Origin of the sequence: Micromonospora sp. WMMD980 (assembly GCF_029626035.1) — a bacterium.
In the GTDB taxonomy this organism is placed as follows: Bacteria; Actinomycetota; Actinomycetes; order Mycobacteriales; family Micromonosporaceae; genus Micromonospora.
The window spans coordinates 3595262-3652932 of sequence record NZ_JARUBE010000003.1; the positions used below are offsets into that span (position 1 = coordinate 3595262).

The 57671-nt window shown below is 73.5% G+C and carries 49 protein-coding genes (1 of these 49 cut by a window edge); 17 read left to right on the forward strand and 32 right to left on the reverse strand.

Translation table 11 applies throughout. The features are described from left to right. Positions 1-296: 296 nt before the first annotated feature. Positions 297-1148, forward strand: coding sequence for a DUF5753 domain-containing protein (locus O7618_RS16815; RefSeq protein ID WP_278107041.1), 852 nt, complete (start codon positions 297-299; stop codon positions 1146-1148). Positions 1149-1166: 18 nt separating this feature from the next. After that, the gene (locus tag O7618_RS16820) at positions 1167-1349 is read left to right on the forward strand and encodes a DUF397 domain-containing protein (protein WP_278110041.1); all 183 of its coding nucleotides are present in this window, start codon (positions 1167-1169) and stop codon (positions 1347-1349) included. Positions 1350-1401: 52 nt separating this feature from the next. Here O7618_RS16820 and O7618_RS16825 read toward each other — a convergent pair whose 3' ends face one another. The 3 genes from O7618_RS16825 to nrdR form a co-directional block, all read right to left on the reverse strand. After that, the gene (locus O7618_RS16825) at positions 1402-1650 is read right to left on the reverse strand and encodes a DUF2188 domain-containing protein (RefSeq protein WP_278107043.1); all 249 of its coding nucleotides are present in this window, start codon (positions 1648-1650) and stop codon (positions 1402-1404) included. Between the two features lie 136 nt (positions 1651-1786). Beyond that, the gene (locus O7618_RS16830; RefSeq protein WP_278107044.1) at positions 1787-4684 is read right to left on the reverse strand and encodes a vitamin B12-dependent ribonucleotide reductase; all 2898 of its coding nucleotides are present in this window, start codon (positions 4682-4684) and stop codon (positions 1787-1789) included. 33 nt (positions 4685-4717) lie between these two features. Further along, complete coding sequence (gene nrdR / locus O7618_RS16835; protein ID WP_091070463.1) at positions 4718-5218, reverse strand: transcriptional regulator NrdR; 501 nt, start codon at positions 5216-5218, stop codon at positions 4718-4720. A gap of 487 nt (positions 5219-5705) precedes the next feature. Here nrdR and lexA point away from each other — a divergent pair, with 487 nt between their 5' ends. After that, positions 5706-6488 (forward strand): transcriptional repressor LexA, encoded by a 783-nt coding sequence (gene lexA / locus O7618_RS16840; protein ID WP_278107046.1) that lies wholly within the window; start codon positions 5706-5708, stop codon positions 6486-6488. 55 nt (positions 6489-6543) lie between these two features. On the opposite strand, the gene O7618_RS16845 is transcribed toward lexA, so the two are convergent. Both O7618_RS16845 and hflX read right to left on the reverse strand, forming a co-directional pair. Continuing rightward, positions 6544-8229, reverse strand: a complete 1686-nt coding sequence (locus tag O7618_RS16845; RefSeq protein ID WP_278107047.1) for a hypothetical protein — start codon at positions 8227-8229, stop codon at positions 6544-6546. Positions 8230-8281: 52 nt separating this feature from the next. After that, positions 8282-9772, reverse strand: coding sequence for a GTPase HflX (gene hflX / locus O7618_RS16850; protein WP_278107048.1), 1491 nt, complete (start codon positions 9770-9772; stop codon positions 8282-8284). 172 nt (positions 9773-9944) lie between these two features. Here hflX and O7618_RS16855 point away from each other — a divergent pair, with 172 nt between their 5' ends. Continuing rightward, complete coding sequence (locus O7618_RS16855; RefSeq protein ID WP_278107049.1) at positions 9945-11417, forward strand: NAD-dependent malic enzyme; 1473 nt, start codon at positions 9945-9947, stop codon at positions 11415-11417. A gap of 545 nt (positions 11418-11962) precedes the next feature. On the opposite strand, the gene dapF is transcribed toward O7618_RS16855, so the two are convergent. From dapF to O7618_RS16870, 3 genes are read right to left on the reverse strand one after another with little or no spacing between them, the layout of a single operon-like run. Continuing rightward, positions 11963-12808 carry a diaminopimelate epimerase gene (gene dapF / locus O7618_RS16860; RefSeq protein ID WP_278107050.1) on the reverse strand — a complete coding sequence of 282 codons (846 nt, stop codon included), beginning with the start codon at positions 12806-12808 and terminating at the stop codon, positions 11963-11965. Between the two features lie 8 nt (positions 12809-12816). Further along, on the reverse strand, positions 12817-13737 hold the full coding sequence (gene miaA / locus O7618_RS16865) for a tRNA (adenosine(37)-N6)-dimethylallyltransferase MiaA (protein ID WP_278107051.1): 921 nt from the start codon (positions 13735-13737) through the stop codon (positions 12817-12819). After that, positions 13734-14453, reverse strand: coding sequence for a hypothetical protein (locus tag O7618_RS16870; protein ID WP_278107052.1), 720 nt, complete (start codon positions 14451-14453; stop codon positions 13734-13736). Before O7618_RS16870 ends, miaA begins: the two co-directional genes overlap by 4 nt. 201 nt (positions 14454-14654) lie before the next feature. On the opposite strand from O7618_RS16870, the gene O7618_RS16875 reads away from it, so the two are divergent. Both O7618_RS16875 and O7618_RS16880 read left to right on the forward strand, forming a co-directional pair. Beyond that, positions 14655-15863 (forward strand): DUF349 domain-containing protein, encoded by a 1209-nt coding sequence (locus tag O7618_RS16875; RefSeq protein ID WP_278107053.1) that lies wholly within the window; start codon positions 14655-14657, stop codon positions 15861-15863. A 412-nt stretch (positions 15864-16275) separates the two neighbouring features. Continuing rightward, complete coding sequence (locus O7618_RS16880; RefSeq protein WP_278107054.1) at positions 16276-17913, forward strand: cellulase family glycosylhydrolase; 1638 nt, start codon at positions 16276-16278, stop codon at positions 17911-17913. A 96-nt stretch (positions 17914-18009) separates the two neighbouring features. Here O7618_RS16880 and miaB read toward each other — a convergent pair whose 3' ends face one another. The 3 genes from miaB to selD all read right to left on the reverse strand — a co-directional run bounded on the left by miaB (position 18010) and on the right by selD (position 21237). Further along, positions 18010-19512 (reverse strand): tRNA (N6-isopentenyl adenosine(37)-C2)-methylthiotransferase MiaB, encoded by a 1503-nt coding sequence (gene miaB, locus O7618_RS16885; RefSeq protein WP_278107055.1) that lies wholly within the window; start codon positions 19510-19512, stop codon positions 18010-18012. Between the two features lie 52 nt (positions 19513-19564). Beyond that, positions 19565-20044, reverse strand: coding sequence for a hypothetical protein (locus O7618_RS16890; protein ID WP_278107056.1), 480 nt, complete (start codon positions 20042-20044; stop codon positions 19565-19567). A 203-nt stretch (positions 20045-20247) separates the two neighbouring features. Beyond that, complete coding sequence (gene selD, locus O7618_RS16895) at positions 20248-21237, reverse strand: selenide, water dikinase SelD (RefSeq protein WP_278107057.1); 990 nt, start codon at positions 21235-21237, stop codon at positions 20248-20250. A 197-nt stretch (positions 21238-21434) separates the two neighbouring features. Between selD and O7618_RS16900 the strand changes: the two genes are divergently transcribed. From O7618_RS16900 to O7618_RS16915, 4 genes are read left to right on the forward strand one after another with little or no spacing between them, the layout of a single operon-like run. After that, the gene (locus tag O7618_RS16900; protein ID WP_278107058.1) at positions 21435-22190 is read left to right on the forward strand and encodes an amino acid ABC transporter ATP-binding protein; all 756 of its coding nucleotides are present in this window, start codon (positions 21435-21437) and stop codon (positions 22188-22190) included. A 52-nt stretch (positions 22191-22242) separates the two neighbouring features. Beyond that, positions 22243-23121, forward strand: a complete 879-nt coding sequence (locus O7618_RS16905) for a glutamate ABC transporter substrate-binding protein (protein WP_278107059.1) — start codon at positions 22243-22245, stop codon at positions 23119-23121. Between the two features lie 36 nt (positions 23122-23157). Then, positions 23158-23865 (forward strand): amino acid ABC transporter permease, encoded by a 708-nt coding sequence (locus O7618_RS16910; RefSeq protein WP_278107060.1) that lies wholly within the window; start codon positions 23158-23160, stop codon positions 23863-23865. Continuing rightward, complete coding sequence (locus O7618_RS16915; protein ID WP_278107061.1) at positions 23862-24830, forward strand: amino acid ABC transporter permease; 969 nt, start codon at positions 23862-23864, stop codon at positions 24828-24830. Before O7618_RS16910 ends, O7618_RS16915 begins: the two co-directional genes overlap by 4 nt. A 59-nt stretch (positions 24831-24889) precedes the next feature. Here the strand turns inward: O7618_RS16915 and rny are convergent, their stop codons facing one another. The 8 genes from rny to O7618_RS16955 form a co-directional block, all read right to left on the reverse strand. Next, positions 24890-26656, reverse strand: a complete 1767-nt coding sequence (gene rny, locus O7618_RS16920) for a ribonuclease Y (RefSeq protein ID WP_278107062.1) — start codon at positions 26654-26656, stop codon at positions 24890-24892. Positions 26657-27389: 733 nt separating this feature from the next. Next, on the reverse strand, positions 27390-28094 hold the full coding sequence (locus O7618_RS16925) for a 3-keto-5-aminohexanoate cleavage protein (RefSeq protein ID WP_278107063.1): 705 nt from the start codon (positions 28092-28094) through the stop codon (positions 27390-27392). A gap of 44 nt (positions 28095-28138) precedes the next feature. Continuing rightward, positions 28139-28831 (reverse strand): regulatory protein RecX, encoded by a 693-nt coding sequence (locus O7618_RS16930; RefSeq protein ID WP_278107064.1) that lies wholly within the window; start codon positions 28829-28831, stop codon positions 28139-28141. An 11-nt stretch (positions 28832-28842) separates the two neighbouring features. Next, complete coding sequence (gene recA, locus O7618_RS16935) at positions 28843-29892, reverse strand: recombinase RecA (protein ID WP_278107065.1); 1050 nt, start codon at positions 29890-29892, stop codon at positions 28843-28845. A gap of 185 nt (positions 29893-30077) precedes the next feature. Further along, a complete protein-coding gene (locus O7618_RS16940; RefSeq protein WP_018785963.1) occupies positions 30078-30278 on the reverse strand; it encodes a DUF3046 domain-containing protein in 201 nt (66 codons plus the stop codon). Between the two features lie 4 nt (positions 30279-30282). Further along, positions 30283-31590 carry an MFS transporter gene (locus O7618_RS16945; protein WP_278107066.1) on the reverse strand — a complete coding sequence of 436 codons (1308 nt, stop codon included), beginning with the start codon at positions 31588-31590 and terminating at the stop codon, positions 30283-30285. 67 nt (positions 31591-31657) lie between these two features. Then, on the reverse strand, positions 31658-32800 hold the full coding sequence (locus O7618_RS16950) for an acyl-CoA dehydrogenase family protein (RefSeq protein ID WP_278110042.1): 1143 nt from the start codon (positions 32798-32800) through the stop codon (positions 31658-31660). Between the two features lie 52 nt (positions 32801-32852). Continuing rightward, entirely contained in the window at positions 32853-33311 is a 459-nt protein-coding gene (locus O7618_RS16955; protein WP_278107067.1) for a hypothetical protein, read from the reverse strand. 83 nt (positions 33312-33394) lie between these two features. Here O7618_RS16955 and O7618_RS16960 point away from each other — a divergent pair, with 83 nt between their 5' ends. Next, positions 33395-34042, forward strand: a complete 648-nt coding sequence (locus O7618_RS16960; protein WP_278107068.1) for a 4a-hydroxytetrahydrobiopterin dehydratase — start codon at positions 33395-33397, stop codon at positions 34040-34042. A 1-nt stretch (position 34043) separates the two neighbouring features. Here O7618_RS16960 and O7618_RS16965 read toward each other — a convergent pair whose 3' ends face one another. Beyond that, positions 34044-34742: a UdgX family uracil-DNA binding protein gene (locus O7618_RS16965; RefSeq protein WP_278107069.1), complete on the reverse strand. Its 699-nt coding sequence runs from the start codon at positions 34740-34742 to the stop codon at positions 34044-34046. A gap of 112 nt (positions 34743-34854) precedes the next feature. Next, the gene (locus O7618_RS16970; RefSeq protein ID WP_278107070.1) at positions 34855-36192 is read right to left on the reverse strand and encodes an aminotransferase class I/II-fold pyridoxal phosphate-dependent enzyme; all 1338 of its coding nucleotides are present in this window, start codon (positions 36190-36192) and stop codon (positions 34855-34857) included. Between the two features lie 38 nt (positions 36193-36230). Between O7618_RS16970 and O7618_RS16975 the strand changes: the two genes are divergently transcribed. Further along, on the forward strand, positions 36231-37478 hold the full coding sequence (locus O7618_RS16975; protein WP_278107071.1) for a bifunctional pyridoxamine 5'-phosphate oxidase family protein/GNAT family N-acetyltransferase: 1248 nt from the start codon (positions 36231-36233) through the stop codon (positions 37476-37478). After that, entirely contained in the window at positions 37475-38134 is a 660-nt protein-coding gene (gene leuE, locus O7618_RS16980) for a leucine efflux protein LeuE (protein WP_278107072.1), read from the forward strand. The genes O7618_RS16975 and leuE overlap by 4 nt, the downstream gene beginning before the upstream one ends. 92 nt (positions 38135-38226) lie before the next feature. Here the strand turns inward: leuE and O7618_RS16985 are convergent, their stop codons facing one another. From O7618_RS16985 to O7618_RS17030, 10 genes are all read right to left on the reverse strand, one after another. Next, positions 38227-39150, reverse strand: a complete 924-nt coding sequence (locus O7618_RS16985) for a sporulation protein (RefSeq protein WP_278107073.1) — start codon at positions 39148-39150, stop codon at positions 38227-38229. A gap of 259 nt (positions 39151-39409) precedes the next feature. Next, complete coding sequence (locus O7618_RS16990) at positions 39410-40474, reverse strand: hemolysin family protein (RefSeq protein ID WP_091072553.1); 1065 nt, start codon at positions 40472-40474, stop codon at positions 39410-39412. Beyond that, positions 40471-41826, reverse strand: a complete 1356-nt coding sequence (locus O7618_RS16995) for a hemolysin family protein (RefSeq protein WP_278107074.1) — start codon at positions 41824-41826, stop codon at positions 40471-40473. Before O7618_RS16995 ends, O7618_RS16990 begins: the two co-directional genes overlap by 4 nt. 165 nt (positions 41827-41991) lie before the next feature. Beyond that, on the reverse strand, positions 41992-42330 hold the full coding sequence (gene mnhG, locus O7618_RS17000) for a monovalent cation/H(+) antiporter subunit G (protein ID WP_278107075.1): 339 nt from the start codon (positions 42328-42330) through the stop codon (positions 41992-41994). Beyond that, positions 42327-42590, reverse strand: coding sequence for a monovalent cation/H+ antiporter complex subunit F (locus O7618_RS17005; protein WP_278107076.1), 264 nt, complete (start codon positions 42588-42590; stop codon positions 42327-42329). Before O7618_RS17005 ends, mnhG begins: the two co-directional genes overlap by 4 nt. After that, positions 42587-43144: a Na+/H+ antiporter subunit E gene (locus O7618_RS17010; protein WP_278110043.1), complete on the reverse strand. Its 558-nt coding sequence runs from the start codon at positions 43142-43144 to the stop codon at positions 42587-42589. Before O7618_RS17010 ends, O7618_RS17005 begins: the two co-directional genes overlap by 4 nt. Positions 43145-43203: 59 nt before the next feature. Then, positions 43204-44709, reverse strand: coding sequence for a Na+/H+ antiporter subunit D (locus tag O7618_RS17015; RefSeq protein ID WP_278107077.1), 1506 nt, complete (start codon positions 44707-44709; stop codon positions 43204-43206). After that, positions 44706-45185: a Na(+)/H(+) antiporter subunit C gene (locus tag O7618_RS17020; protein WP_278107078.1), complete on the reverse strand. Its 480-nt coding sequence runs from the start codon at positions 45183-45185 to the stop codon at positions 44706-44708. The genes O7618_RS17015 and O7618_RS17020 overlap by 4 nt, the downstream gene beginning before the upstream one ends. Beyond that, a complete protein-coding gene (locus tag O7618_RS17025; protein ID WP_278107079.1) occupies positions 45182-48013 on the reverse strand; it encodes a Na+/H+ antiporter subunit A in 2832 nt (943 codons plus the stop codon). The genes O7618_RS17020 and O7618_RS17025 overlap by 4 nt, the downstream gene beginning before the upstream one ends. A gap of 287 nt (positions 48014-48300) precedes the next feature. After that, positions 48301-48654, reverse strand: coding sequence for a hypothetical protein (locus O7618_RS17030; RefSeq protein WP_278107080.1), 354 nt, complete (start codon positions 48652-48654; stop codon positions 48301-48303). A 177-nt stretch (positions 48655-48831) separates the two neighbouring features. Between O7618_RS17030 and O7618_RS17035 the strand changes: the two genes are divergently transcribed. Together O7618_RS17035 and O7618_RS17040 are read left to right on the forward strand one after the other, a co-directional pair. Further along, positions 48832-53583 (forward strand): DEAD/DEAH box helicase, encoded by a 4752-nt coding sequence (locus O7618_RS17035; RefSeq protein WP_278107081.1) that lies wholly within the window; start codon positions 48832-48834, stop codon positions 53581-53583. A 23-nt stretch (positions 53584-53606) separates the two neighbouring features. Further along, positions 53607-54392, forward strand: a complete 786-nt coding sequence (locus O7618_RS17040) for an SAM-dependent chlorinase/fluorinase (protein ID WP_278107082.1) — start codon at positions 53607-53609, stop codon at positions 54390-54392. Between the two features lie 88 nt (positions 54393-54480). On the opposite strand, the gene O7618_RS17045 is transcribed toward O7618_RS17040, so the two are convergent. After that, the gene (locus O7618_RS17045; protein WP_278107084.1) at positions 54481-55728 is read right to left on the reverse strand and encodes a hypothetical protein; all 1248 of its coding nucleotides are present in this window, start codon (positions 55726-55728) and stop codon (positions 54481-54483) included. 107 nt (positions 55729-55835) lie between these two features. Here O7618_RS17045 and O7618_RS17050 point away from each other — a divergent pair, with 107 nt between their 5' ends. Both O7618_RS17050 and O7618_RS17055 read left to right on the forward strand, forming a co-directional pair. After that, complete coding sequence (locus O7618_RS17050) at positions 55836-56651, forward strand: DNA-formamidopyrimidine glycosylase family protein (protein WP_278107085.1); 816 nt, start codon at positions 55836-55838, stop codon at positions 56649-56651. Between the two features lie 145 nt (positions 56652-56796). Further along, positions 56797-57671: the 5' end (the start) of a multicopper oxidase domain-containing protein gene (locus O7618_RS17055; RefSeq protein ID WP_278107086.1), read on the forward strand. 2752 nt of this gene lie beyond the right edge of the window; only the first 875 of its 3627 coding nucleotides appear in the window; the start codon lies at positions 56797-56799; its stop codon lies off the right edge, out of view.

Genomic DNA, 57671 nt, shown 5'->3' on the forward strand with positions numbered 1-57671 from the left:
CCCAGGCCAGTGGCCGCGACGGATCGGGATGCGGTGACGAGTACGGCAAGGCAGGTCAGCGCCGCACCGACAGATACGCCGCCAGCGCTGCCATGACCACACCGGACGGTGCCGGCGGGCGAGGGTCATCGCGACCGCCAGCAGGTACTCCTGGTACGACACGCGTGATCGCATGCCGCCCCCCTAAATTGGACTCCTATTTTAGAAGCCCACCCAGGGTAGGAGTTGGACTCCTGTTTTGGGAACCTGTCGAGGCGTGTCGCGGCAGACTCGTGCTGGAAGGTGATAATCAGCCGATGGTCAACCCGACGATCCAGCGACGACGACTCGGACTCGCGCTGAAGCGCGCCCGGGAAAGCGCCGGTAGGACGCAGGACGAGGCTGCCGCCGTCATGGATGCCGCCGCCAGCAAGATCAGCCGACTTGAGCTGGGACAGTCGGGCCTGAAGTTGACCGACCTGAACCTACTGCTCGACCTGTACGACATCACCGGCGACGAGGCGGAGTCGCTGCGGGAACTCGCGCGAGCCGGACGGCAACGAGGACGCTGGAGCACCTACCGGAACGCCGTGCCGGACTGGTTCCGCCAGTACCTCGACCTGGAGGGCGACGCCGCGGAGATCCGCTGGTACCAGCCGGAGGTCATCCCCGGCATCCTTCAAGTCGAGCCCTATATCCGTGGGATGAACGCTACCGCCGACCCGCGGCCGACCGGCCAAGACCTGGACCGAATGGTCGCCATCCGGCTCGAACGGCAAGCGATCCTGCGCCAAGGCGGTGGGCCCGAGCTGAGTTTCATTCTGAGTGAGTCCGCGCTTCGCCGAAGCATCGGGGACGCCACAACCATGAGCACACAGCTCCGCCATCTGGTGGAGGTGGGCAATCAGGCCAACGTCTCGCTTCAGGTCTTCCCCTTCGACGCGCAGACCTACGAGACGGCGTCCTTCAGCTTTATCATTCTCCGCTTTGGTGACGACGCCTCCTCAGACGTGATCTACGCGGAGACGTTCACGGACGCGGATTACCTCGATCGGCCCGACGCGGTTCGCGCCTACACTCGTCTCTGGGACCGACTCAGGGCCGCAGCGCTCGGGCCGGTAGAGTCGCGCAAGCTCATCCTCCGACTGCTGGATGACATGGCGCGCTGATGGCACCTGGGGGTGGCGGTGGAAGAGCCGGATCGCCTCTTATGGCGCAAATCAAGTCGCAGTGACAACAACGGTGGCGCGTGCGTCGAGGTGGCTGCCCCCCAGGAGTGGGTCCTGATACGGGACAGCAAGGACCCTGACGGTCCCATCCTTCGCTTCGATCGGCCACGATGGCGGGCGTTTCTCCGCAAGCTGGGTTGACCGGTGCGGTCAGATCGTCGATCGAGACTATCTCCGCGACTCGTTCACGCCATCAAGTTTGTAGGCAGTGCAACGCCTGCTGATCAGAAGGCCAGGAGGTAGATCGAGGAAGGAAATCGGGGCGCACGCCTTCGCCGTGGAGGTAGAACTCCGTCTCGCCCGCCCGGGCCGCTGGCCGCCCTACCTTCTCGGCTCCCGCCTGGGTCGAGTGCACGGACGATGCGCGCCGGTTTCCCTCTCGAACCACAGCCCAGTCGCCGTCCCGAGGGACGACGTGCACTGGCTTCGCTTTACCAGGCATAACTCCTCCGTTCCTACTCGATCAACTTGCCTGACCGAGCCGGGAGGAGCGAAGATCTGTCTCGGCAAGAAACATGTCGGGCTCCGTCCCGGCTCACGAGCCCCGGGCGCGCTAACGCCCGGGGCTCGTTGCTTTCTTAGCTGCAGCCGCTGGTGGAGCCGCAACCCTCGCAGACGTAGCAGCTACCGGCCGGGCGCATCTTGGTGCCGCAGGTGAAGCAGAGCGGCGCGTCCGCGGCCTTGCCGATCACGGCCTCCAGCAACTCGGTGCTGGAGCCCACCGACGGCGCGGGCTTGGCGGCGGCGACGTCGGCCATCTCCTGCGCCGGCTGGGCGACCGGGCCGGTCTTCGACTCGGGCGCCTCGACCGGGGCGGAGGCGGCCATCGCGGTGAGGTCCGCACCGCTCGCCTCCGCCTCCGCCTCGGCCCGGAGCTGGGCGGCCCGCTCCTTGGCGGTGAAGATGCCCAGCTCCGCGCGGCGCTCGTACGGCAGGAAGTCCAGCGCCAGGCGACGGAAGATGTAGTCCATCACCGAGGCGGCCATCCGCACGTCCGGGTCGTCGGTCATGCCGGCCGGCTCGAAGCGCATGTTGGTGAACTTGCTGACGTACGTCTCCAGCGGGACGCCGTACTGGAGACCGATGGAGATGGCCACCGAGAAGGCGTCCATCACGCCGGCCAGGGTCGAGCCCTGCTTCGACATCTTCAGGAAGACCTCGCCGAGACCGTCGTCCGGGTAGGACGAGGCGGTGAGGTAACCCTCGGCGCCGCCGACCGAGAAGGAGACCGTCTGCGACGGGCGCTTCTTCGGCAGCCGCTTGCGCACCGGACGGTACTCGACGACCTTCTCCACGACCTTCTCGACCTCGGCGGCCGGGGCCGGCGCGGTCTCGGTGGCCTTGTTCGGCTTGGCGGCCGAGAGCGGCTGGCCGACCTTGCAGTTGTCCCGGTAGATCGCCAGCGCCTTCAGGCCGAGCTTCCAGCCCTCGAAGTAGATCTTCTCGACGTCTTCGACGGTGGCCTGCTCCGGCATGTTGACCGTCTTGGAGATGGCGCCGGAGATGAACGGCTGGACCGCCGCCATCATCCGCACGTGACCCATCGGCGCGATGGACCGCTCGCCCATGGCGCAGTCGAAGACCGGGTAGTGCTCCGGCTTCAGGCCGGGGGCGTCCACCACGTGCCCGTGGTCGGCGATGTGCTCGACGATCGCCTCGACCTGCTCCTCGGGGTAGCCGAGGCTGCGCAGGGCACGCGGAACGGTCTGGTTGACGATCTGCATCGAGCCGCCGCCGACCAGCTTCTTGAACTTGACCAGCGCCAGGTCGGGCTCGACGCCGGTGGTGTCGCAGTCCATCATCAGGCCGATGGTGCCGGTCGGGGCGAGCACGCTGGCCTGCGAGTTGCGCCAGCCGTTCTTGTCGCCCAGCTTGTTGCCGAGCGTCCACTGCTTCGTCGCCTCGCGCTGCACCGCGGTCGCCACGGTGCCGGTCGGCCGGATGCTGTCGTTGGCGGCGGCGTGCTTGCGCATGACCCGCTTGTGCGGCTCGGCGTTGCGGGCGTAGCCGTCGTACGCGCCGACGATGCCGGCCAGCTCGGCGGAACGGCGGTAGGCGGTGCCGGTCATCAGCGAGGTGATCGCCGCGGACACCTCCCGCCCCTGCTCCGAGTCGTAGGGCAGTCCGGTGGCCATCAGCAGGGCACCCAGGTTGGCGTACCCGATGCCGAGCTGCCGGTAGGCGCGGGTGGTCTCGCCGATCTTCTCGGTCGGGAAGTCGGCGAAGCAGATCGAGATGTCCATCGCGGTGATGACGAACTCGACCGACCGGACGAACTTCTCCACCTCGAAGCCGCCGTCGGCGCGGAGGAACTTCATCAGGTTCAGCGAGGCCAGGTTGCACGAGGAGTTGTCCAGGTGCAGGTATTCCGAGCACGGGTTCGACGCGGTGATCCGCCCGGTCTCCGGGCAGGTGTGCCAGTCGTTGATCGTGTCGTCGTACTGCAGGCCGGGGTCGGCGCACTCCCAGGCGGCCTGGGAGATGGTGCGGAACAGGTTCTTCGCGTCGATCGTCTCGATGGTCTGCCCGTCGAGCCGGCCGCGCAGGTCGAAGCCGCCGCCGTTCTCCACCGCGGTCATGAACTCGTCGGAGACCCGCACCGAGTTGTTGGCGTTCTGGTACTGCACGCTGACGATGTCGGCGCCGCCCAGGTCCATGTCGAACCCGGCGTCCCGCAGCGCGCGGATCTTGTCCTCCTCGCGCGCCTTGGTCGCCACGAACTCCTCGATGTCCGGGTGGTCCACGTCGAGGATGACCATCTTGGCGGCACGTCGGGTGGCGCCGCCGGACTTGATGGTGCCGGCGGAGGCGTCCGCGCCGCGCATGAAGCTGACCGGACCGGAGGCGGTGCCGCCGGAGGAGAGCAGCTCCTTCGAGGACCGGATCCGGGAGAGGTTGACCCCGGCGCCCGAACCGCCCTGGAAGATCCGCCCCTCCTCCTTGTACCAGTCGAGGATGGAGTCCATCGAGTCGTCGACGGCCAGGATGAAGCACGCGCTGACCTGCTGCGGAGACGGCGTGCCGACGTTGAACCAGACCGGCGAGTTGAAGCTGAACACCTGGTGCAGCAGCATCCAGGTCAGCTCGTGCGCGAACACCTCGGCGTCGGCCGGGGCGGCGAAGTAGCCGTACTCCTCGCCGGCGGTGCGGTAGGTGTCGACCACCCGGTCGATGAGCTGCTTGAGCGACCACTCCCGCTCCGGGGTCCCCACCGCGCCCCGGAAGTATTTCGTGGTCACGATGTTGGCCGCGTTGACCGACCAGGACTCGGGGAACTCCACCCCGCGCTGCTCGAAGTTGATCGAGCCGTCCCGCCAGTTCGTCATGACGACGTCGCGGCGCTCCCAGGCGACCTCGTCGTAGGGATGCACCCCCTCGGTCGTCCAGACGCGCTCGATCTTCAGCCCCGCCCCGGCCTTGTTCCGTGACTTGCTGGTCGTCACGCCCTCGCCCCCCTCGTCGGCACGGTCACCCACCGCGCCTGGTCACACTGTCAGAAATCAGAAATGTCAGCTGATCGCGCCGGCGGCGTCTGCCACGCCGGCACCGGCGCCCTCCCGGGCGCGCGCGGCGGCCCGCAGCGTCTCGATCTCCTGCTCGAAGTCGGCGAGCGAGTCGAACGACCGGTAGACGCTGGCGAACCGCAGGTAGGCCACCTCGTCGAGGTCACGCAGCGGGCCGAGGATGGCCAGCCCCACGTCGTGGCTGGGGATCTCGGCCGCCCCCTTGGCGCGTACGGTCTCCTCGACCTTCTGTGCCAGCAGCGCGATCGAGTCGTCGTCGACCGGCCGGCCCTGGCACGCCTTTCGCACCCCGCCGATGATCTTCGTGCGGCTGAACGGCTCGGTCACCCCGCTGCGCTTGACCACCGCGAGCACCGCCTCCTCGACGGTGGTGAACCGCTTGCCGCACTCCGGGCAGGACCGCCGCCGCCGGATGAGCTGGCCGTCGTCGGCCTCCCGCGAGTCGACCACCCGGGAGTCGGCGTGCCGGCAGTACGGACACCGCATCGCCCGACCTCCTTCATCGACCACGGGCACCACGACCGACCCCCGGGCACGCTTCGACACGGCGGAGCCATCCTTCGATGACCGTCGCCGGGTGCGAGGTGCGGGAGTGCGTTCGGTAGTTGAACCCAACCTGTAGGCAACTTACGCCCATGTGACTACTACATCTAGGGGTTGACCGTATGCCGTCCCCCTAGCGAGGTCAAGTTGGTCGGCGTGTCCGGCGCGTCATCAGAATCACGTCCGCGACAACCTCGCCGGAGAGCCCAACGCCCGGCCACCACCCCCGGTCACGGGGCGACGGGATGGAACATCCGTTCGAGCGGGACGTACCATTTATCAGAACACCCGTTCGGAAATCCAGGATTTCGACGCGACACGCCGACATGACGTCGTACAGATGTTTGAAAATGGCCGATCTCACCTATACGGTCAGACCACACGCACCACGAGCCGACGAGGCACCCAGCGCCGACCAGGGAGGACGGACGTGACCGAGGACCGGGCCAGCCGGCAGAAGAACCCGCAGCCGATCGACAGGGCGGGTCCGCCGGCGTCCCGCCGCCCCCGCGCCGCGCGCAGCCGGGCCACCCAGCCCGCGGTGCGCCCGGTCACCCCGGTGGTCAGCAGCTTCCCCGATCCGACCACGGTCGACCTCACCGCCCGGCAGCGCCGGATCCTGGAGTTCATCCGCACCTGGGTGGAGCGCCACGGCTACCCGCCGAGCGTGCGCGAGATCGGCGAGGCCGTCGGGCTGGTCTCCCCGTCCAGCGTCGCCTACCAGCTCAAGGAGCTGGAGAAGAAGGGCTTCCTGCGCCGCGACCCGAACCGGCCGCGCGCGGTCGACGTCCGCGCCCCCGGCGACGTCGACGACGAGGCCGCCCGCGCGCAGCGCCCCGCGCCGGCCTACGTGCCGATGCTGGGCCGGATCGCCGCCGGTGGCCCCATCCTCGCCGAGCAGGCCGTGGAGGACATCTTCCCCCTCCCCCGCGAGCTGGTCGGTGAGGGCGAGGTCTTCATGCTCCAGGTCAAGGGCGACTCGATGCTCGACGCGGCGATCTGCGACGGCGACTGGGTGGTGGTCCGCCAGCAGCCCAACGCCGAGGTCGGCGACATCGTGGCCGCCATGCTCGACGGTGAGGCGACCGTGAAGACCTACCGGCGCCGCGACGGGCACGTCTGGCTGATGCCGCAGAACCCCGCCTTCGACCCGATCCCCGGCGACGACGCCACCATCATGGGTCGCGTGGTCGCGGTGCTGCGCCGGATCTGACCGACATGCCGGAAGGGGTGACCGACTTCGGTCACCCCTTCCGTCGTGTCGACACTCAGTAGCGGTCGCCGCGGGGCTCCCGGCCGCCGGGAACCGGCCCGTACCGGCCGGCGTCGCCGTAGCCGTCGTCGGGACGGGCGCCGCGCGGATCCCGACGCGGCGGCTCGGCCCGACTACCGTCCCCCCGCCGGCCGCCGCCCGGCTGCCCGCGATGTCCGGCGCCACCCGGCCCGCCACCGCGGCCGCCGCCGTAGACACCACCCTGACCGCCGCCACCGCCGTAGACGCCACCGCCCTGGGGACCGCCCCCACCGACGCCGGCCGGACGACCACCGTGGGGACGCCCACCACCCTGCGGACGACCACCCTGGGCACCACCGGGCGGGCGACCGCCGCCGCCCTGCGCCGCACCGCCGTACACCGCGCCGCCCTGGGGACGGCCAGCGCCGTAGACCCCGCCGGCCGCCGGCCGGTCGCCGCCCGCCGACCCGCCGTAGACCCCGCCGGCCTGACCGCCGCCGTAGACCCCGCCGCGCGCCGCGGCGTCCGACCGGTCGTCCGCCGGGAAGCCGCCGTTCACCGGGAACTCGCCGCTGCGCTCCGACCCGCCGGCCGGCGCGGCGGGCGCCGGCTTGCGCCGGGCCCGCAGAATGCCGAACACCCCGGCGCCGACCAGGAGCGCGCCGAGCACCCCGACCGCGGCGATCAGGTACGTGATCTCGTCGAGCGAGAGCCCTTCGAGCCAGGACTTCTGGGCGGCCGGCTTGGTCTCGACCTTGCCGCCGTTGGGCAGCGCCTCGACCCCGGTGGTGGCCGGCGTGTAACCGAGGATGTCGATCGGGTCGGCCGGGTCCAGGGAGCCGCCGTCGGAGACGGTGACGAACGCCTTGCCGTCCGGCGTGTAGGAGATGGCCTCGCCGAACGGGTCCGCCAATGGGGTCACCCGGGGCTTGCTGGAGGTGAGCGCCTTGACCAGGTCACCGCCGGCCACGTCGAACTCGAACGCGTCCGAATAGGTGCGCAGCACGACCTTCGTGCCGTCGGGCGACCGGGTCGCGCCGGTGACCAGCAGCCGGCCGGGCGTGCCGAGCTTGTTCTCGGTGTTGGTCTTCGGCAGGGTGACCTCGCCGACCTTCTTCATCGGGATCGGCTCGGTGTCGCCGCTCGCCTTCAGCTTCACGGTCGGCGTGAAGATCTCCGACTTGCCGGAGAGCTCTTTTGTGATCACCAGTGGCAGGTTGTCGTCGCCGACCACCAGCGCCTCGGCGTCGTGCGGCTCCTTGCCCGGATAGCTGAGCCGGTGCAGCACCGGCTCCTTCGACCCGCTCAGCGGCATCGTCCAGACCGCGACGCGCTCGCGTCGGGTCTTCTTCTCGATGTTGTCGCCGGTGTCGGCGATCCAGAGCGTCTTGCCGTCCGGACCGAGCGCCAGGTCCTCGGTGTCGAGGGGCCCGTCACCGGAGTATCGGACCTCCTTGTCGACCTTGCACTTGGCGTCCAGGTAGAAGACCCGCTTGCGACCGGGGTCGTCGGAGCCGTCGTTGATGACGACGTAGCCACCGCTGGTGGCGACCAGCCCGGACAGCTCACGCAGACGATCGTCGGTGACGGTGCACTTCTTCTTGGGAGCCGCGGCCAGCATCGGGGCCGCGGCGGGAGCCGCCGAAACCGGCCCGGCCGGCGCCACGACCGCGCCGACCAGGCCGAGCGCGAGCGTGACCGAGGAGACAACGTGCCGCATGGCGCTCAGTGTCGCACGACCCGGGTTTCCGGCGGGTGACGCGCCGGACGGCTCACCGTCCGGCGCCCACCCGCTCCTCGCTGGTGAGCCGGTCACCCGCGCGGTACGGGGCCAGCTCGGCGGCGAGCGCCTGACCCACCCGCACGTGCAGCAGCGTGCCCTCGGGCAGGTGCGCGGTGCTCAGCACCTCACCCTGCCGGTGCACCCGGGCCACCAGGTCGCCCCGGTCGTAGGGGAGCACCGCGCGCACCTCGACGGCCGGCCGCGGCAGCCGCCGCTCGACCGCCTCGCGCAGCTCGTCGACCCCGCGCCCGGTGTGCGCGGAGACGAACACCGCGTCCGGCCAGAGCCGCTTGAGCCGCAGCATCGTCTCCTCGTCGGTGGCGTCGGTCTTGTTCACCACCAGCAGCTCCGGCAGCCGGTCGGCACCCACCTCGGCGAGCACCTCGCGGACCGCCCGGACCTGCTCCTCCGGATCCGGATGGGTGCCGTCGACCACGTGCACCACCAGGTCGGCGTCGCCGACCTCCTCGAGCGTCGAGCGGAACGCCTCGACGATCTGGTGCGGCAGGTGCCGGACGAACCCGACCGTGTCGGAGAGTGTGTAGAGCCGACCGTCGGAGGTCGTCGCCCGGCGGGTGGTCGGGTCCAGCGTGGCGAACAGCGCGTTCTCCACCAGCACGCCCGCGCCGGTGAGGCGGTTGAGCAGGCTGGACTTGCCGGCGTTGGTGTAGCCGGCGATGGCCACCGCGGGCACCGCGTTGCGGGACCGCCGGGCGCGCTTGGTCTGGCGTACCGTGGTCATGCCCTTGATCTCGCGGCGCAGCCGGGCGATCCGGTGCCGGATCCGGCGCCGGTCGGTCTCCAGCTTGGTCTCACCGGGACCACGCAGGCCCACGCCGCCACCGGCGCCACCGCCGCGACCGCTACCACCGGTCTGCCGCGACAGGCTCTCACCCCAACCACGAAGGCGCGGCAGCAGGTATTCGAGCTGGGCCAGCTCGACCTGCGCCTTGCCTTCCTTGCTCTTGGCGTGCTGGGCGAAGATGTCGAGGATCAGGGCGGTGCGGTCGACCACCTTGACCTTGGTGCGCTGCTCCAGGTTGCGAAGCTGCGACGGGGACAGCTCACCGTCGCAGATGACCGTGTCGGCGCCGGTGGAGAGCACCACCCCGCTCAGGTCGTCGACCTTGCCCCGACCGATGTAGGTGGCCGGGTCCGGCCGGTTGCGGCGCTGGATCAGCCCTTCGAGCACCTGCGAGCCGGCCGTCTCGGCGAGCGCCGCCAGCTCGGTGAGGCTGTTCTCCGCGTCGGACTGGTTCCCCTCGGTCCAGACGCCCACCAGGACGACCCGCTCCAGCCGGAGCTGGCGGTATTCGACCTCGGTGATGTCGGTCAGCTCGGTGGAGAGGCCGGGGACCCGCCGCAGCGCCTGCCGCTCCGACAGCTCGTAGTCACCCGTGGTGGCGTCGAGCTCGTCGTCCTCGTAGGGATGGAAGGTCTCCTGCTCGCGCAAACTGCGTCTCCTGTCCGTTATGTGCATCGCCGAGAATTTTCGGCGCGTGACAGCAATCCTGACATGTGACAACGCCGCGCGCACCCGCGTTATGCCCGTGGCGCTACCCACCGGTAGCGGGGCCGGCTGCCGGCGGGTGCGGACCTGCGGGTAGAAATGCCAGTCGAGCCGCTCAGCGCCGACGGAGGAGTGTTTTCGCGTGGCCATCACCCGACTGCCGAGTGCCGGATTCTCGATCACGATCCGGATCGCGGTACCCGCGGACGCCTCCTCCATCGGCCGGTTGACCACCGCGGCGGGCGAGGCCGGCGCCATCGTCACCGCGCTGGACGTGGTCGACTCCGACCCGACCAACGTGATCGTCGACCTGACCTGCGACACCGCCGACGCCGGCCACGCCGACCAGGTCGTCGACGCGCTCACCGGTCTCGACGGGGTGGACGTGCGCAAGGTCTCCGACCGGACGTTCCTGCTGCACCTCGGCGGCAAGATCGAGGTCACCCCGAAGGTCGCGCTGCGCACCCGCGACGAGCTGTCCCGCGCGTACACCCCGGGGGTGGCCCGGGTCTGCCAGGCGATCGCCGACAACCCGGCCGACGCCCGCCGGCTCACCATCAAGCGCAACACGGTGGCCGTGGTCAGCGACGGCTCGGCGGTGCTCGGCCTGGGCAACCTCGGGCCGGCCGCCTCGCTCCCGGTGATGGAGGGCAAGGCCGCGCTGTTCAAGCGCTTCGGCGGGGTGGACGCCTGGCCGGTGGTGCTGGACACCCAGGACACCGACGAGATCGTGTCGATCGTCAAGGCCATCGCCCCGGCGTACGGCGGGATCAACCTGGAGGACATCGCCGCGCCGCGCTGCTTCGAGATCGAGGCCCGGCTGCGCGAGGCGCTGGACATCCCGGTCTTCCACGACGACCAGCACGGCACCGCGATCTGCGTGCTGGCCGCGCTCACCAACGCGCTGCGCGTCGTGGGCAAGCAGCTCACGGACGTCCGGGTCGTGGTCTCCGGCGCCGGCGCGGCCGGCACCGCGATCATGAAGCTGCTGCTGCGCCAGGGCGTGGGCGACATCATCGCGTACGACCGGCAGGGCGCCCTGCACCGCGGGCTGCCCGACCTCAACCCGGCCTGGCAGTGGCTGGCCGAGAACACCAACAGGGAGAACTACGCCGGCGACCTGGCCGGCGCGGTGCGCGGCGCGGACGTGTTCATCGGGGTGAGCGCGCCCAACCTGCTCACCGGCGAGGACGTCGCCGCGATGGCGAAGGACGCGATCGTCTTCGCGCTGGCCAACCCGGACCCGGAGGTGGACCCGCGGGAGGCGCGCAAGCACGCCGCCGTCGTGGCCACCGGCCGCTCGGACCAGCCGAACCAGATCAACAACGTGCTCGCCTTCCCGGGCGTGTTCCGCGGCATGCTCGACGCGCACGCCGAGGAGTTCACCGAGGAGATGGCGATCGCGGCGGCCCGGGCCATCGCCGACGTGGTCGGCGAGGAGAAGATCAACCCGACGGTGATCGTGCCGAGCGTCTTCGACTCGCGGGTCGCGCCCGCGGTGGCCGCCGCAGTGCGCGCCGCCGCGCAGAACCCGGCCGTCACGCCGCCGCCGGCCGCCGACCCGGGCCCCGCCGACCTCCCCGAGATCGCCGCCAACGCCAGCGCCACCCCCTGAGGCCCGCTTCCCTCGGCGGCCGGGCCTCCCGCCGCGCGGACCGACCGCGCGGCCCGGCGTCCCGACCCACGCGGTCCAGCTCCCCGACCCACGCGGGTCCAGCGTCCCCGACCCACGCGGTCGACCTCCGACCCGCGACGGGCACCCGCCCGAACCCGCCGCCCGGATCTGCCGGCGGAACCTGCCGGCGGAACCTGCCGGCCAGGTCCGCCGGCCGAGTCTGTCGCCCCGAACCCGGCCCCGCGGATCGGCTGATCTGGACACCGCCGGGCCAGCCGCACCGCGGAGGGCGGGGTCGACCTCGACGCCGCCCGCGGCAACGGGGCTCACGACACGCCAGGCCGGGCAGAAGTCCGAGGCACCCTCGGCGTGTGCACCCTCGGCATGTCGGTTCGGGAAAGAAGAATCAACCTGAAAGCGGTATGCCTCTCCGTCATAAATATGACCGAGAGGCATACCACCCAAAAGTGAACATCAATCGGGGCGGTGTCACGCTGCGTCGTCATCCGCAGCGCCGCAGTGTCGCGCCCCGCCGCTGCCGCGCGTCAGCGGCGCAGGGCGCCGCGGGTGAGGGTTCCGGTGGCCACCAGCACGGCGGGGCCGGACAGCCAGCACGAGTCGGCCGTGACCGTGACCGTGAGGCGACCGCCGGGGACATCCACCGCCACGACGCCGGTCTCCCGGCCGGCATCCCGCAGGGCCACCGCCGCCACCGCGCAGGCCCCGGTGCCGCAGGACAGCGTCTCGGCCGAGCCCCGCTCGTAGACCCGCATCAGCACGTGCGCGTCGGTGCCGTCGACCGGCTCGCCCGGCGTGGTGAACTCGACGTTCACCCCGGTCGGGAAGACCGAGGCGTCCACCTCGGGCGCGCGGGTGAGGTCCAGGCCGGCCAACTCCAGCGCGGCGGGCAGCGCGCACACCAGGTGCGGGTTGCCGACGTCCACCCCCGCGCCGGTAAGGGTCAGCCCGCCCAGGGAGGCGGTGGCGGCCTCGTGGAAGCGGGGGCGGCGCATCTCGACCGCCACGTCCGGGCCCTCGACACGGGCCCGCACCACACCGGCTCGGGTGGCCACCGGCAGCGTCCCGCCCGACGGGGTGGCCAGCCCGGACTCCAGCAGGTAGCGCACGAACACCCGGACGCCGTTGCCGCACATCTCGGCGAACGAGCCGTCGGAGTTCCAGTAGTCCATGAACCACCCGGCCTCGCCGGCCAGCGCGACGCCGTCGGGATGCTTCGCGGCGCGCACCACCCGCAGCACGCCGTCGCCGCCGAGCCCGCGCCGCCGGTCGCAGAGCGCGGCGACCAGGCCGGGTGTCAGATCGAGCGTGCCGTCCGGGTCGGGCAGGACGACGAAGTCGTTGCCGGTGCCGTGCCCCTTGGTGAACTCCACGCTCCCCATCATCCCCGATCCCCGGCGACCGCTCGCAGGGCCGTGTCGACGAGGCCCGAGGCGGCGGAGTCGAGCCAACGCACCCGTCGGTCGCGCCGGAACCACGAACGCTGCCGGCGGACGAAGCGCCGGGTCGCCCGGATCGTCTCCTCGTACGCCTCGGTTTCGGTCAGCTCGCCGGCCAGGAAGCGCAGCACCTGGTGGTAACCGAGCGCCCGGCTGGCGGTCCGCCCGGCGGGCAGCCCCGCACCGACCAGCGTCCGCACCTCGTCGACCAGGCCGTCGGCCCACATCCGGTCGACCCGCAGCGCGATCCACTCGTCCAGCCGGGCGGTTTCCAGGTCGACCCCGAGCTGCACGGACGGGTAGTAGGGCGTGGGCGCCGGCAGCGACGCGGTGAACGGCGCGCCGGTCAGCTCGATCACCTCCAGCGCCCGGACGATCCGCCGGCCGTTGCTGGGCAGGATGCCGGCCGCCGCCTCCGGGTCCGCCTCGGCCAGGCGGGCGTGCAGCGGGGCCGGACCCACCTCGGCCAGCTCCGCCTCCAGCCGTTCCCGCAGCGCCGGGTCGGTGCCGGGGAACTCGAACTGCTCCAGCACCGCCCGCACGTAGAGCCCGGAACCGCCGACCAGCAGCGGCACCCGCCCCCGGGCCAGGATGTCGTCGACCGCCGCGCGGGCCAGCTTCTGGTATTCCGCCACGCTGGCCGGCTCGGTCACCGGCCAGATGTCCAGCAGGTGGTGCGGAACGCCGGCGCGCTCGGCCGGGGTCAGCTTGGCGGTGCCGACGTCCATGCCCCGGTAGAGCTGCATCGAGTCGGCGTTGACCACCTCGCCGTCGAGCGCGTGCGCGAGCGCGATGCTCAACGCCGACTTCCCAGCCGCGGTCGGCCCGACCACCGCGACGACCGCGCCACCCGTCCCGCTCACACCCGCTCCCAGTTGGCCACGAAGTAGGCGACGCCGTAGGGCGCCCGGTGGTAGCCCAGCTCGCCGCGCCAGTCGCCGCCCGCCGCGTCGACCGCGCCGGCCAGCACCTGCCAGGCGGCCCGCCCGGCGACGCGCAGCTCGGCCGAGAGCACCGGGTCCAGGCCGCGCAGGGCGTCGGCGTCCGCGCCGGCCAGGGCCGTGGCGACCCCCTCGTCGTACGCCTCGGCGCGCGGGTCGTGGTAGCCGGGCGCGGTGACGCCCCGGCAGGCCGAGCCGTCGCCGAGCACCAGCAGCGCGCACCGGGGGTCGCCGTCCGGGACCAGCGTCGCGCCCAGCGCGACCGCCTCGGCCACGGTGGCGTCGGCGGCGACCGACCAGGCCAGCCGGGGCAGCTCGGTGCCGGACCGGTTCACCAGCCAGGCCCCGATGGTGAGGCTCAGCGGAAGCCCGTCGACGCCCGAGCAGTTGACCCTCCAGAGCCGGACGAACCGGTCCAGCCCGAACGGGCGCAACGACCCGTGGTCGGCCGTGCCGTGACGTTCCGTTCCGGGACCCGCGCCGAGCAGCACGATCACCTCGGGCCCGGCGGCGAGCAGCCGGGCGACCGCGGCGTCGGCGGCGGCGCGCAGGTCGTCCAGCTCGGGCGCGGCGGCACCGGCCAGCTCGGGCACGAGCAGGGGCGGGTGGGGGCAGACGGCGGCGGCGACCAGGGGCACGGCTCCAACCTATCGTCGCCGCCCGGTGCGTCCCCGCGCCGATCCGGTCATCGAGGGCGTACGACACCGTATGGTCACGGTCGACGACAGGCGCTCGACACGGACGGGGGCGGACCTGTGACAATGCCGGGAGAAAGTTTGCTGCGCCGTGGCGGCGACCGGGGGCCGGTCCCTCGACGCCGGGAGAACGAGGATGGGCACATGAGCGACTGGACTGCCTTCGGACGGGTGGACGAGGACGGCACCGTCTACGTCAAGACCGCCGAGGGCGAGCGGGTGGTCGGATCCTGGCAGGCGGGCGCCCCGGAGGAAGGGCTCGCCCACTTCGCCCGGCGCTTCTCCGACCTGGTGACGGAGGTCGACCTGACCGAGGCCCGGCTCAACTCGGGCGCGGCGGACGCCGCCGGCTCGCTGACCACCATCCGCCGGATCCGGGCGTCGCTGCCCGAGGCGCACGTGGTCGGCGACATCGACGCTCTGGCCGCCCGGCTGGACAAGCTGGCCACGGTCGCCGAGGAGAAGGCCGGCGAGGCCAAGGCGGCCCGCGAGGCCGCCCGGGGCGAGGCGCTGGCCCGCAAGACCGCCCTGGTCGAGGAGGCCGAGAAGCTGGCCGCCGAGTCGACCGGCTGGAAGACCGCCGGCGACCGGCTCAAGGAGATCCTCGACGAGTGGAAGACCATCCGCGGCGTCGACAAGAAGTCCGACGGTGAGCTGTGGAAGCGGTTCGCCGCCGCGCGCGACGGCTTCACCCGCCGCCGGGGCGCCCACTTCGCCTCCCTCGACCAGCAGCGCAAGCAGGCGCAGACGGTCAAGGAGGAGCTGGTCGCCGAGGCCGAGAAGCTCAAGGAGTCGACCGACTGGGGCGTCACCGCCGGCCAGCTCAAGGACCTGATGGCCCAGTGGAAGGCCGCGCCGCGTGCCGCCAAGGAGGCCGAGCAGAAGCTCTGGGAACGGTTCCGGGCCGCCCAGGACGAGTTCTTCACCAGGCGCAGCGAGGTCTTCTCGGCGCGGGACAACGAGCAGCGGGGCAACCTGGAGCGCAAGCAGGCGCTGCTGGCCGAGGCCGAGGCGCTCGACGTCGACGGCGACCCGAAGGGCGCCCAGGCCAAGCTGCGGGAGATCCAGGCCCAGTGGCACGAGGCCGGCCGGGTGCCGCGCGAGGCGGCCGCCGGTCTGGAGCGGCGGCTGCGGGCCGTGGACGAGAAGGTCCGTGAGGTGATGGACTCGGCGTGGCGGCGCACCTCCAAGGAGGACAACCCGCTGCTGGCGCAGATGCGCGCCCAGGTCGCCGAGGCCGAGGACCGGCTGGCCCGGGCCCAGGCCGCCGGCGACGCCCGCCGGATCAAGGAGGCCGAGTCGGCGCTCGCCTCGAAGCGGCAGTTCCTCCAGCTCGCCGAGCAGGCTGGCTGACGCACGCACGACGGAGCCCCCGGGTCGCCCGACCCGGGGGCTCCCGCGCGTCCCGGCGCCGGCCAGCCCGGACACGCCCGCCGGCCGCGCGAGCCCGTGCCGACCCGACCGCGCAGGCCGGCGGCCGGAGCCGGGCGACCGGCACGGGGCGACCGGAGCCGGGCGACCGGCACGGGTTGACGCATCGAGGTGGGCTGATCAGAATGAGCGGCGGAGCCAGGTTCCGACACCGGCGCGAGGGCGTCGACGGCTGATCACCGCCGTCGAGGGTCGCCGGTGCCTCCCCGCTGGGTGGCCGTCCACGTCACGGCCCGGTGGACGCTGTCCGCGTACTCGATGACGAGCGTGCCGTGCCTCCTGGTCCTGCCGCCCGCGGCGCTCGCGCGGCGCGGGCATCCGAAGTGGAGCTTCCATGCACCGACGCACCGCCCTCGGCGGCGCCCTGACGGCGCTCGCCACCGCCGCCGCCGGCATCCTGGTCGCCGCGGCCGTCAGCACCACCCCGGCCGCCGCGGCGGCCGGCGGCACCGGAACCGGCTACCTGCACACCAGCGGCAACAAGATCGTCGACAGCACGGGCGCGACCGTCCGGCTCACCGGCATCAACTGGTTCGGCATGGAGACCGACAACAAGACGTTCCACGGCCTGTGGTCGAGCAACCCGTGGCGCGGGCAACTCGACACCATGGCGCGGCTGGGCTACAACACGCTGCGCATCCCCTACTCGAACGACGCGATCAAGCCCGGCGCCACGGCGACCGGGATCAACGACTTCGTCAACCCGGACCTGATCGGGCTCTCCCCGCTGCAGATCCTGGACAAGGTCATCGACTACGCGGGCAGCAAGGGGATGCGGGTCATCCTGGACCGGCACCGGCCGACCTCGGCCGGGCAGTCGCCGCTCTGGTACACCTCGGGGGTTTCCGAGGCGACCTGGATCAACGACTGGAAGACGATGGCCCAGCGGTACGCCAACAACCCCACCGTGATCGGCGCGGACCTGCACAACGAGCCGCACGCCGAGGGCACCAACCCGGCCGCCACCGGCGCCTGCTGGGGCTGTGGCGACACCGCCCGCGACTGGCGGCTCGCCGCCGAGCGGGCCGGCAACGCCATCCTCGGCGTGCAGCCCAACTGGCTGATCTTCGTGGAGGGGGTGAGCTGCCCGAGCGGCGGCCTGTCGAACGTCTGGGACAACGACCCCAGCAACGACGAGGACTGCGGCTGGTGGGGCGGCAACCTCTCCAAGGCCGGGCAGTTCCCGGTCCGGCTGAACGTGGCCAACCGGCTGGTCTACTCGCCGCACGAGTACGCCACCTCGGTCTACCGGCAGGCCTGGTTCGACGACCCGAGCTACCCGGCGAACATGCCGGCGATCTGGGACAAATACTGGGGTTACCTCTACAAGCAGAACATCGCGCCGATCATGATGGGCGAGTTCGGCACCACGCTCCAGGACCCGAAGGACAAGGTCTGGCTGGAGAACCTGATGGCCTACACCGGCACCGGGGTCAACGGCATGTCGTTCACCTACTGGTCGTGGAACCCCAACTCGGGTGACACCGGCGGCATCGCCAACGACGACTGGACCACCGTCAACCAGGCCAAGCAGGCCATCCTCCAGCCCTACCTGATCCCGCCGACCGGTGGCGGCAACCCGAACCCGACGCCGACCGGCACCGGCTCCCCCACGCCGAACCCGACCACGCCCGGCCCGACGCCGACCACGCCGGCACCGAGCGGCGGGTGCACCGCCAGCTACAAGCAGGTCAACGCCTGGGCCGGTGGCTTCCAGGGCGAACTGACCGTGAAGAACACCGGCTCGGGCGCGGTGAATCCGTGGTCGGTCACCTGGACCTGGCCGTCCGGGGTGACGCTGGCCAGCGGCTGGAACGCCACCGTCACGCAGTCCGGCACCACGGTCACGGCGGCGGCGCCGGGCTGGTCGCCGTCGCTGGCGGCGGGAGCGTCGGTCACCGTCGGCTTCACCGCCAACGGCACCGCCGCGAACCCCGCCGGCGTCAAGCTCAACAGCGCCGCCTGCGGGTAAGGAGGGGCCCCCTCTTAACGCATTCGGTAGAGGAGGGGCCCCCTGTTAACACCGGGTGTTAACAGGGGGCCCCTCCTTCTGTCGAGGCGGTGCGGGTCAGCGGACGGCGCAACCGCCGGTGGTGGGGGCGGGCGGCACGGCCGGCGCGCCGATCGTCGGCAACCCGAGCAGCACCCCGGGGGTACGGGGGGCGCGCCCCGCCTCGGCGGAGTCGCCGGCCCGGGTGCGCCGGTGCGCCAGCGGCGCCCCGTCGGCGTTGAGGTGGTGCGGGGCCGCGTAGGTGACGGCGGTGTGCACGATGTCGCCGGGACGGATCCGCCCGGCCAACTCGCCGGTGGCGAAGTGCACGAGCCGGCCGTCGCGGGCCCGCCCGGACATCCGGCCGGTGCGCTCGTCCTTGCGTCCCTCGCCGACGGCGACCAGCACCTCGACCGTCTCGCCCACCAGCTTGCGGTTCTCCGCCCAGGTGATCTCCTCGACGCAGGCGACCAGCCGTTCGTAGCGCTCCTGCACGACAGCCTTGGGCAGTTGACCGTCCATGGTGGCGGCCGGGGTGCCGGGGCGCTTCGAGTATTGGAAGGTGAACGCCGAGGAGAACCGGGCCTCCCGGACCACGTCGAGGGTGCGGGCGAAGTCGGCTTCGGTCTCGCCGGGGAAGCCGACGATGATGTCGGTGGTGATCGCCGCGTCCGGCATCGCCGCCCGGACCTTGGAGATGATGCCGAGGTACTTCTCCGACCGGTACGAGCGACGCATCGCGCGCAGCACGTCGTCGGAGCCGGACTGCAACGGCATGTGCAGCGAGTGGCAGACGTTCGGCGTCTCGGCCATCGCCTCGATCACGTCGTCGGTGAAGTCCTTCGGGTGCGGGCTGGTGAACCGGACGCGCTCCAGCCCGTCGATGTCGCCGCAGGCCCGCAGCAGCTTGCCGAACGCGTAACGGTCGCCGAACTCCACGCCGTAGGAGTTGACGTTCTGCCCGAGCAGCGTCACCTCCAGCACGCCCTCGTCGACCAGCGCGCGCACCTCGGAGAGCACGTCGCCGGGACGGCGGTCCTTCTCCTTGCCGCGCAGCGACGGCACGATGCAGAACGTGCAGGTGTTGTTGCAGCCGACCGAGATGGAGACCCAACCGGCGTACGTCGACTCGCGCCGGGTCGGCAGCGTGGACGGAAAGACCTCGAGCGATTCGAGGATCTCCACCTCGGCGGCGGCGTTGTGCCGCGCCCGGTCCAGCAACGCCGGCAGCGAGCCGATGTTGTGCGTGCCGAAGACCACGTCCACCCAGGGCGCCTTGCGGACGATCTCGCCGCGGTCCTTCTGGGCGAGGCAGCCACCGACGGCGATCTGCATGCCGGGGTGCTTCGCCTTCACCGGGCGCAGGTGACCCAGGTTGCCGTAGAGCCGGTTGTCGGCGTTCTCCCGGACCGCGCAGGTGTTGAACACCACCACGTCGGGCTGTTCGCCGGCTTCGGGGGCGCGCACGTATCCGGCGTCCTCGAGGAGGCCGGAGATGCGCTCGGAGTCGTGCACGTTCATCTGGCAGCCGTACGTGCGCACCTGGTAGGTGCGCGGGCTGCCCGCGGCTGCGGTAGTCATGACCCGGACAGCGTATCCGGGTGGGGCGGCGGGTGGTGAGGGGCGGACCCGGTCAGGCGGCGGCGAGCGCCGGCCCGACCGAGTCCGGCGCCCACCGCGAGCGGTGGCAGCGCGACCAGCCCCGGCAGCCGGGGTCGGCCTCGGTGCAGAGTCGTTGGCCGCTGAGCACCTCACCGTCGTCGGTCTCGACCACGTCGAAGTGCACCGGGCGGATCGTGCCGTCCGGGGCGACCAGCAGGTGCCGCCCGGCGTCGAGCGTGTCGTCGCGCATCAGGCAGTTGCGGCCCAGCACCCGGGCCAGCGCCGCGATCGCGGGCAGCTCGGCCAGGCGTTCGGGCACGCCGTAACAGTCGACCACGGTGCCGTACGCCCCGGGCGCCTCCCACACGTCGCAGACCACCGCGTACGCGGGGAGCCGGACCGGGTCGGCGACGGCGAGCGGCATCACCACCCGGCCGAGCGCCTCGGCCATCGCCGGGTAGACCTCCACCGGCGCGCCGCCGTCGATTCTCCAGTTCCACAGCTCGGTCATGCCGCCTCCTCGCTGCGCTCGTCCCACCGGCCTCCGGATCGGGCCTTACTGACGATGGTGGGGGGCATTTGACCTCGACCGGGGGCAAGTTACCGGTCTGTGACCATTCCGGGCAAAATTTCCCTGGGCGACGTTGCCCTGAGTAGCGGGAAGATGACAGTTTATCGGGTATCGTGCGCCGCCCGGCGACGTCACGCGGCGCGTCAGCGCAGCCGGATCAGGTGGTCGCTCGCCGGGAGCAGCTCGCCGATCACCGTGCCGCCGGGCACCTCGCCGGCGACCAGCAGCCCGCCCGACGTCTGCGCGTCGGCCAACAGCAGACGCTCGGACTCGTCGGCGCCGCCGGCGTCGGTCCACGGCGTCACCCACTCCAGGTTGCGCCGGGTGCCACCACTGACGTACCCGTCGCGCACCGCCTCCCGCGCGCCCGGCAGGTACGGCACCGCGGCGGTGTCGATCGCGACCGTGAGCCGGCTGGCCCGGGCCAGCTTCGAGGCGTGCCCGAGCAGCCCGAAACCGGTCACGTCGGTGCCGCACCGGATGCCGGCCTCGACCGCCGCGCGGGCCGCGTCCCGGTTGAGCCGGGCCATCGACTCGACCGCCGCAGCGAAGCGCTCACCGGTCTGCTTGTGCCGGGTGTTGAGCACGCCGACGCCGAGCGGCTTGGTCAGCGACAGCGGCAGCCCGGCCCGCCCGGCGTCCAGGGTGATCAGCTCCTCCGGGCGGACCACCCCGGTGACCGCCAGGCCGTACTTCGGGCCGTCATCGTCGACGCTGTGCCCGCCGGCCAGATGACAGCCGGCCGCCCGGGCCACGTCCTGCCCGCCACGCAGCACCTCGCGGGCCAGTTCCAGCGGCAGCACCTCGCGCGGCCAGCAGAGCAGGTTCAGCGCGACCAGCGGGGTGCCGCCCATCGCGTACACGTCGGAGAGCGCGTTGGCGGCGGCGATGCGACCCCAGTCGTAGGCGTCGTCGACCACCGGGGTGAAGAAGTCGGCCGTGGTCACCAGTCCGGTGCGCTCGTCCAACCGCACCACCGCGGCGTCGTCGCCGTTCTCCAGGCCGACCAGCAGGTCGGCGGTGCCGCCGCCGGGGCCGAGACCGGCGACCATCGCCTCCAGCTCGCCCGGCGGGATCTTGCAGGCGCATCCGCCGCCGCGGGCGTGGTCGGTCAGCCGGAACGTGTCGGACATCGCCTCATGATCTCCGCGACCGGACCTCACCGCCACTCGGACGCACCGGTCGGTGACGGAATTCGGACGCGCCGGCACGCCGGTGACCGGTGTTACCGCTCCGTGACCATCTGGGTTGCGTTCCGCCACATCGGGCCGCCTACAGTTGCCCAACCGGAGGTCGACCGACCCCGGTTCCGGCACGGACGACAGGGACGGTGGACGACGTGACGACGGGCGACCCGCTGATCGTGCTCGACGGGGTCAACAAGTGGTTCGGGCCGCTGCACGTGCTCGACGACGTGTCCCTCTCCGTCGGCCGGGGCGAGGTGGTCGTGGTGATCGGCCCGTCCGGCTCCGGCAAGTCGACGCTGTGCCGCGCCATCAACCGCCTGGAGCCGATCAACTCCGGCACCATCACGTTCGACGGGCAGCCGCTGCCGGCCGAGGGCAAGCCCCTGGCCAAGCTGCGCAGCGAGGTCGGCATGGTGTTCCAGTCGTTCAACCTCTTCGCGCACAAGACCATCCTGGAGAACGTCACCCTCGGTCCGGTCAAGGTCCGCAAGGAGAAGCCCGCCGCCGCCCGTGAGCGCGGCCTGGCCCTGCTCGACCGCGTCGGCATCGCCAACCAGGCGGACAAGTACCCGGCGCAGCTCTCCGGCGGCCAGCAGCAGCGGGTGGCGATCGCCCGCGCGCTCGCCATGCAGCCCAAGGCGATGCTCTTCGACGAGCCGACGAGCGCGCTCGACCCGGAGATGGTCGGCGAGGTGCTCGACGTGATGACCTCGCTGGCGCGCGACGGCATGACCATGGTCGTGGTCACGCACGAGATGGGCTTCGCCCGGCACGCCGCCAACCGGGTCGTCTTCATGGCCGACGGGCAACTGGTCGAGGACGCCCCGCCGGCCGAGTTCTTCGCGAACCCGCGCAGCGAGCGGGCCAAGGACTTCCTCTCCAAGATCCTCACGCACTGAGCGTCCGTAGTGGAGTCGTCCCCGGGCGGCTCCGTCGAAGAAGGAGATGTGTATGCGATACAAGCGCGTGGCCGCGGTCGCCGCGGCGGCGACTCTGGCGCTCGGCCTGGCCGCCTGCGGCGGCGACGGTGACGACGAGGGCACCGGCGCCGGCAGCAAGGACTTCGCCGCCGGCAGCACGATGGAGCGGCTGAACAAGGCCCAGAAGATCAAGGTCGGCACGAAGTTCGACCAGCCGGGCTTCGGCCAGAAGGGCCTGTCGGGCAAGCCGGAGGGCTTCGACGTCGAGGTCGCGAAGCTCATCGTGAAGGAACTCGGCATCCCCGAGGACAAGATCGAGTACGTCGAGACGCCGTCGAAGGTCCGCGAGGACGTGATCGTGAACGGCACCGTCGACCTGGTCGCGGCCACCTACACGATCAACGACAAGCGCAAGGAGCGCATCGCCTTCGCCGGCCCGTACTACGAGGCCGGCCAGAACATCATGGTGCGCAAGGACGAGACCGCCATCACCGGCCCGGACTCGTTCAAGGACGGCACCAAGAAGGTCTGCTCGGTCACCGGCTCCACCCCGGCCGAGGAGATCAAGAAGTACGTCAAGGACGTCGCCACCCAGCTGGTGCTCTTCGACACCTACGACAAGTGCCGCGACGCCCTGAAGGGCAAGCAGGTCGACGCCGTCACCACCGACAACGTCATCCTGCTCGGCTACATCGCCAAGGACGAGGAGTCCTTCAAGATGGCCGGCGACAACTTCACCAAGGAGCCCTACGGCATCGGTGTCAAGAAGGAGGACACCGACTTCCGTGACTTCATCAACGACACCCTGGAGAAGGCCTTCTCCGACGGTAGCTGGAAGAAGGCGTGGGACGAGACCGCCGGCAAGTTCGGCGCCACGCTGGGCGACGCGCCGACCGTCAACCGTTACTGATCCGTCCGATCCGGAGGGTGGGGAGGAAACCGACCCGTGAATGTGCTCATCGACAAGTTCGACGTCTTCGCGGGCGGGTTCTGGCTCACCCTCCAGATCTGCGTGCTCGCCGCGATCGGCGCCCTGATCCTGGGCGCCGTCGTGGCGGTGCTGCGCATCTCGCCGGTGCCGCCGCTGCGCGCCGTCGGCACCACCTACGTGAACATCTTCCGCAACATGCCGCTGACCGTGGTGCTCTTCTTCGCCGCGTTCGGCCTGCCGGCGCTCGGCTCGAACGCGAACTTCCTGCGGATCCCGGGGCTGGAGGCGATCTTCAGCCGCCTCGGCACGGACCTGCCCTACTTCCGCTTCGGGCTGATCGCCCTGGTCCTCTACACGGCGGCGTTCGTCTGCGAGGCGTTGCGCTCCGGCGTGAACGCGGTTCCGGCCGGCCAGGCCGAGGCGGCCCGGTCGCTGGGTCTCACGTTCGGCCAGAACCTGCGCCACGTGGTGCTGCCGCAGTCGTGGAAGGCGTCCGTGGTGCCGCTCGGCTCGGTCATCATCGCAATGATCAAGAACTCGGCCCTGGTCGGCTTCTTCGGCGTCGTGGGTGACCTCTCCCAGACCGCCGACCAGCTCACCTCCGCCGGTGGCTACGCCTTCATCCCGGTGGCGATCGGCATCTCCGTCGGCTATCTGATCATGACGGTGCCGCTCGGCGCCCTGCTGGACCGGATCGAGAAGCGACAGGCGGTGGCCCGATGAGCCGGCAGACCAGCGTCCTCTACGACGTACCCGGCCCGCGCCAGCGCCGGATCACGCTGATCAGCAGCCTGGTCGCTGTCGTGGTGGTGCTGGTGGGCGCGTACCTCCTGATCTACCGGCCGCTCGCGGACAAGGGCCAGCTCTCGATGGAGCTGTGGGGTCCGCTGATCGACCCGTCCAACGAGAACTTCTCCCAGGTCTGGGAGCGGCTCTGGGTCGGCCTGAAGAACACCCTGACCGCCGCCGCGCTGGCCATCGTCGCGTCGCTCGTCGTCGGCACTCTGATCGCCGTGCTGCGGATCCAGCTCAAGAGCCTGACCCGGCGGCGCTTCACCGGCCTGGCCACGCCGCTGTCCTACCTCCTGCGCGGGCTGAGCTGGACGCTGTCCGTGATCACCCGGATCTGCGTCGAGGTGTTCCGCGGCCTGCCGGTCGTCATCACCATCTTCTTCGTGGCACGCGGCTTCCCCGAGTTCGGCATCTCGTTCGACAACCTCTGGTATCTCGTCATCGGCCTGACCGTCTACAACGCGGTGGTCATCGCCGAGATCCTGCGCTCCGGCATGGAGGGGCTGCCCGGCGGCCAGGGCGAGGCCGCCGCCGCGATCGGGCTCTCCCCGTTCCAGAGCACCCGGCTGATCCTGCTGCCGCAGGCTTTCCGGATCATGCTGCCGGCGCTGATCAGCCAGCTCGTGGTGGTGCTCAAGGACACCTCGCTGGGCTTCATCATCAGCTACGAGGAGACGCTCAACATCGGCAAGCAGATCATCGGCGTGCTGGGCAACCCGATCCAGGTCTACACCGTGATCGCCGTGCTCTTCATCGCCATCAACTACACGCTGTCGAAGCTCGCGCAGTATGCCGAGCGCCGCCTCTCCCGGGGCCGCCGGACCACCGGCCCGGCGCCCACCCCGCCGCCCGCCGCGCTGGCCTCCCAGGCCGAGGGCGCTGGCGGCGCCGGCTGACCGACGAAGCGGGAAGGGCCGGCCGGAACGCATCCGGCCGGCCCTTTCGCGTACGTCCGTCAGCGGGCGATCTCGGTGACCCGGGACTCGCGCACCACAGTCACCCGGATCTGCCCCGGATAGGTCAGCTCCTCCTCGATCTGCTTCGCCACGTCCCGGGCCAACACCGCCGCACCGATGTCGTCCACGTCGTCCGGCTTCACCATCACCCGGATCTCCCGGCCGGCCTGCATGGCGAAGACCTTCTCCACGCCGAGCTTGCCGGCCGCGATCTCCTCGATCCGCTCCAGCCGCTTGACGTACGCCTCCAGGCTCTCCCGCCGGGCCCCGGGCCGCCCGCCCGAGCAGGCGTCCGACGCCTGGGTGAGGACCGCCTCGATGGTCTGCGGCGGCACCTCGTTGTGGTGCGCCTCGATGGCGTGCACCACGTCCTCGCTCTCGCCGTACTTGCGGGCCAGGTCGGCGCCGATGATGGCGTGGCTGCCCTCCACCTCGTGGGTGAGCGCCTTGCCGATGTCGTGCAGGAACGCGCAGCGCTTGATGGTCGGCACGTCCAGCCGCAGCTCGGCGGCCATGGTGCCGGCGATGTGCGCGGTCTCGACCAGGTGCTTGAGCACGTTCTGCCCGTACGACGTGCGGTAGCGCAACCGGCCCAGCAGGCTCACCAGCTCCGGGTGGATCTCGGTGATGCCCACCTCGACCAGGGCGTCCTCGGCGGCCCGGTGGCACAGCTCCTCCACCTCGTGGCGGGCCAGGTCGTAGACCTCCTCGATCCGGTGCGGGTGGATCCGGCCGTCCAGCACCAGCTTCTCCAGGGTGAGCCGGCCGACCTCCCGGCGGACCGGGTCGAAGCAGGAGAGCAGCACCGCCTCGGGGGTGTCGTCGATGATCAGGTTGACGCCGGTGACCGACTCGAAGGCGCGGATGTTGCGCCCCTCCCGGCCGATGATCCGGCCCTTCATCTCGTCGCCGGGCAGGTGCAGGACGCTGACCACGCTCTCCGCCGTCTGCTCGCTGGCCACCCGCTGGATGGCGTCCACCACGATGTGCCGGGCCCGCTGCTCGGCGGTGCCCCGCGCGTCGGACTCGATCTCCCGGACCAGCAGCGCGGCCTCCCGCTTCGCCTGTCCCTCGATCGACTCGACCAGCTCGGCACGGGCGGCGTCGGCGGTCAGCCCGGCCACCCGCTCCAGCTCGCGGCGGCGCTGCTCCTCCACCTGGGTCAGCTCCCGCTCGCGCTCGGCCAGCGCGGCCTCCCGGGCGGCGAGCGCGGCGGTGGCGGCGGTGAGCTGCCGCTCCCGCTCGGCCAGCCGCTCCACCTCCTCGGTGTGCAGCCGCTCCCGCTCGTCCATCCGGACGGCCCGCCGCTCGACCTCGGCGGCCTGTTCGCGGGTGGTGGCGGCGAGCACCGCCACCTCGCGCTCGCCGCTGCGCCGCGCGGTCGCCCGAAGCTGCTCGGCGTCCGCCTCGGCCTGCTTGTGCGCCCGTTCCAGCACGGTGTCCGCCTCGGCGCGGGCGTCGTCGAGCACCCGCCGTGCCTCGGCCCGGGCGGCCTTCGCCTCGGCCTTCGCGCCGGCCGCCTCCGCACGGGCCGCGGAGGCCGCCGACTTCGCCACGTCGATGGTGCTGTTCACCTCGTCGGCGGCGGTGCGCAGCGCGGCCAGGGACTGCTCCTGGCGGTCCTTCTCCGCGATGAAGGCCGGGTCCTCCGGCGCGGGGGCCAGGCTGAAGCGCTTGAGCGCCCGGACACCGAAGAGCACGGCGCCGATCACCACGGCGACGAGCAGCAGCACCACCACGAGGAGGACGACGTCGAAGGCGCTCATGCCGCCGCTCCGACCGGCGTCTCCCGACCGGACGGCACCGTGCCGACGCCCGGCGAGGAGCGACCGGGACCGTGTGGCAGACCGCCGGTGAACCTGTGCCGCCCCGCCATGGCCGCCTCCCCTGAACGTCGGCGCCGCAGGACACGCGCGAAGGGCACGCGCCTGCGGCTCTGGACGCCCGACCGGAGCGGCTGGCTGTGGACAGCTTTCCGTCGGCGGTGCCCCTCGTTGGGCACCGCCGGCGGCCGGTTGCAGTTGTCGGACGCGCCGGACCAGGTCCGGAACGACCGTCAAGGGCCGGTGAAGCTGGCCAAAGTGATGCTGTTCTGTTACGAGATCTATGTTGTGCGCTTAGCCTGCGCTGGTCGGGCAAAGTGAGCCTGTATGGCGAGGCTAGGTCGCGAGGGGCCGTTCGGTCAAGGAGTCATGATCAAACCACCCGGACGGAGAGAAGTTGACCGGTCACCCAGAGGTGAGAATATGCCGGACAGGCTTGGACAAACCTCGCCGGCCGTCATCGCAGCGTGACCTTTCCGGCCTGCTCAGGCACCCTGCCGTCGCACCGGCCCGGCACCGCGCCGGGCCGCCCGCCGTCCGCACCTCGATGATCCACTCCGTTTCGCCGACATGGTGGGATCCGACGGCCCGCGACCCCACCACTCCCCCGAGCTGGTGTCGATCACGCCGAAGGCGCGGCCGCCACTCGCCCCGAGGGTCGCCCGGGACGCCCCGGTCAACGTGCGCCCAGGGCTCGGGCCGCCGTGACCAGTGCCGCGTTGTCCGGCGCGGTGGTGCCGGCCGACAGCAGCAGCGTGTCCTCCAGGCCGATCCGGGTGTGCAGGCCACGGCGGACCGCCTCGGCGAGCACCGGCCAGGTCGCCGGGCCCTCGCCGTGCAGCAGCACCGGCGGACACCGGTCGGGCAGCGCGGCGAGGATCGCGGCCGCGTCGGCGAGCGCCACCTCGACCGACTCCGCCATGCACTCGACCAGGACCCGCCCGGTCGGCGTCGACCAGCGGCGCCACGCGTCGACCGCCGCCACCGTCCAGAGGCCGGCCTCGACCATCACGCCACGCTCGTGCAGGGCCGCGGCGACCGCCGCCGCGCCGGGTTCGTGGGCGTTGACGGAGGCGAAGTCGGGCAACACCGTCCAGGCGCGGACCGCGGCCACCCGCTCGGTTGGGTCGGCGACGATCCACGCGCCGGTGCTCACGCCGACCGGCAGGCCGGGACGCGCCGCGCGGACGGCGTCGACAACCGTCGCGACCACCGTCGGGGCGAGCGACTCGGCACCGCCGTCGTCACGCGGGTGCACGTGCACCGCCGCCACCCCGGCCCGCGCGCAGCGGACGGCGTCGGCCGCCAACTCGGCCGCGGTGAGCGGCACGGCCGGGTGCTCGTCCCGTCGCCGCCCACCGTTCAGGCACCCCTTCAGCATCGGGACGCACCCCTCCTCGACCAGGGTCGGTGGGCCGACACGGGTCAGTCGTGCCGGCGGGCGTCGAGGTCGTTCTCGGCGTCGGCCAGCGCGTCGGCGTCGATGTGCTCGGCGAACTCGGCCGCCTCGGCGCTCTGCGCGGCGAGCGCGTCCTTGACCGCGCTGATCGCCACGCCGGCCGGGTAGCCCTTGCGCGCCAGCATGCCGACCAGGCGCCGGAACACCGCGTCGGGCTCGCCGCGGGTGGTGCGCAGCTTGCGGTCCACCAGGGCGCGGGCCGTCTCGGCCTCGGTCTCCTCGTCGAGCCCGTCCAGGGCGGCGCCGGCCACCTCGCCGTCGACGCCCTTCTGGCGCAGCTCGTTGGCGAGCGCCCGGCGGGCCAGCCCGCGGCCGTTGTGCCGGCTGCTCACCCAGGCGCGGGCGAACGCGGCGTCGTCGACGATGCCCACCTCGTCGTAGCGGTCGAGCACCCGCTCGGCGGTCTCCTCGGAGATGCCCCGCCGGGCCAGCGCGCCGGCCAGCTCGGCCCGGGTGCGCGGCCGGGTGGCGAGCTGGCGCAGGCAGATCTCCCGGGCCAGCTCGGCCTCGTCGCGCGGCGGAGCCGGAGCCTCCCCTGGTTCGGGCTCCGCCGCGCGACCGCGACGCCCACGGCGGGGCTGGGGCGCGCCGGTGGTGTCACCCGCACGGGGTGGGCCGGCATCCCAGCCCCGCCCCGTGCGGGCACGTCGTCCTGCCACGGATCAGCGGATCAGAAGTCGACCGGCGGCAGCTCCGGGCCGCCGGCGGCGTCGCCCGTGCCGCCGGTGCCGACGCCGAGCTTCTCCAGGATCTTCTTCTCGATCTCGGCCGCGACGTCCGGGTTCTCCCGGAGGAACTCGCGGGCCTTCTCCTTGCCCTGGCCGAGCTGGTCGCCGTCGTAGGTGTACCAGGCGCCGGACTTACGGATGATCGCCTGCTCCACGCCCACGTCGATCAGGGAGCCCTCGCGGGAGATGCCCTTGCCGTACATGATGTCGAACTCGGCCTGCTTGAACGGCGCGGCGACCTTGTTCTTCACGACCTTGACCCGGGTGCGGTTGCCGACCACGTCGGTGCCGTCCTTCAGGCTCTCGATGCGGCGCACGTCGAGCCGGACCGAGGCGTAGAACTTGAGCGCCCGGCCACCGGTCGTGGTCTCCGGGCTGCCGAACATCACGCCGATCTTCTCGCGGAGCTGGTTGATGAAGATCGCCGTGGTGCCGGTGTTGTTGAGCACGCCGGTGATCTTCCGCAGCGCCTGGCTCATCAGCCGGGCCTGGAGGCCGACGTGGCTGTCGCCCATCTCGCCCTCGATCTCGGCGCGCGGCACGAGCGCGGCGACCGAGTCGATCACGATGATGTCGATCGCGCCGGAGCGCACCAGCATGTCGGTGATCTCCAGCGCCTGCTCGCCGGTGTCCGGCTGGGAGACCAGCAGGGCGTCGGTGTCGACGCCGAGCGCCTTGGCGTATTCCGGGTCGAGCGCGTGCTCCGCGTCGATGAACGCGGCGATGCCACCCGCCCGCTGGGCGTTGGCCACCGCGTGCAGGGCGACAGTGGTCTTACCGCTGGACTCCGGACCGTAGATCTCGACGACCCGGCCGCGGGGCAGACCGCCCACGCCGAGCGCCACGTCGAGCGCGATGGACCCGGTCGGCGTGACCGCCGTCTGGATGACGGGCCGCTCCCCCAGCCGCATCACCGAGCCCTTGCCGAACTGCTTGTCGATCTGAGCGAGAGCAAGGTCGAGCGCCTTCTCCCGGTCAGGACCTGCCGCCATCGTTGCCACCCCTGCCTTCGCCGGCGTCTTTCCTGAGCTTCGCGTCACGCGGGACACGCTAGGCGCTGGGTCCGACAGAAAACCAGCCGACGGGCCGCGAACTGTGGACGAGCACCCCGCTGTGGACAATAGCCGAACAGGTGTACGACTGGGCAAGCGACACGCGGAACCGAGGAAAAGGCTGCTCAGCGTAGTCGGGCGGGCACGCGGTCGGGATACGCGGCGACCACCGCGCGCCACACCACGTGCGTTTCCTCACCGGCCGCGAGCGCCTGCTCGACGGTCCGCCCGCCCAGTTGGGAGAGCACCTGGTCGCTGGCGATGCTGGCCGCGTAACCCGGCCCGAACGCCTCCTCCAGCCGCGTCCAGAAGTCGGTCAGCCGCACGTGTTCAGTCCTCCTCGTCGAGTGGTCCCGCGCCGGGGCGCCGCAGCGCGAGCGCCACCAGCGGCACCACCGCGATCGCCGCCAGCAGGGTGAGCGTCGGGTACCCCACGGCCCGCATGACGAACCCGCTCACCGCCGCCGCGCCCGCCCCGGCCAACCCCATGAGCAGGTCGGACAGGCCCTGCACGCCGGGCCGGTCGGCGGTGGGCACCGACTCCGACAGCAACGTCGAGCCCGCCACCATGGTGCCCGACCAGCCCAGCCCGAGCAGCGCCAGCCCCACCGAGAGCGCCGGGGTGCGGTGCCCGGCGGCGCCGGCGACCGCGCACGCGGCAAGCAGGAACGCCACCCCGCCGAGGATCACCGGCCGCCGGCCCAGCCGGTCGGTGAGCCAGCCCACCACCGGCGAGAACGCGTACATGCCGGCGATGTGCAGGCTGAGCACGGCGCCGACCACGCGCAGCAGGTCCGCGTCGGAGTGCCACTCGTCGAGGTGCACCGGGGTCATCGACATCACCGCGACCATCACCAGGTGCCCCACCGCGACCGCGGCGATGCCGAGCCGGGCGGCCGGCCGGCGGCGTACCGTGCGCCACGCGGCGACCATGCCACCGCGGCGGGTGACCGACGGCGCGGGGCCGGCGGCCGGTGCCGGCTCGGCCGCCGCCAGCCGGCGCGCGGTGAGCAGCGGGTCCGGCCGGAGCATGGCCAGGAGTACGCCGGCGGCCACCGTGAACGCGACGGCGCTGACCAGGAACGGGCCGGCCAGCAGCGGCAGGCCCCAGCCGTGGGTGACGTCGTCGGCGAGCGCGGCGAAGTTCGGCGCCGCCACCGAGCCGATGGTGGTGGCCCAGACCACCAGCGACAGTTGCCGGCCCCGGCGCGCCGGCTCGGCCAGGTCGACGGCCGTGTAGCGGGCCTGGAGGTTGGCCGCCGTGCCGCCGCCGAACAGCAACATGCCGACGAAGAGCAGCGGCACCCGTTCGGTCACCACGGCGACCACCACCAGCGCGCCGCCGACCGCGCCGACCAGGTAGGCCAGGACCAGACCGGGTCGCCGCCCGCGCGCCGACATCAGCCGGGTCACCGGTACGGCGAGCAGCGCGGCACCGACCACCGCGGCGCTCTGCGCCAGCCCGGCCAGGGCGGTGCCGGCGACCCGGGCGGCGAGCAGCGCGCCGACCGAGATGCCGATGGCGACGCCGACGCCGCCGACGATCTGGGTGAGGAAGAGCAGCCGGAGGGTACGCCGCTGGATGCCGGCGACGTCGGGCTGCCGGGGCGGGGCCGGCGTGGTCAGGTCGGTGGCCATGACGCTCCTGGTGAGGACGGGTGCCTCATCGTCGCGCACCGGACCGGCCGGTCGGCAACCGGTTTCGCTACAGGCCGAGGCCGCGCCCGATGATCTCCTTCATGATCTCGGTGGTGCCGCCGTAGATGGTCTGCACCCGGCTGTCCAGCCACGCCTTCGCCACCGGCTGCTCCAGCATGAAGCCGTAACCGCCGTGCAGCTGCACGCACCGGTCGGCGACCTTGTTCTGCAGCTCGGTGGTCCACCACTTCGCCTTCGCCGCGTCGGTCACCGACAGGCGGCCCGCGTCGTACTCGGCGACGCAGTGGTTCACGAACGTCCGGGCGATGGTGATCTCGGTGTCCAGCTCGGCCAGGAGGAACCGGTTGTGCTGGAACCTGCCGATCGGCCGGCCGAACGCCTCCCGGGACCGGGCGTGCTCCAGGGTGAGCGCGAGCAGCTTCTCGCAGGCCGCCACCGCGCCGACCGCGATGCTCAGCCGCTCCCGGGGCAGGTTGGCCATCAGGTGGTAGAAGCCCTGGTTCTCGGCGCCGATCAGGTTCTCCGCCGGTACCCGGCAGTCGTCGAAGAACAGCTCGGCGGTGTCGTTGGCCTTCAGGCCGACCTTGGCCAGCCGCCGCCCACGGTCGAAGCCCGGCGTGCCGCGCTCCACCACCACCAGGCTCACCCCGTGCGCGCCCTGCTCCGGCGCGGTCTTGACCACCACCACCACGAGGTCGGCCAGCTCGCCGTTGGTGATGAACGTCTTCTGGCCGTTGAGCACCCACGAGTCGCCGTCGCGGACCGCGCCGGTGCGGATGCCGGCCAGGTCGCTGCCCGCGCCCGGCTCGCTCATCGCGATCGCGGTGACCAGGTCGCCGGAGCAGAAGCCCGGCAGCCAGCGCTTGCGCTGCTCCTCGGTGGTCAGCTCGGTCAGGTACGGCGCCACCACGTCGTTGTGCAGCCCGAACCCGAGACCGGTGCAGCCGCTCGCGACGATCTCCTCGTCGAGGACCGCGTTGAACCGGAAGTCGCGCTGCCCGCCGCCGCCGTACGCCGGGTCGACGTCGGGACCGAGCAGCCCGGCCGCGCCGGCGGCCCGCCACACCGCGCGGTCGACGATGCCCTCGGCCTCCCACCGCTCGTGGTGCGGCACCGCCTCCCGGGCGAGGAACCGGCGGCACAGGTCCCGGAACTCTTCGTGGACGGGCTGGTAGAGATGCTGCTCCATGGCGGCCAGTCTGGCACCGCTCACCCGGTCAGCACAGGGGCCGCGAGCCCGATCAGCGCAGCCGCGCGCGCAACCTGCGCTCCCGGCGGGCGGTCACCGCGGCGACGGCGAGCACCGCGACCAGGACGGCCGCGAACCCGACCGCGCTGGCCACGCGCCCGACGTGTACGGCAACCCCGATCAGCGCGGCGAAGAGCGGCGTGCCGACGAGGGGACCGATCAGCGCTCCCCGACGCACCGCGGGCAGGTTGTCGGCGACCGTCGCGCGACCGGCCTCGTCGGCGGGCGGCTCGCCCCGGCGCGGCGCGACAGCGGTCCGCCGCCAACCCTCGGTCCACTCGACCTCGGCCGGCTTGCGCGGCTTCGTCCAGCGGCTCCCCACGAACGGGAAGGCGGTCCCCCAGACCACGCCCACCGAGCCGGCCCGGACGATGGCGACAAGCATGCTCACCACGTACGACCCGGGCGGACCGAATCGGGCGAGGAACACGAAGGGTCGGGCGGCGGCCATGTCGGAGGCGATACCCCCGCGTGCCGGGCGGCAATCCGGTGTGGACGGTGGCCGGTCGGGCCGAGACACGACAGGATGGCCGGATGGGCACCCTGACCGGAGCACAGATCGCCGACGCCGGGCTGGACGGGTGGACCTTCCTGCTCGGCACGTTGCACACCCGTATCCGTACCCCGAATTTCGCGGCCGGCCTGGCGCTGGTGGCCGCGGTCGGCGCGGAGGCCGAGCGGGTCGACCACCATCCCGACCTGGACCTGCGCTACACCCACGTCGACGTGCGGCTCTGGTCGCACGACGCCGGCGGCGTCACCGGGCGCGACCTGCGGCTGGCCCGGACGATCACGGCGCTCGCCGCCGAGGCCGGCCTCGCCCTGTCGTACGCCGGGTTGTCCCGCCTGGAGCTGGCCCTGGACAGCCCGGAGCACGCCGCCGTGGCGCCGTTCTGGCGCGCGGTCCTGGCCTGGGACCAGGCACGTCCCGACGACGACGAGGTGCGCGACCCGGCCGGGGCGCTGCCGACGATCTGGTTCCAGGGCTCCGGGCGGGACGAGCCCCGGCAGCGCTGGCACCCGGACGTCTGGGTCGACCCGGCCGAGGTCACGCCACGGATGGAGGCGGCGCTGGCGGCTGGCGGCTCGCTGGTCAGCGACGCCGAGGCCCCGAACTTCTGGGTGCTCGCCGACCCGGACGGCAACCGGGTCTGCCTCTGCACCTGGCAGGGGCGCGGCTGACTCAGCGCAGCGCGCCGGCGGCCACCATGAGATCGGCGACCAGGCCCTCGAACGCGACGTCCTGGTTGTCGGCGCGCAGCACGGCGGACGGGTGGATGGTGGCGAGCAGCCGGGTGTCCGGCGCGTCGGCGACCTTGCCGGCGCGGTCCACCGGCACCCGGGCGAAGTCCTCCGGGTGCTGCGCGGCGGCCGGCCAGGGCAGCAGCTCGCCGCGCTGGCGGGTCACCCGGAACGTCGGACCGAGCAGCGCCTTGGCGGCGGTGGCGCCGAGCACCACCACGACCTCCGGACGCAGGCGGGCGAACTCGGCGACCAGCCAGGGCCGGCAGGCGGTGACGTGCACCCGGTCGGGGGTCTGGTGGATGCGCCGCGTGCCGCGCAGCTCGAAGCGGAAGTGCTTGACCGCGTTGGTCAGGTAGATCTGGCGCGGGTCGAGGCCGGCGTCGTCCACCGCCTTGCGCAGCAACCGGCCGGCCGGGCCGACGAACGGCAGCCCCTGCTGGTCCTCCACATCGCCCGGCTGCTCGCCGACGAAGACCACCCGGGCGCGTTCGTCACCACGGCCGAAGACGGTCTGCGACGCGTCCCGGTAGAGCTCACAGCCCCGGCAGCCGGCCGCCGCGGCACGCAGCGCGTCGATGGTGTCCGCCGTGGGCGGGATGAACTCCTGCGCTCCGGGTGCGCTCTCGGTCTCGGCCATGCGGACCGTTCTACCCCCTGCGCCGTCCGCCACGCCGCATCTGCCGGCGTGTCAGCGGGCCGCCGCCATCGGAGGGAGGTGTTAAAAGGGGGCCCCGCCTCTACCGGAGGCGTTAATAGGGGCCCCTTCCTTGCACCGGGTGCAGCGCGCGGGCGAGCGCGTCGGCGAGGGTGGGGAGGTCGGGCTCGTCGAGAGGGCTGACGGTGATCCGGACGGCCGGGGCGGCGGCGATCCGGTAGAGGCCGCCGGGCGCCACCGACCAGCCGGCGTCGCGCAGCGCGGTGACCGCGACCGTCTCGTCGGGCACCGGCACCCAGACGTTGATCCCGGTGCGCCCGTGCGCGGCCAGTCCGTGCGCGGCCAGCGCCGCGACCAGCCCGTCGCGCCGCCGGTCGTAGCCGTCCGCCGCGTGCCGCACCAGCTCGGCGGTGGCCGGGTCGCGCCAGAGCGACAGCACCAGCCGTTGCAGCACGGTGGAGACCCAGCCGGCGCCGACCCGGGCCCGGCCGGCCACCCGGGCCACGGTGGCCTCGTCGCCGGCCAGCACGGCGAGCCGCAGGTCGGGCCCGTAGGGCTTGCTCACCGACCGGACGAAGGCCCACGCCGGGGTCGCCCCGGCGAGCGGGTGCAGGGGTACGCGGGCCAGTTCGGCGGCGTGGTCGTCCTCGATCAGCAGCAGGTCGGCCCGGCCGGTGAGCAGCGTCCGCAGCGCGGCGGCCCGCTCGGCGGAGAGAGCCGCGCCGGTCGGGTTCTGGGCCCGGCTGGTGACCACCAGCGCGCGGACCCCGGCGGCCAGCGCGGCCCGCACCCCGGCCACGCTCGGGCCCTCGTCGTCCACCGGCACCCCGACGGTACGCAGCCCGAGCGCGGCGACCAGGTCCAGCAGGTTGGCCCAGCCCGGGTCCTCCACCGCGACCGCGTCACCGGGGCGCAGGTGCGCGGCGAGCAGCCGCTCGATGCCGTCGAGCGCGCCGCCGGTGACGGTCAGGTCGGCGGCCGGCACCCCGTCGGCGGCGAGGCGGTCCCGGGCGGCGGCGGCCAGCTCGGGCAGGACGGCGGCGTCCGCGTACCCGGTCGGGGCGTCGAACTCGGCGGCGAGCGCGGCCAGGTGCGGGCCGAGCGGGGGCAGCAGCCGCCGGTCGGGGTGCCCGGCGGAGAGGTCCCGGCTGCCCGGGCGCGGCGGGGGCGCCAGCGCGGCGCGGCGGCTGGCGACAGGCGGGCGGGGCCGGACCCGGGTGCCGTGCCGGCCGGCGGTGACGACCAGCCCGCGCTGCCGCAGCTCCTGGTAGGCCCGCGCGACGGTGGCCGGGCTGACGCCGAGCCGGCCGGCGAGCGCGCGGACCGCCGGCAGGGGGTCGCCCGGGGCGAGGCCGCCGGTGCGGATGCCGGATTCCACGCTCGCCGAAATGGCCGCCGACGTGGACCCACTGAGCTGATAACGTGCTGCCACAGTTCGCTGATTGTACTAGAACAAAGGTGGGATGTCGCATGTACCCTCCGACCGGCCGCACCACCGCCACCCGCACCCGGGACCGGGTGCGCTACGACCGCGCCACCGCCCACGCGCTGCTCGACGAGGCGTTCCACTGCGCGCTGGCGTTCGTGGTGGACGGTGAGCCGCGGGTGCTGCCGACCCTGCACGTCCGCGTCGGTGACACGCTCTACCTGCACGGCTCCACCGGCAGCCGGCCGCTGCTCGCCGCCCGGGGCGAGGACGGGCTGCCGGTCTGCGTCGCGGTCACCCACCTCGACGGGCTGGTCTACGCCCGCTCCCAGTTCCACCACAGCGCCAACTACCGCTCGGTGGTCGCGCACGGCACCGCCCGGCTGGTCGACGACGCCGACGAGAAGGCCCGGGTGCTGACCGCGCTGGTGGAGAAGGTGGGGACCGGCCGGTCCGCCGACAGCCGGCCGCCGAACCGGCGCGAACTGGCCGAGACCGCGGTGCTGGCGCTGCCGCTGCGCGAGGTCTCGGTCCGCACGCGTACGGGCGGGGTCAACGACGAGCCGGCCGACGAGAGCCTGCCCCACTGGGCCGGGGTGCTGCCGCTGCGGCTCACGCCGGGGCGACCCGAACCGGCCGACGGGGTGACCGCGCCGGTGCCCGCGTACCTGTGGCCGGCCCGGTCGCCGTGGCTGGAGCCGGTGGTCCTGCGCGGCGCGCACGTGGTGCTGGAGCCGCTGGACCTCGCCCACGCCGAGGACCTGCACGCCGCGCTCGACGACGAGGAGGTCTGGCGGCACGTGGGCAGCCCCCGCCCCGCCGACGTGGCCGGCACCGCCGCGCTGATCCGCGCCGCGCTGGACGCCGGGTCGCGGGGCGTCCGCACGCCGTGGGTGCAGCGCTGCGCGGTCACCGGTGTGGTGGTCGGCACCACCTCCTTCCACGAGCCCGACGCCGACCTGCGGGCGGTGGAGATCGGCTACACCCAGCTCGGCCGGGCCTGGTGGCGCACCGGGATCAACACCGAGGCGAAGCTGATGCTGCTCTCCCGCGCCTTCGAAGACCTCGACGCGGTGCGGGTCACCTGGCAGACCAGCACGCTCAACGAGCGGTCCCAGCGGGCCATCGAGCGACTCGGCGCGGTGCGGGAGGGGACGTTGCGGTCCAACCGGCGGCGCGCCGACGGCACCTGGCGGCAGTCCGCGCTCTACTCGATGCTCGCCGAGGAGTGGCCGAACGCACAGCTCAGGCTGCGGGAACGGCTTCGCCCGGCGGCCCCGGTCGGGTCATGATGTCCGGCGTGCTGGGGATCACCGACATCGGAACGTACGTGCTGGGCACGGTGGCGATCGTGCTGCTGCCCGGCCCGAACTCGCTCTTCGTGCTCGCCACCGCCGCCCGGCGCGGGGTGGCGACCGGTTACCGGGCCGCCGCCGGGGTGTTCGTCGGCGACGCGGCGCTGATGGTGCTCTCCGCGGCCGGGGTCGCGTCGCTGCTGCGGGCGTACCCGCCGCTGTTCCTCGTGATCAAGTACGCCGGCGCGGCGTACCTCGGGTGGTTGGGGCTGGCCATGTTGCGCGGCGCGTGGCGACGCTGGCGTGACCGCGACGACCCTTCCATGCCGCGCCTGATCGACGAGGTCGAGCCGGCCGCCCGCGACCCGTTCCGGCGGGCGCTGACGATCAGCCTGCTCAACCCGAAGGCGATCCTCTTCTTCGTCTCGTTCTTCATCCAGTTCGTCGATCCCGGGTACGCCTGGCCGGCGCTGTCGTTCCTGCTGCTCGGGCTGATCGCGCAGGTGGCCAGCGCGCTCTACCTGACCGTGCTGATCTTCACCGGCACGTTCCTGGCCACCCAGTTCCAGCGCCGCCGGCGACTAGCCGCGACCGGCACCACCGCGATCGCGATGCTGTTCCTCGGCTTCGGCCTCAAGCTCGCCGCCGGCTGAGGTGTAAGGAGGGGCCCCTTGTTAACGCCTGCGGCATAGCAGGGGCCCCCTCCTAACATCCGCGCACCCGCTCGGCGCGCGGCGCTCGGCGCTCAGGTGCCGTCGCCGCCACCGCCGCCGACGCCCCCGCTGCCGGCCGTGCCGCCGAGGCCGTACCCGGGCGCGACGGGCTGGTCCGGGTGGCGGCTGACGTGTGCCGACTCCCGGATCGTGGCCGACCAGTCGCCGTGCGCGGCGGCCGCCGCGTGCCGGTCGATGGCGTGCCGCAGCCAGCCGTCCACCGTCGACACCCAGTCCCGCCGGTCCGCCCCGGCGTGCCAGACCCGGAATCGGCTGATGCTCTGGTGGGTCACCCCGGCCAGGGAGAGCCGGCGGTCCAGCCAGAACAGCACCTCCATACCCGCCGGGTCGGTCAGCATGATCACTTCCAGTTCGGTCATCGGCCCGGCGTAGAGCGGGGCGGCCCAGAAGCCGAGCCGCTGCTGGAACGGCAGCGTCTGCGCCACCTGAGGCAGCCGGCCCTGCTGGAGCCCCGCCTGGCGCATCACGAAGCCGAGCGTGTCCAGCGCGGCGAGCAGGTGCTGCTGGGTGGGCAGCGGGTGGATCAGGACCGGCACCATCTCGCCCTGGTCCAGGTCCGGTTCGACGGACACCTCGGTCCGCAGCCCGGTGCGCAGCGTCATCAACGGCACGCCGCCGAACACCGTCACCGGCGACTCCCACGGCAGCGGCACCGCGAAGTCGACGGCCCGCCGCCGCCCGCCCGGCACCACGAAGCGGCCCGCGATCGGCCACTGGTGATACTGCACCAGCCGGCGCGGCGCCCCCGGGTCCTCCGGCTCGACCTGGGTGACCAGCCCGAGGCGGATGTGCCGGACCAGGACGTCCTCGCCGTCGGCGGCCAGCGTCACCCGACCCGGCAGGCGCAGGCCCGGCCGGGTGCTCGGGTTGGGCAGCGTGGTGGTCACCGAGAGCCCGGTCCAGGCCGATCCCCTCGACACCCCGGTCAGCCGCATGCCGGCGGCATTCCCGCTGCCCAGCCGGCCATGCCGGGGCGGCCGGGCAATGCCGACGGCTCCGGGCGTCCCGGCCCGGCGAACCTGCCGGCCCGGCGAACCTGCCGGCCCGGCGAACCTGCCGGCCCGGCGAACCTGCCGGCCCGGCGAACCTGCCGGCCCGGCGGACGTGCCGGCCCACCGCCGGTACGGCGAGGTGGCGGTGTCCCGGTCGCCCGGACACCGCCACCTCGGCCTACTGGTGTCGATCGGAGGGTGGTCAGCGCAGGCGGCGACCGCGCGGCACCGGGTCGGTCTCGTCGTCGAACTCGCCGATGACCTCCTCCAGCAGGTCCTCCAGTGCGACGAAGCCGATCGGCCGGGTCGGCCCACCGCCGTTGCGCACCAGCGCGAGCTGGGCCTGCCGGCCGCGCATGGCGGCCACCGCCTCGGTCACCGACGCCTCGGCGGGCAGCGTGAACGCGTTCGTCATCAGCTCACCGGCGGTCGCCGGCCGGCCGGTGGTGACCGCGCGGACCGCCTCGCGTACGTGCACCAGGCCGCACACCTCGCCGCCGGTGTCGACCACGGCGAGCCGGGACCGGCCGCTGTCGCGGGACACGTGCTCGATCCGCTCGGCGGTGTCGTCCCGGCGCACCGTGACGATCTTGTCGAACGGCTCCATCACCTGCGCCACCGTGGTGCCCTGCAACTCCAGCATGCTGGTCAGCAACTGGTGCTGCTCGGCGCCGAGCAGCCCGTGCTCCCGGGACTGCTCCAGCAGGATGCGCAGCTCGTCCGGGCCGTGCACCTGGGCGAGCTGGTCCTGCTGCTGCACCCCGACCAGCCGCAGCATCGCGTTGGCCAGCCCGTTGAGCAGCGACAGCACCGGCCGGGCGATCCGGGCGAACGCCCGGAACGGCAGCGCCAGCAGCATCGCGGAACGCTCCGCGTCGGTGATCGCCCAGGATTTCGGCGCCATCTCGCCGACCACCAGGTGCAGGAACGTCACCAGGCCCAGCGCGAACACCAGCGCGACCACGTGGCTGGCCGCGTCGGGCAGACCGACCGCGTGCAGCAGCGGGCTGAGCAGGTGCTCGATGGCCGGCTCGGCCAGCGCGCCCAGCCCCAGCGTGCAGAGCGTGATGCCGAGCTGCGCGCCGGCCAGCATCAGGCTCAGCTCGCGGACGCCGTCCAGCGCCGCGCGGGCCGCCCGGCCGCCGCCGGCCGCCGACTGTTCCAGCCGGTAACGCTTCGCGGCGACCAGCGCGAACTCGGCCGCCACGAAGAACCCGTTGAGCGCCAGCAGCACCACGGAGAAGGCGAGCGCGAACCCGGGGCTCATGCGGCGCCCTCCCCGGACACGCCGGCGGTCGACCGCAGCCGCACCGAGTCGGCCACGTGCCGGTCCACCGCCAGCACCTCGACCAGCACCCGGGGGCCGGTCGACGGCTCGTCGCCGTCACCGGCCGGCGCGATCTCCAGCCGGTCGCCGACCTCGGGCACCCGGCCCAGCTCCCGCATCACCAGGCCGGAGAGCGTGTCGTACTCGGGCGCCTCGGGCAGCTCGATGCCGGTGCTGTCGGCGACCTCGTCGATCCGCCAGCGGGCCGGCACCACCCAGGAGCCGTCCTCCTGCCGGGCCGGCGCCCGCTCCGGCGGGTCGTCCTCGTCCCGGATCGGCCCGACCAGCTCCTCGGCGAGGTCCTCCAGCGTGATCACGCCGGCGAACCCGCCGTACTCGTCGACCACGCAGGCCAACTGCCGGTGCCCGGACCGGAGCCGGTCCAGCACCGTCGGCAGCGGCAGCGTCTCCGGCACCAGCAACGGGGGTACGGCGACCGCGTCGATCCGGGTGCGCGCCCGCTCGGCCGGCGGCACCCCCAGCACGTCGGCGATGCCGACCACGCCGATCAGGTCGTCCACGCCCTCGGCGCCGCGCACCGGGAACCGGGAGTGGCCGGTGTCGAGCATCTCGACGACCCGGCTGACCGGCTCGTCGGCGCGCACGGTGTGCACGTCCACCCGGGGCACCATGGCCTCGCCCGCGGTCAGCCCCCGGAAGTCGAGCCCTCGGTCGAGCAGGTCGGACATCTCGGCGTCGAGATGCCCCTCCTCACGCGACTCGGCGATGATCTGTTCCAGGTCGGCCGGGGTGGCGCCGCTGGGCAGCTCCTCGATCGGTTCGATGCCGACCCGGCGGAGCAGCCGCACGGCGGCCCGGTCGAAGAGCGTGATCAGCGGACCGGCGATCCGCAGGTAGATCAGGGTGGACCGGGACAGCGCCCGGGCGAGCGGCTCGGCCCGGGCGATGGCCAGGTTCTTCGGGGCAAGCTCGCCCAGGACCATCTGCACCACGGTGGCGATGACCAGGGCCAACGCTACCGACAGCGGCAGCGCCACCGCGCCGGACACGCCGGCGAGGCCGAGCAGGTCGGCCAGCCCGGCGCCCAGGTAGGGCTCGGCGACGTAACCGACCAGCAGGGCGGTCACGGTGATGCCGAGCTGGGCGCCGGACAGCATGAACGAGAGCCGCCCGGTCACCTCCAGGGCCCGGGCGGCGGCGCGGTCGCCGCCGTCGGCGAGTTGTTTGAGCTTGCCGCGGTCGACGGCGACGTAACCGAACTCCTGCGCCACGAAGTAACCGGTGGCGGCGGTGAGGACGGTGATGAGAAGGAGACCGACGATGATCAACACGGGAGGTTCAGGGCTCCCGGGGTCGTCGGAGAGGAAAGATGCCGGGTACGACCCGGCCGGCTACTGCTGCCCTCCGGGGCAGGAGAGTCGATCATGCGGCCCATTTTATCGGTGCCCGCTGGACGCTCGCTGAAGGTGCCGGGAACCCTCCCCCACGTCCCGTTCTCACCGCTCGGCCAGCTCGTCGACGTCGAGCAGCGACCGGTCGATCCGCCCGGACCGGTAGGCGGCCCGCCCGATCATCTGCGCGGCGACCGGCGCGGTGGAGAGCTGGAAGATCGCCACCAGCGCCAGCATGCCCAGATCCGATCCGGTCCGCAGCCGCAGCGCCAGCCCGGCCAGGAGCAGCAGCACGCCGAGCACCTGCGGCTTGGTGACGGCGTGCATCCGGTCCAGCGTGTCCGGGAAGCGCACCAGCCCGATGCCGGCGACCAGACTCAGCAGCGCGCCCGCCAGCAGCAGGATTCCCCCGGCCCAGTCCGCCACGGCACCCACGACCGTCATGATTCGGCCCGGACGGCGAAGCGGACCAGCGACACCGAGCCGACGAAGCCGAGCAGCGAGAGCACCACCAGCACCGGCAACGTGGTGGCGTGCCGGTTCAGCGCGGCCTCCGCGCCCACCGCGCCGAGCATGGCCGACAGCAGCAGGTCGGCGCCGACGACCCGGTCGAGCAGGGACGGGCCGCGGTAGATCCGGAGCAGGGCGAGCAGCGCGGTGGCCGAGAGCAGCACGGTCAGCACGACGGCGAGCAGGACGGTCACGGGTGATTCCTCCGTTCGACGGGTTCGAGGTCGAGCTGGCGTACCTCGGTGGGCGAGCCGACGGCGCGGACGATGCGCCGTTCGACGGCGAGCACGCGGGCGCGGCCGCCGGCCAGGTCCTCCGGGCCCCGCACGTCGAGCACGTGCACGTAGAGCACGCCGCGGGCCCGGTCGATGTCGAGGATCAGCGTGCCCGGCACCAGCGAGATCACCTCGGCGGTGAGCGCCAGGTTCAGATCGGTGCCGACCCGCAGCGGCACCGCGATGATCCCGCCGTGCGGCCGGTAGCCGGGACGCAGCGCCACGGCCGCGACGTGCACGCTGGCGCTGATCAACTCCCCGACGAACGTGGCGGCCAGCACCAGCAGCGGGCCGGGGCGCAGCCGGCCGCCGAAGGTGACCGGTGGCAGCGGGAAGAAGAACAGCACCGCCGCGCCGACCACCAGGCCGGTGAGCAGGTTGCCCCAGGACACGTCGCCCCAGAGCAACAGCCAGGCGACGGCCAACCAGCCGAGCGCCACCGCCTGGTCGCGCCGCCGCCCGCCCCGGCCCACGGCCGGCGGGTCGGCGGCCGGCGGCTCCCCGCCGGCGCGGCCGGGGGACGGACCGCCGCTCACGGCACGTCCCGGGGCAGGACCGCCCGGATGTACGGGGTGCGCTGGCGCAGGTCGGCGGCGGCGTCCGCGGTGACCTGGAACAGTGGACCCGCGACCAGGGTGAGCAGCACACCGAGCGCCACCAGCGCGGCGGTGGCGCCGACCATCAGGCCGGGCAGCCGGGCGTCCGGGCTGGAGGTGGCGAGTTTCGGGGCCCGCCAGAACGCGATGTTCCACACCCGGGACGCGACGTAGAGGGTGAGCAGGCTGGTCAGCGTCCCGGCCCCGACCAGCACGGCGGGCAGCGCCCCGCCGGCCGCGACCCCGGCCTGGAGCAGGCCGAGCTTGCCGAGGAAGCCGGAGAACGGCGGGATGCCCGCCAGGTTCATCGCCGGGACGAAGAACAGCACGGCGACCACCGGGGTGACCCGGGCCAGCCCGCCGAGCCGGCGCAGGTCGGTGCTGCCGGCCCGCTCCTCGACCAGGCCGGCGACCAGGAAGAGCGTGGTCTGGACGGTGATGTGGTGCACCACGTAGAAGATCGACCCGGACAGGCCGGCGACGCTGCTCAGCGCCACCCCGAAGATCATGTAGCCGATGTGGCTGACCAGGGTGAAGGAGAACAACCGCTTCATGTCCGACTGGGCGACCGCGCCGAGGATGCCCACCACCATGGTCAGCCCGGCCACCACCATCAGCAGGCCGGACACCTCGCCGCCGGGGAAGAGCAGCGTCTCGGTGCGGATGATCGCGTACACGCCGACCTTGGTGAGCAGGCCGGCGAAGACCGCGGTGACCGGCGCGGGGGCGGTCGGATAGCTGTCCGGCAACCAGGCCGACACCGGGAAGACCGCCGCCTTGATGCCGAACGCCAGCAGCAACATGAGTTGCAGGGTCAGGCGTACGCCGGACGGCACCGCGTCCAGCCGGCCGGCGAGTTGCGCCATGTTCAGCGTCCCGGTGGCCGCGTAGACGAGTCCCACGGCGGACAGGAAGAGCAGCGACGACAGGATGCTGACCACCACGTACGTCGAGCCGGTGCGCAGCCGGGCCTCGGTGCCGCCCAGCGTGATCAGCACGAAGCTGGCGGCCAGCAGGATCTCGAAGCCGACGAAGAGGTTGAACAGGTCACCGGCCAGGAACGCGTTCGTCACGCCGGCGGTGAGCACCAGGTAGGTGGGGTGGTAGATGCTCACCGGCGCGGTCTCGCCGGTCTCCGCCCGACCCTGGCCGATCGAGTAGAGCAGCACGCAGAGGGTGACCGCCGAGGAGACCACCACCATCAGCGCCGCCAACTGGTCGGCCACCAGCACGATGCCGACCGGCGCCGGCCAGCCGCCCACCCGCACCACCACCGGCCCGTGCCGGTACGCCCCGACCAGCAGCACCACCGCGACCAGCAGGACGCTGCCCAGGCAGAGCACGCTTATCGAACGCTGCAACCGGGGCCGGCCGGTCAGGATCAGGGTCAGCGCCGCGCCGAGCAGCGGCACCACCACCGGCAGCGGCACCAGCCCGCTCATGTCTTCCCGTCCCGGCGCAGCCGGCGGCGGGCCGGCTCCGGGTCGACCTGTTCCCGGTCGTCGTCGGCGCCCTCTCCGCCGAGGTCCGCGGCGGCCACCTCGTCGCGCCCGGCCAGCCGGACGATCTGCCGGTCCTCCAGGTCGTCCTGCACCTCGTCGTCGCCGCTGGTGTACCAGCTCCGGTAGGCGACCGCGAGCAGGAACGCGGTCAGCCCGAACGTGATCACCACGGCGGTGAGCACCATCGCCTGCGGCAACGCGTCGCTCATCGCGTCGACCGGCGCGGTGCCGGCCAGCGGGGCCGCGCCGGACCGGCCGCCCAGCAGGATCAGCAGGTTGACCCCGTTGCCGAGCAGGATGACGCCGAGCAGGATCCGGGTCAGGCTGCGCTCCAGCAGCAGCGTGACGCCGGTGGCGACGAGCACCCCGACCGCCAGCACCAGCACCAGCGTCGGCCCGGCCGCCCCCCGCGTCATGACGGCGGACCCTCGCGCTGGACGGTCAGGCCGCGGCCCGGCTCGCCGGCGGCCTCGACGTGCCGGTCCACCTCGGCGCCGAGGCTGCGCAGGATGTCCAGCACCAGCCCGACCACCACCAGGTAGACGCCGACGTCGAAGAAGATCGAGGTGACCAGGTAGAAGTGGCCGATCAGGGGCAGCCACAGATCCACCTTGACGCTCTGCAGCACCTCGCCGGTGAGCAGCAGGCCGACCACCCCGCTGCCGACCGAGACGGCCAGACCCGCGCCGAGCACCGTGCCGGCACCGACCGGGGCCGCCTCGGCCAGCTCGTACCGCCCCCCGGCCAGGTAGCGCAGGGTCAACGCGAGGCCGGCGACCAGCCCGCCGGAGAAGCCGCCGCCCGGGGCGTTGTGCCCGGAGAAGAGCAGGAACAGCGAGAAGAGCAGCACGGTGTGGAAGATCAGCCGGGTGACCACCTCGAACACGATCGAGCGCCGGCGCTCGCCGAGCGTCTGCCCGCCGAGCAGCCAGACCGTGCGCCCGGAGCGCGGCATCGCCGGGCGGGGGCGACGGGGGCGCGGCCCGGTGCGGGAGCGCTCGAAGATCAGGCTGGCCACCCCGGTCGCGGTGACCACCAGCACCGAGATCTCCCCCATGGTGTCCCAGGCGCGGATGTCGACGAGGGTCACGTTGACCACGTTGCGGCCGTACCCCTGGGTGACGGCCAGGTCGGGGAAGGCCGCGGAGATCGACGGCGCCCGCCGGGCGCCGGCCGCCGCGAGCGCCAGGCCGGCCATGACCAGCCCGGCGACGCCCCCGATGCCCCGGCGCACCCACCGGCTGCGGCGCAGCGGCCGGGCCGAGAAGCGTTCCGGCAGCCGCCGCAGCACCAGCACGAAGATGGCGATGGTGGCGGTCTCCACCAGGAACTGGGTGAGTGCCAGGTCCGGCGCGCCGTAGAGGACGAACATCATCGCCGTGCCGTAGCCGGTGACGCCGACCAGCAGCATGGCGGTGAGCCGGCGGCGGGCGCCGACCGCGAGCACCGCCGCTACCGCGATCACCACGCAGACCACCAGCTGGGCCGGGTTGTCCCAGGGCGCCAGCTCCACCCGCCACGGCGCGGTGGCCAGCAGCGCCCCGCCCGGCACCAGCACCAGGGCCAGCAGGACGGTGCCCAGATACTGCGGCAGCGAGCCGCGCTGGGTGACGCTGGTGACCTCGATGGCGAGCCGGTCGAAGCCGTGGGTCACCCGCTCGTACCCCTGCTTGCCGGAGACCGGCGAGCGCAGCCGGGCCAGCACCGGGGCGAGCGGACCCCGGACCAGGTGCAGCGCCACGCCGCCGGCCAGCACCAGGGCGGAGAGGCCGAGCGCCGTGGTGGGCCCGTGCCAGAGCGCCAGGTGCTCGTCGACCGGGCCGAACAACTCCGCGTACGGTTCGAGCAGGCCGCTCAGCCAGCCGGCGGCCGGCCCGGCGGCGAAGCCGGCCACGGCGAGCACCGCCGGGGGGCCGAGCATCGCGGCGGGCGGCCGGGCCACCTCGGTGTCCGCGAGGCCGGGCCGGGTGCCGAACGCGCCCCACAGGAAGCGGATGCTGTAGGCCACGGTGAGCGCGCTGCCGGCGACCAGCGCCGCCAGCACCCACGGCTGGTCGGCGAACGCGGCGAGCACCGCCTCCTTGGCCACGAAGCCGAGCAGCGGGGGCACCCCGGCCATCGACGCCGCCGCGAGCGTGGCGACGCCGGCGAGCACCGGCGCGGCCCGGCCCACCCCGGACAGGTCCCGCAGGTCCCGGCTGCCCGCCTCGTGGTCGAGGATGCCGACGACCAGGAAGAGCGCCGACTTGAACAGCGCGTGCGCGGCCAGCATGGCCACGCCGGCCAGGGCCGCGTGCGGGGTGCCCGCGCCGAGGACCACGGCGAGCAGGCCGAGCTGGCTGACCGTGCCGTACGCCAGCAGCAGCTTCAGGTCGCACTGCCGCAGCGCCGCCCAGCCGCCGGCGACGAGCGTGACCAACCCGGCGACCACGGTGACCGGCCGCCACGGCCCGACCGGGGCGAGCGCCGGCCCGAGCAGCCCGATCAGGAAGACGCCCGCCTTCACCATCGCGGCGGCGTGCAGGTAGGCGCTGACCGGCGTCGGCGCCGCCATCGCCACCGGCAGCCAGGCGTTGAACGGGAACACCGCGGATTTCGCCAGCGCGCCGGCCAGGATCAGCAGCACCGCGGTGGTCAGCCAACCGCCGCCGGGCAACGGCGCGGCGGCCACCGCCGACCAGCGGTAACCGCCGGCGTGCTGGCCGAGCAGCAGGAACCCGACGAGCATCGCGAGCCCGCCCAGCGTGGTGACGGTGAGCGCCTGGGCGGCGGCCCACCGGCTGGCCCGGCGCTCGGTGCTGTGCCCGATCAGCAGGTAGGAGAAGACGGTGGTCAACTCCCAGAAGACGTAGAGCAGCAGCAGGTCGTCGGAGACGACGAGGCCGAGCATGGCGCCGGCGAAGGCGACCAGCACGGCGGCGAACCGGCCCAGGCCGATCGAGCCGGGCGGGAAGTAGCGGGCGGAGTAGACCAGCACGAGCGCGCCGACGCCGCCGACGAGCAGCAGCATCAGCCAGGACAGCGTGGTGACCCGCAGCGCGACGTCGAACCGGAGTTGGGGGATCCAGCGGTACGTCTCGACGATCGCTCCGCCGTCGCGCACCGCGCCGGTGTGCGCCACCGCCCAGCCGACCGCGGTGGCCGGGACGAGCGCGAGCAGCAGGCAGGCGCGCGGCCCCCACCTGCTGACCAGCAGTGGGGCGACCAGGGCCGCCACCAGGTGCAGGATCAGCAGGACGAGCACACGCACTCCCGGTCGAGGTGACAGCGCGGCGGCGCACGCTGGGGGCACGACCGATCACACGCCACTTCCCACCCGCCCGCGCCGTTTTCCCCGAATCCCACCCACCCCGCCCGACCCCACCCGGCCCCCGCCAGGTCGATCAAGGAGTTTGCGTCAAGACATGCGTCGACCGCCGGCGCGAACTCCTCGATCGACACCGAGGACGGGGGAGGGAGGGTTGGTGAGTGCGGCGGGCCGGCTGGAGGGTGGGAGCCGGAGGGGGTGCCAGGCCGGGAGCCGCGGGGTCGTCAGTGGAGGGGGGCGGGCTCGCGGCGCGCGGCCACGGGCGGGTGGGGGACGGCGAGATGGCGGGCCGTGCGGTCGACCACGCGCTGCGCGTCGGCGAGGGAGCGGACCGGCAGCCGGGCGTCGCGGCTCTCCCGGCGGAGGACGAAGTAGTGCACCGCGGCGCGGACCAGCGCCCGGTCGGCGGCGCTGGAGCGGGCGGTGGCGACGACAAGCTCGCGCAGCTGGCGGGCCAGTTCCTCGGCCAGCTCCAGCTCGGTGCCGCGCAGACCGCCGCGGAGCGTGGCGAGCCGGCTGTCGACCTTGCGGATGAGCACGTCGGTGCCGGGCCTGAAGCCTCGCTCGTCAACGGTCATCCACGCCTCCAGCCGCGCCGCGTTGCGAGTGAAGTTACTTTATGTTGCAGGTCGCAAGCAAGCAGTTAAGTAAGACTTAACGGATTAAAGCCCCTATTCATCACGTCAATTGCTCGGGTGGGACGGAACCGCCCCGGCGCCGGACCGGATGTCGCACCGGCGCGGCAGGATGGTGGCGTGGCGGACGAGGTGACCCCGACGGGCGGGCAGCGGGCGGAGTTCGGCGCGGCGACCCGGGAGTGGTTCACCGCGGCGTTCGCCGCGCCCACACCCGCCCAGGAGGGCGCGTGGCGCTCCGTGGCCGCCGGCCGCAACGCCCTCGTGGTCGCGCCGACCGGCTCCGGCAAGACGCTCGCGGCGTTTCTCTGGTCGCTCGACCGGCTGGGCAAGGAACCGCCGCCGGCCGATCCCCGGCGGCGCTGCCGGGTGCTCTACGTCAGCCCGCTCAAGGCGCTCGCCGTCGACGTCGAGCGCAACCTGCGCACCCCGCTCATCGGCATCCGCCAGGCCGCCACCCGGCTCGGCGTCGAGCCGCCCGACATCACCGTCGGCATGCGCACCGGCGACACCCCGGCCGACGAGCGGCGGGCCTTCGCCCGCACCCCGCCGGACGTGCTCATCACCACGCCCGAGTCGCTGTTCCTGCTGCTCACCTCCGCCGCCCGCGACTCGCTGCGCGGGGTGGACACGGTGATCGTCGACGAGGTGCACGCGGTCGCCGGCACCAAGCGCGGCGCGCACCTGGCGCTCTCCCTGGAACGACTCGACGCGCTGCTCGACCGCCCCGCGCAGCGGATCGGGCTCTCCGCCACGGTGCGGCCGATCGACGTCTGCGCCCGGTTCCTCGGCGGGGCCCGTCCGGTCGACGTGGTGCAACCGCCGGCCGACAAGACCATCGAGGTCAGCGTCCAGGTCCCGGTGGAGGACATGACCCGCCTCGACGAGCAGGAGCAACCGGAGGACGAGTTGGGCGGGCTCGGTCCGCGCCGCCCGTCGATCTGGCCGGCGGTCGAGGAGCGGGTGCTGGCGCTGATCCGCGCGCACCGGTCCACCATCGTCTTCACCAACTCGCGGCGCGGCGCCGAACGGCTCTGCGCCCGCCTCAACGAGCTGGCCGCCGAGGAGGCGGAGGCGTCCGCCGCTCCGGAGGGCGGCCGCGTGGCCGCCGGCGGCGAGCCGGTGCGCGTATCCGATCTCCTGCCCGGCGGCGACGGCCCGGCGACCGGCGACGGCGCGACTGACGGCGCGGGCCCGGCGACCGGCCGCGGCGCGGGCCCGGCGGACCTGGGCGGGCGGCGCGGCGCGGACGCCTTCGCCGGGCCGGTCGGGCCGGTGCGCGCGCCCCGGCAGCCGGCCGAGGTGATGGCGCAGTCCGGCGCGGCGGCCGGCGCGCCGACGGTGATCGCCCGCGCGCACCACGGCAGCGTCTCCCGGGAGGAGCGCAAGCACATCGAGGAGGCGCTCAAGTCCGGCCAGTTGCCCGCCGTGGTCGCCACCTCCAGCCTGGAGCTGGGCATCGACATGGGCGCGGTCGACCTGGTGGTGCAGATCGAGGCGCCGCCCAGCGTCGCGGCCGGCCTGCAACGGGTGGGCCGGGCCGGGCACCAGGTGGGCGCGGTCTCCCGCGGGGTGGTCTTCCCCAAGCACCGCGGCGACCTGCTCTCCTGCACAGTGGTCGCCGAGCGGATGGGGGTGGGCGCGATCGAGGAGCTGCACTACCCGCGCAACCCGCTCGACGTGCTGGCCCAGCAGATCGTCGCCATGGTGGCGCTGGAGCCGTGGCCGCTCGGCGACCTGGCCGTGCTGGTCCGCCGGGCGGCGCCCTTCGCCGAACTGCCCGACTCGGCGCTGCACGCGGTGCTCGACATGCTCTCCGGCCGCTACCCGTCGACCGCCTTCGCCGAGCTGCGCCCCCGACTGGTCTGGGACCGCGCGACCGACGTGCTGACCGGCCGGCCCGGCGCCCAGCGGCTCGCCGTGACCAGTGGTGGCACCATTCCCGACCGGGGCCTGTTCGGCGTCTTCCTGGCCGGGGCCGAGCGGGCCGCCCGGGTCGGCGAGCTGGACGAGGAGATGGTCTACGAGTCCCGGGTCGGCGACGTGTTCCTGCTCGGCTCGTCGTCCTGGCGGATCGAGGAGATCACCCCCGACCGGGTCCTGGTCTCCCCCGCGCCCGGCCAGGCCGCCCGGATGCCGTTCTGGAAGGGTGACCAGCTCGGCCGCCCGGTCGAGTTGGGCCGGGCGATCGGCGCCCGGGTCCGGGCGCTGCTGCGGCAGTCCGACGCCGACGCGGTGGCGGCGCTGCGCGCCGGCGGGCTCGACGACTGGGCGGCCGGCAACCTGATGAACTACCTGCGCGAGCAGAAGGCGGCCACCCGTTCGCTGCCCGACGACCGGACGGTGGTGGTCGAACGGTTCCGCGACGAGCTGGGCGACTGGCGACTCGCCGTGCACTCGGTGCTCGGCGCCCGGGTCAACGGGCCGTGGGCGCTCGCCATCGGCCGCCGGCTGGCCGAACGCTACGGCGTGGACGCCCAGGTCATGCCCTCCGACGACGGCATCGTGGTGCGGCTGCCGGACACCGCCGAGGAGCCGCCCGGCGCCGACGTGGTGGTCTTCGAGCCGGACGAGATCGCCCAGCTGGTCGAGGAGTCGGTCGGCACGTCGGCGTTGTTCGCCTCCCGGTTCCGCGAGTGCGCGGCCCGGTCGCTGCTGCTGCCCCGCCGCGACCCACGCCGCCGCCAGCCACTCTGGGCGCAGCGCCAGCGCGCCGCGCAACTGCTCGACGTGGCCCGTGAATACGCCGACTTCCCGGTCACCCTGGAGGCCGCCCGCGAGTGCCTGCAGGACGTCTTCGACCAGCCGGCCCTGGCCGAGCTGATGCGCGACCTGGCCGCCCGCAAGGTGCGCCTGGTCGAGGTCGAGTCCGAGCGCCCGTCGCCGTTCGCCCGGTCGCTGCTCTTCGGCTACGTCGGCGCCTTCCTCTACGAGGGCGACGCGCCCCTGGCCGAGCGGCGGGCCGCCGCGTTGGCGCTCGACTCCGGGCTGCTCGGTGAGTTGCTCGGCCGGGTCGACCTGCGGGAGCTGCTCGACCCGGCGGTGCTCGCCGAGAGCGAGCGCCAACTGCGCTGGCGCACCGAGCAGCGGCGCCCCCGTGACGCCGAGGACGTGGTCGAGCTGCTCCGGGTGGTCGGCGACCTGAGCGCCGCCGAGCTGGCCGAGCGGGGGGTGCCGGACGCCTGGCCCGAGGAGCTGGCGGCGGCCCGCCGGGTGCTGCGGCTCCGGGTCGCCGGCGAGGAGCGCTGGGTGATCGTCGAGGACGCGGCCCGGCTGCGCGACGCGCTCGGGGTGGCGCTGCCGGTCGGGGTGGCCGAGGCCCACCTGGCGCCCGTGGCCGACCCGCTCGGCGACCTGGTCGCCCGCTACGCCCGCACCCACGGCCCGTTCGCGGCGGCCACCTGCGCGGCCCGGTTCGGGCTGGGGGTGTTCGTGGTCGAGCAGGCGCTGCGCCGGCTCGCGGCGAACGGCCGGGTGGTTTCCGGCGAGTTCGCCCCGGACAGCGTGGGCACGCAGTGGTGCGACGCCGAGGTGCTGCGCCTGCTGCGCCGCCGCTCCCTGGCGGCGCTGCGCCGCGAGATCGAACCGGTGCCGCCCCGGGCGCTCGCCGCGTTCCTGCCCCGTTGGCAACAGGTCGGCTCGTCGGCGCGGGGCGTCGAGGCGGTCGCCGCCGCCGTCGAGCAGGTGCAGGGCGTGACCGTGCCGGCGTCCGCGCTGGAGCGGCTGGTGCTGCCGGCGCGGGTCGCCGACTACGTGCCCGCCCAGCTCGACGAGCTGTGCGCGAGCGGCGAGGTGGTCTGGGCCGGCGCCGGTGCGATCTCCGGCGGCGACGGGTGGGTGAGGCTGGCCTACGCCGACGTCGCGCCGCTGCTGCTGCCGCCGCCGGACGAGGCGCTGACGCTCACCCCGTCGCACGAGGCCGTGCTCGACGCGCTCGCCGACGGGCAGGCACTCTTCTTCCGTTCGCTCTCCGACCGGGTCGGGGCCACCGACGACGCCGCCCTGTCGGCCGTGGTGTGGGACCTGGTCTGGGCCGGTCACCTGACCAACGACACGCTGGCGCCGCTGCGCGCCGCGGTGGGCGCCGGCGGGGCGCACCGGTCCCGGCCGTCGGCGCCGCGCACCCGCTACCGCCGCCCGGGCCGGGTCGCGCTGCCCAGCCGTGGCGGACCACCGACGATGGCCGGCCGCTGGTCCCGGCTGCCCGAGCGTGACCTCGACCCGACCCGTCGAGCCGCCGCCCTGGCCGACCTGCTGCTCGAACGGCACGGCGTGGTGACCCGAGGCGCGGTGGTGGCCGAGCAGGTGACGGGCGGTTTCGCCGCGGTCTATCCGGTGCTGTCCGCGCTGGAGGAGCGGGGGGCGGCCCGGCGCGGCTACTTCGTCGAGGGTCTCGGCGCGGCCCAGTTCGCGGTGCCCGGCGCGGTCGACCGGATCCGCGCCCTGGCCGATCCGGGCGACGGCGGCCGGGGTGGCGGCGGGCCGGCGGTGGTGCTGGCCGCCACCGACCCGGCGAACCCGTATGGCGCGGCGCTGCCCTGGCCGGAGCGGGTGGTCGACTCGGGTGACGGCGCCGCCCCGGCCACCGGTCACCGGGCCGGGCGCAAGGCCGGCGCGCTGGTGGTGCTGGTCGGCGGCGACCTGGTGCTCTACGTCGAGCGGGGTGGACGGACGATCCTGTCGTTCACCGACGACGTCGACGCGCTGGGCGCGGCGGGCAAGGCGCTCGCCGACGCGGTGCACTCGGGCGCCTTGGGCGCGATCTCGGTGGAGCGCGCCGACGGTGAGGCGGTGCGCTCCTCGCCGCTGCGCGACGCGCTCACCGCGGCCGGCTTCCGGGCCACCCCCCGGGGCCTGCGCCTGCGCGGCTGACCCACCACGACGAGGAGGAGCCGATGACCGGGGCGTGTGTCTCGCTGACCACCGACTACGGGCTGGCGGACGGCTTCGTGGCGGCCTGCCACGGGGTGCTCGCCCGGCTCGCGCCCGCCGCCCGGGTGATCGACGTGACCCACCTGGTGCCGCCGGCCGACGTGCGTCGGGGCGCCGCGGTGCTCGCGCAGGCAGTGCCGTACCTGCCGGTCGGGGTGCACGTCGCGGTGGTCGACCCGGGGGTCGGCACCGAGCGGCGCGGGGTCGCGCTGGCCACGCCCGGCGGGCTGCTGGTCGGGCCGGACAACGGGCTGCTCCTGCCGGCGGCGGACGCGCTCGGCGGGGTGACCGACGCGGTGGAGCTGACCGACCGGGGGTGGTGGCTGGCGCCGACGATCGCCCGCACCTTCCACGGGCGGGACGTGTTCGCGCCGGTGGCGGCCCGGCTGGCGACCGGCGCGCGGCTGGTCGACGCCGGGCCGGCGGTCGACGCCGGTGACCTGGTTCGGCTGCCCGAGCCGGTGGTCCGCGCCGACGCCGACGGGTTCGCCGCCGAGGTGCTGACCGTCGACCACTTCGGCAACGTCCAGCTCGCCGCGCCGGGCGCGCTGCTCGACGGGCTGCCGCCCCGGGTGCGGGTCGCCGGCCGTGCGGCCGTGCACGGCCGCACGTTCGGCGACGCGGCCTCGGGTGAGCTGGTGGTATACGTCGACTCCGCCGGCCTGGTGGCCGTTGCGGTACGCACCGGCCGCGCCGTCGACGTGCTCGCCGTCACCCCCGGCGACCTGGTCACCGTCACCACTTCCTGAGCCCGGCGCTGGTGCGGGCGAGGGCACGACAGGCGCGCCGGACGGGCCGAGGGCGCGAGATCGCCGGGACGGGCCGGCGCGGGCGGCCTCAGCAGCGGGGGGCGGTGCCGCCGGAGACCGAGGACAGATACGCGTGGCTGACGTAGGTGCCGTCGACGAGGCGGTACCACCTCGTCGTGGTGCGGTAGGTTCCGGCGATCCGCTGCCCGGTCACGTAGCACCGGACCGGCACCTGTGCCGCCGTGGCGGCGAGGCCCCGGCTCGGGTGGGACGTGCTCGCGCCGGTGCGCAGGTTCAGCGGCCCGGAGCCGACCACGGCCCGCGGTCCGTCGGCCGTCCAGAGCAGCGTCACGGTGACCCAGGCGTTGTCGGTGAGCCGCAGCCCGTCCCAGAACGTGCCGTCGGCCAGGTCGAGGCCGGCCGGGTTGCGCACGGTACGCCCGAACTGGTCCCGCCCGCCGTTGTAGCCGCTCTGGTGGGCGGCCTGCGCCTCGGGCAGCCCCTGCGGCAGGTCCTTCCAGTTCTCCCGGACCGCCGGAGGGTTCCACCAGTCGTCCCGGGTGTTCCACGGGCCGACGTCCCAGACCGGCGCGTACTCGCAGCGGCTGCCGCTGGTGGTGCAGACCTTGACCGTGTAGTCGCCGGTCCCGCGTGGGGAGAGGCCGCGCCGGGTGGGCAGCGCCGCGAAGTGGTCGCGGGGGCCGACCGTGTGCCCGTTGGCGGTGATGCCGCCGACGAGGCCGATCCTGGTCGCGTACACCCGGTAGGTGCGCGCGACGGCCGGCGGGGCCGCGGTGGGGGCGGGGCGGTCGGCGGCGAGCGTCAGCCCGGTCACGGTGGCCTCCGCCGTGGCGTCCGGGGTGGTCAGCACCACGCGGGACTGCACCCGGGTGACCGGCTGGTCGAACACCGCCTCGGCGGCGTCGCGCCACTCGGTCCAGCGGCCGGACCGCCAGCCACGTACCTGGGCCGTCGCCGTGCCACCGTCGCGGGTGCGGGCGGCGAGCCGGGCACGGACCCGGGTGGCGGGCCGGTCCAGCGCGCGCGGCGCGGAGAGCAGGATGCCCTCGGCGACCGGGCCGGCCGCGGCGGCGGGCCGGGTGTGGGCGGTGGGGCGGGGGTCGGCCAGCCGCAGGCGGCCGGACCGCCAGGTGATGTTGACGTCGTCGCCGCCGGCGACGGCGAGGTCGGCGGACCACCGTTCGGCGCCCGGCGCGGCGGCGGCGGACGGTGCGGCGGCGGCCGGTGGCGCGGCCGACGCGGGCGTGCCGGGCACACCGGCGGTCAGGGTGAGCAGGGCGGTCAGGGCGACCAGGGTACGTCGGGCACGGGCCATCGGATTCTCCTCAGAACTCCCTGATCCTTGCCGTCGGCGGGAGGAATGGGAACATAGGTGCAGATAGCGAAACATGCGAATTTCGTTCGGTCGGGGAGAATGGTGGCGTGCCCGAAGGTGACACCGTCTGGAACACCGCCCGCGTCCTGCATCGCGCGCTGGCCGGGGCCCGCCTCACCGGGTCGGACCTCCGCGTGCCGCAACTCGCCGCCACCGACCTGACCGGCTGGACCGTCCACGAGTCGGCCAGCCGCGGCAAGCACCTGCTGCTGCGCCTCAGCGCCCCGGCCGACGCGGCCTGGACGCTGCACTCGCACCTGCGGATGGACGGCGCCTGGCGGGCGTACGCGCCGGGCGAACGGTGGACCGCCCGGCCGGCCCACCTGATCCGGGTGGTGCTCCGCTCCCCCGGCGCGGTCGCGGTCGGCTACCACCTGCACGAGCTGGCGCTGGTCCCGACCGCCGAGGAGGATTCGCTCGTCGGTCACCTCGGCCCGGACCTGCTCGGCCCGGACTGGGACGCGGACGAGGCGGTGCGCCGGCTGGCCGGGCACCCGGAGCTGAGCATCGGCGAGGCGCTGCTCGACCAGCGCAACCTGGCCGGGGTGGGCAACCTCTACAAGTGCGAGGTGCTCTTCCTGCGCGGGGTGTCGCCGTGGACGCCGGTGCGGGCGGTGCCCGACCTGCCCGGCACGGTCACGCTGGCCCAGCGGCTGCTCGCGGCCAACCGGGGCCGCTGGACGCAGAGCACGACCGGGGTGCTGCGCCGGGGCGGGACCAGCTACGTCTACGGCCGCCGGGCGCAGCCGTGCCGGCGCTGCGGGACGGCCATCCGCAAGGAGGAGCTGGGCGAGCGGGTCACCTACTGGTGCCCGGTGTGCCAGCCGGAGCGGACCGACGTGGAACTTCCACGAACCACCTAAGATCACCTGAGATACGGACGATTGGGTAATTCCCTCCCACGCCCTCGGTGTCGCATGCTGCGGTGGACCGCTCACCGATCGTCAGCAGCGCGTACGCCCGCCACGCCGGGGTGACGGCCGGCGCGCCCCGATCCCGGGGAGAGCCATGGTGCTGTTCCGCAGACTCCGGCCCGGCCGGCCGGACCGGGCCGCCACGGTCGCCGAGGAGACCGCGCCCACCGTCCCCACCGCCCGCGTCGCCGACCCGGAGCCGGCCGAAGCCACGACGCCGGCCGCGCCGGCCAGCCTGGACCCGGGTGCCGTGCCGCGCCTGTTCGGGCCGGCGCCGAACACCGCCGGCAGCCCGCTGCCCACGCTCGACGCGGACGGCCGACCGACGCCCGGCACCGGCATCCGCAAGTTCGTCGACCCGCTGCCGCTGCCCGGTGGGCCACCCACCGCCGGGCTCGGCACCCGACTGCCGGTCGCCGTGCCGGACACCACCACCTGGCCGGGCTGCGACTACTACGAGATCGGCCTCCAGGAGTACGCGCAGCGCCTGCACCGGGACCTGCCGGCCACCCGGCTGCGCGGCTATCGCCAGCTCAACCTGGGCACCGACGCGTCCGGCCACAACACGGTGAGCCCGCCCGACCGGCCCTGGCACCTCGGCCCGATGATCCTCGCCCGGCGGGGCCGACCCGTGCGGATCAAGTTCATCAACCAGCTCCCCACCGGCCGGGCGGGCGAGCTGTTCCTCCCGGTCGACGGCACGGTCGACGGAGCCGGCGCCGGACCGCTGGACGGCCCCGCGCCCTACCCGCAGAACCGGGCGGTGCCGCACCTGTCCGGCGCGCGGACCGGCTGGACCAGCGCCGGCAACCCGTGGCAGTGGGTGACCCCGGCCGGCGAGATCACGCCGTACCCGGTCGGGGTGGGCGTGACGCCGGTGCCGGACATGCCGGCCCCCGGCGCGGGCGCCACCACGCTCTACTTCCCGAACGACCAGAGCGGCCGGCTGATGTGGCTGCACGACAACAC

What these genes read in the sequence shown, in the direction of transcription:
- O7618_RS16845 (WP_278107047.1), bottom strand. Translation starts at nt 8,229, where the DNA reads ATGCGGCACGTTGTCTCCTCGGTCACGCTCGCGCTCGGCCTGGTCGGC.
- O7618_RS16825 (WP_278107043.1), bottom strand. Translation starts at nt 1,650, where the DNA reads ATGCCTGGTAAAGCGAAGCCAGTGCACGTCGTCCCTCGGGACGGCGAC.
- O7618_RS16915 (WP_278107061.1), top strand. Translation starts at nt 23,862, where the DNA reads ATGAGCCGGCAGACCAGCGTCCTCTACGACGTACCCGGCCCGCGCCAG.
- O7618_RS16965 (WP_278107069.1), bottom strand. Translation starts at nt 34,742, where the DNA reads ATGGCCGAGACCGAGAGCGCACCCGGAGCGCAGGAGTTCATCCCGCCC.
- O7618_RS17030 (WP_278107080.1), bottom strand. Translation starts at nt 48,654, where the DNA reads ATGACCGTTGACGAGCGAGGCTTCAGGCCCGGCACCGACGTGCTCATC.
- recA (WP_278107065.1), bottom strand. Translation starts at nt 29,892, where the DNA reads ATGGCGGCAGGTCCTGACCGGGAGAAGGCGCTCGACCTTGCTCTCGCT.
- O7618_RS16985 (WP_278107073.1), bottom strand. Translation starts at nt 39,150, where the DNA reads ATGCGGCTGACCGGGGTGTCGAGGGGATCGGCCTGGACCGGGCTCTCG.
- O7618_RS16975 (WP_278107071.1), top strand. Translation starts at nt 36,231, where the DNA reads ATGTACCCTCCGACCGGCCGCACCACCGCCACCCGCACCCGGGACCGG.
- leuE (WP_278107072.1), top strand. Translation starts at nt 37,475, where the DNA reads ATGATGTCCGGCGTGCTGGGGATCACCGACATCGGAACGTACGTGCTG.
- O7618_RS16950 (WP_278110042.1), bottom strand. Translation starts at nt 32,800, where the DNA reads ATGGAGCAGCATCTCTACCAGCCCGTCCACGAAGAGTTCCGGGACCTG.
- O7618_RS16955 (WP_278107067.1), bottom strand. Translation starts at nt 33,311, where the DNA reads ATGGCCGCCGCCCGACCCTTCGTGTTCCTCGCCCGATTCGGTCCGCCC.
- selD (WP_278107057.1), bottom strand. Translation starts at nt 21,237, where the DNA reads ATGTCCGACACGTTCCGGCTGACCGACCACGCCCGCGGCGGCGGATGC.
- O7618_RS17020 (WP_278107078.1), bottom strand. Translation starts at nt 45,185, where the DNA reads ATGACGCGGGGGGCGGCCGGGCCGACGCTGGTGCTGGTGCTGGCGGTC.
- O7618_RS16905 (WP_278107059.1), top strand. Translation starts at nt 22,243, where the DNA reads ATGCGATACAAGCGCGTGGCCGCGGTCGCCGCGGCGGCGACTCTGGCG.
- O7618_RS16945 (WP_278107066.1), bottom strand. Translation starts at nt 31,590, where the DNA reads ATGGCCACCGACCTGACCACGCCGGCCCCGCCCCGGCAGCCCGACGTC.
- O7618_RS16890 (WP_278107056.1), bottom strand. Translation starts at nt 20,044, where the DNA reads ATGACCGAGCTGTGGAACTGGAGAATCGACGGCGGCGCGCCGGTGGAG.
- O7618_RS16925 (WP_278107063.1), bottom strand. Translation starts at nt 28,094, where the DNA reads ATGCTGAAGGGGTGCCTGAACGGTGGGCGGCGACGGGACGAGCACCCG.
- miaB (WP_278107055.1), bottom strand. Translation starts at nt 19,512, where the DNA reads ATGACTACCGCAGCCGCGGGCAGCCCGCGCACCTACCAGGTGCGCACG.
- mnhG (WP_278107075.1), bottom strand. Translation starts at nt 42,330, where the DNA reads ATGACGGTCGTGGGTGCCGTGGCGGACTGGGCCGGGGGAATCCTGCTG.
- rny (WP_278107062.1), bottom strand. Translation starts at nt 26,656, where the DNA reads ATGAGCGCCTTCGACGTCGTCCTCCTCGTGGTGGTGCTGCTGCTCGTC.
- O7618_RS16990 (WP_091072553.1), bottom strand. Translation starts at nt 40,474, where the DNA reads ATGAGCCCCGGGTTCGCGCTCGCCTTCTCCGTGGTGCTGCTGGCGCTC.
- O7618_RS16880 (WP_278107054.1), top strand. Translation starts at nt 16,276, where the DNA reads ATGCACCGACGCACCGCCCTCGGCGGCGCCCTGACGGCGCTCGCCACC.
- O7618_RS16960 (WP_278107068.1), top strand. Translation starts at nt 33,395, where the DNA reads ATGGGCACCCTGACCGGAGCACAGATCGCCGACGCCGGGCTGGACGGG.
- nrdR (WP_091070463.1), bottom strand. Translation starts at nt 5,218, where the DNA reads ATGCGGTGTCCGTACTGCCGGCACGCCGACTCCCGGGTGGTCGACTCG.
- O7618_RS17045 (WP_278107084.1), bottom strand. Translation starts at nt 55,728, where the DNA reads ATGGCCCGTGCCCGACGTACCCTGGTCGCCCTGACCGCCCTGCTCACC.
- O7618_RS17015 (WP_278107077.1), bottom strand. Translation starts at nt 44,709, where the DNA reads ATGAGCGGGCTGGTGCCGCTGCCGGTGGTGGTGCCGCTGCTCGGCGCG.
- O7618_RS16815 (WP_278107041.1), top strand. Translation starts at nt 297, where the DNA reads ATGGTCAACCCGACGATCCAGCGACGACGACTCGGACTCGCGCTGAAG.
- O7618_RS16875 (WP_278107053.1), top strand. Translation starts at nt 14,655, where the DNA reads ATGAGCGACTGGACTGCCTTCGGACGGGTGGACGAGGACGGCACCGTC.
- hflX (WP_278107048.1), bottom strand. Translation starts at nt 9,772, where the DNA reads ATGCACATAACGGACAGGAGACGCAGTTTGCGCGAGCAGGAGACCTTC.
- O7618_RS17040 (WP_278107082.1), top strand. Translation starts at nt 53,607, where the DNA reads ATGACCGGGGCGTGTGTCTCGCTGACCACCGACTACGGGCTGGCGGAC.